This is a genomic window from Streptomyces sp. NPDC043854, from assembly GCF_056436005.1.
In genome coordinates this window covers 1-43133 of record NZ_JBWKDK010000051.1, presented here as the reverse complement: position 1 = coordinate 43133, position 43133 = coordinate 1, and the positions used below count along the sequence as shown (strand labels likewise).

Below are 43133 nucleotides of genomic sequence, written 5' to 3'. Positions count from 1 at the left end.
GGGTGCGTGCCGCCGACCTGGCGGCGTACGAGAACCAGGACCTGCCGTTCGAGCGGCTCGTGGAGGTCCTCAACCCGGCCCGTTCCCTGGCACGCAACCCGTTGTTCCAAGTCATGGTGGTGCTCCAGAACCAGGAGCAGCCCAGCGCGGAGTTCGAGGGACTACGGGTGCGCGGTACGGACCCCGGCGGTGTCACGGCCAAGTTCGACCTGTCGTTCCACATGGCCGAGCGGTTCGCCGCGGACGGCGGCGCGGCGGGTATCGAGGGCGTGGTCGAGTACTCCGAGGACCTGTTCGACCGGTCCACGGTCGAGTCGCTGGTCGGCCGCTTCGTGCGGCTGCTCGAAGCCGCCGTCGCCGACCCCGACCGGCCCCTGACCCGTCTGGACGTCCTCACCCCCGCCGAACGCCACCGGATCCTCACCACCTGGAACGACACCGGCGCGGAAGGCTCCGCCGACACGCTCCCCGTCCTCTTCGAGGCGCAGGCGGCCCGTACACCGGACCACCCGGCCGTCGTGTTCGCCGACACCGTCTTGTCGTACGCCGAGGTCAACGCTGAGGCGAACCGCCTCGCCCGGCTCCTGGCCGCCCGCGGCGCCGGTCCCGAGCGGATCGTCGCTCTGGCGCTCCCGCGGTCCGCGGACCTCGTCATCGCGATGTACGCCGTCGTGAAGACCGGCGCAGCCTACCTGCCCGTCGACCCGCAGCAGCCCGCGAGCCGCAGCCTCCACGTGCTCGGCGAGGCGAGGCCGGTGCTCGCGATCGGCGCGTGCGGCCAGGCCGACACCCTGTCACGTGACAGCGGCGTCCCGTGGCTCGTGCTGGACGACGAGGAGGTACGACGGGAGCTGGCTGCGCAGGCGGAAACCGACCTCACCGACACGGAGCGCACCGGGCCCCTGCTGGCGCAGCATCCCGCCTACGTGATCTACACCTCCGGATCCACCGGCCGACCCAAGGGGGTCGTCACCTCGCACGAGGCCATCGTGAACCGGCTGCGCTGGATGCAGGACGCATACCCGCAGGGACCGCAGGACCGGGTCCTGCAGAAGACCCCGGCCGGATTCGACGTGTCCGTCTGGGAGTTCTTCTGGCCCCTGCAGGTGGGGGCGACCCTCGTCGTGGCCGAGCCCGACGGCCACCGGGACCCCGCCTACCTCGCCGGCCTCATCCAGGACCGGCAGATCACCACCGCGCACTTCGTGCCGTCCATGCTGAGCGCCTTCCTCACGGAGGAGCGCGCGGCGCACTGCCACAGCCTGCGCACCGTCTTCAGCAGCGGCGAGGCACTGCCGCCCGAGACGGCCGAGACCTTCCGCTCCCGCCTCGGTGCGCGGCTCCACAACCTCTACGGGCCCACGGAGACGGCCGTCGACGTGACGCGCTGGGAGTACCGCAGCGAGCCGGACGCCACCCGGGTACCCATCGGCGCCCCCGTCCGCAACACCCGCGCCTACGTGCTCGACGACGGCCTGGGCCCGGTTCCCGCCGGAACCGCCGGCGAACTGTACGTCGCAGGAACGCAGCTGGCCCGCGGGTACGTGGGCCGGCCGGGTCTGACGGGTGAGCGGTTCGTCGCGGACCCGTTCGGGGGCGGTGGCGGCCGGATGTACCGGACGGGCGATGTGGTGCGGTGGCGTGCGGACGGGAACCTGGAGTTCCTGGGGCGTGCGGACGACCAGGTGAAGATCCGTGGGTACCGGATCGAGCCGGGGGAGATCGAGTCGGCGCTGCTGTCCTGCCCGGGTGTGGCCCAGGCCGCCGTCGTGGTCCGCGAGGACCGGCCCGGCGACCGGCAGCTCGTCGCCTACGTCACCGGCGAAACGGAAGCCCCGCTCGACGGCGAGCATCTGCGTTCCGCCGTCGCCGACGTCCTGCCCGACTACATGACCCCTGCCGCCGTCGTGGCCCTCGCGGTTCTGCCCACCACCGCCAACGGGAAGCTGGACCGTGGGGCGCTGCCCGCTCCGGACCGGCGCCCCTCGGCCCCCCGGCCCCCCGCCGGCCGTCGGGAAGAGGTGCTGTGCGCCCTGTTCGCCGAGGTCCTGGGCGTGCCCCGGGTCGGGGTCGACGACGGGTTCTTCGCCCTCGGCGGCGACAGCATTGTCGCCATCCAGCTGGTCAGCCGGGCCCGCCGGGCCGGCGTGGTCATCTCCCCCCGGGACGTTTTCCGGCACCAGACGGTCGCCCGACTGGCCCTGTTCGCCACCGACGAGCAGGAAGACGACCGGGCCCGGGACGCGGCCGACGCCGCCGCCGACGCCGGTGGTCAGGCTTTCCCGACCCCGATCGCGGAATGGCTAAGGGAGACCGGCGGACCGGTGTCCGGGTTCAACCAGTCGACGCTGCTCGCCGTTCCCGCAGCGGCCGGCGAGGACGTGTGGCTGACCGCCCTGCGGGCGGTCGCGGACCGCCACGAGGTGCTGCGGGCCCGGCTCCACCAGTCCACCGAGGACTGGCGCCTGGACATCGCACCGGCCGGGACCTCCGACGTCCGCTCCTGGCTGCGCCGGGTCGACACCACCTCCGTGCCGCCGGCCGACCTCGACCGGGTCGGGCGGGAAGAGGCAGCCGCCGCCGTCGGACGGCTGGACCCCGAAGCGGGGACCATGACGCAGCTGGTGTGGTTCGACGCAGGAACGGAAGCGCCCGGCCGACTGCTGTGGATCGTGCACCACCTCGCCGTGGACGCGGTGTCCTGGCAGATACTCGTGCCTGACCTCCGGGCCGCCTTCGAAGCGGCGGCGGCCGGTGAGCCGGCACGACTGGCCCCGGTGGGCACCTCGTTCCGCCGCTGGTCGCAGGAGATGTACGACGAGGCGCGTCGTGCACCGCGCACCGCGGAGCTCGGCCTGTGGTCCTTGCGGCTCGCGCCCGGTGAGGTCCCGCTGGGCGCCGCACCCCAGCGGGGCCGAGACACGTACGACACCGCCGCCACCCTCACCCTGGAGCTCCCGGAGGAGGAGACCGCGCAGCTGCTGTCGGCCGTGCCAGCAGCCTTCCGCGCGGGCATCGACGAAGCACTGCTGGCCACCCTCGCGCTGGCCGTCGCCGAATGGCGGCAGCGCCGCGGCCTCGGCCGGGATACCGCCGTGCTCGTGGACGTCGAAGGTCACGGACGGGAGGACGTCGTCCCGGGCGCCGACCTCTCACGCACCGTCGGCTGGTTCACGAGCATGTACCCGGTCCGGCTCGACCCGGCCGTCGACACCGCCGACGCCTGGGCCGGCGGTCCCGCCGTCGGGCAGGCGCTGAAGCAGGTGAAGGAGCAGCTGCGGGCCGCTCCCGACCACGGCATCGGCTTCGGTCTCCTCCGGTACCTCAACCCCCGTACGGCCACCGTCCTGGCCGACCTTCCCCGGCCCGCCATCGGCTTCAACTACCTGGGAGTCGGCGGTGCCGGGGCGGGCGGGGAATCCGTCTGGACCACCGCCGCGGACATCCGGGCGGAGGTCCCGGCACGGGACGCCAAGGCGCCGTTCGCCCACAGCCTGGAGATCAACGCCGCGACGCGGACAACCCCCGACGGCGTACGCCTGGGCGCGGCGATCGCCTGGCCGCAGGCGCTCTTCACCCGGGAGGACGTCGCCGGCCTCGCCGACCTGTGGCTGACCGCGCTGCGGTCCCTGGCGGCGCACACCGCCACGCCCGCCGCCGGCGGACTCACCCCGTCCGACGTGCCCCTCGTGGACCTGGACCAGGCGGAGATCGACGCGATCGAGGCCGGCGGGCCGGGCATCGAGGACGTCCTGCCGCTGTCCCCCCTGCAGGAGGGACTGCTGTTCCACTCCCTGTTCGCGCAGGACGAGGACGACGTCTACGCGGTCCAGCTGTCCGCCGACGTGGAAGGGGCCTTCGACAGCGAGGCACTGCGGGCTGCCGCCCGTACGCTGCTGCGCCGCCACCCCAACCTCCGGGCCGGCTTCAGGCACCAGCCGTCCGGCCGTGCCGTGCAGGTCGTACCGCGCCACAGCGAACCGGAATGGCGGGAGCGGGATCTCACCGGCTTCCGCGGAGAGGACGTGCACACGAAACTGGAGGAACTGCTGGAGGAGGAGCGGACCCGCCGGTTCGACCTCGCGGCGCCACCGCTGCTGCGGTTCATGGTGATCCGGCTGGGCGGGGACCGCCACCGCGTGGTGATCACCCATCACCACATCCTGCTCGACGGCTGGTCCATGCCGCTGTTCCTGGCGGAGCTGCGGGATCTGTACGGGCTGGCCGGCGACGACTCGACCCTCCCGCCCGTGACGCCGTACCGCTACTACCTGGAATGGCTGTCGGACCGGGGACAGGAGGAGAGCCTGGAGGCGTGGCGGAAGGAACTCGCAGGCCTCGACGAGCCGACCCGTGTCACCGCCGCCGAGCTGCGCCGCGTACCGGTGATGCCGCAGTGGCTCACCGCGGACCTCCCCGCCGACCTGTACGGCGCCCTGCGGAAGCGGGCGGCAGAGTGCGGCGTGACGCTGAACACCATGGTCCAGCTGGCCTGGGCGGTCCTGCTCGGCAAGCTCACCGGCCGCGACGACGTCGTCTTCGGCACGACCGTCAGCGGCCGGCCGCCGGAGATCCCCGGCATCGAGTCCATGATCGGGTTGTTCATCAACACCGTCCCGGTGCGCATCCGGCTCGACCATGCCGAGAGCTGGACGCACGCAGTGGGCCGTGTCCAGGACGAGCAGGCCGCGATGACCGGCCACCACCACGTCGGCCTGTCGGAGATCCAGAAGCTGACCGGTCTGGGAGAGCTCTTCGACTCCCTCGTGGTGTTCGAGAACTACCCGGTCGACGTCACCCGAACGGACGACGCCGACGGCGCCCGCACCGTGGGTTCCCTGGGCAAGGACGCCGCCCACTACCCGCTCACGCTGGTGGCCGCGCTCACCGGCGACGGACTGCGCCTGCGCCTCAACCATCGCCCCGACGTGATCGACGCGGCCTTCGCGGAGCGACTCCTCGGCTGGTTCCGGCAGGTGCTGCACGTGCTCGCCGACGATCCCCACCAGCCCGTCGGCCGGGGCGAGTTGATCGGGTCCGACGAGCGCCGGCAGCTGCTCACCGCGTGGGGGGCCGGCGCAGAGCACCACGACCTGGACGACGCGACGCTCGTCGGGCGCTTCGCCCGCGTGGTGGAACGACAGCCCGACGCGGTGGCCGTGCGGACTGGCACACGGGAGGTCACCTACGCGGAACTGGACGCCCTCGCGAACCAGGTGGCCCACGACCTGATCGCCGCCGGGGCCGTCCCCGAGAGCAGGGTCGCGGTCCTGTTCGACCGCTCCTTGGACCTGCTGGCCGCGGTGCTCGGCACGCTCAAGGCCGGCTCGGCCTACGTGCCGCTGGACCCGGACAGTCCCGCAGCCCGGTGGACGTCCATGACCGGCCGCAGCGGCGCCACCGTGCTGCTCACCGGACCGGGCAGGGTGGAACACCTCCGCAGTCTGCCGGACCTTCCGGCCCGGGTGCTCCTCGTCGACACCGGACGCGGCGCCGGTGCGCAGTGCGCGACGGCCCCCGCCGCGCCCGTGGCACCGGACCAGCTCGCCTACATGATGTTCACCTCCGGCTCCACGGGAATCCCGAAGGGCGTCGCGGTGACCCACCGCAACGTCGTGAACTTCGTCGCCGACGCCGAATGGGGCGGGGCCGCCACGGAGCGGGTGCTGTTCCACTCCCTGCACGTCTGGGACCCGGTAGCCGTAGAATGGTGGGTTCCGCTGCTCCTCGGCGGCACCGTGGTCGTCGCGCCTCCCGGCCGGCTGGACCTGGCGGAGCTCGGCGAGTTGATCGTGCGCGAGCGGATCACCGGGCTGTGGCTGTCCGCAGGACTCTTCCGCCTGCTCGCCGACGAGAACCCGGCCTGCCTGGTGGGCGTCCACGAGATCCGCACCGGTGGTGACGTGGTGTCCGCGACCGCGGTCCGCAAGGTGCTGGACGCCTGCCCCCGAACGGTGGTGATCAACGGCTACGGGCCGACGGAGGCGACCGTGCTCGCGGCCAGGCACCCGATGCGGAGCGGCGACGCGGTTCCCGACTCCGTGCCGATCGGGCGGCCGTGGGGCGGCTCCCGGCTCTACGTCCTCGACGGACAGCTCCGGCCGGCTCCGGCCGGCGTGACCGGGGAACTGTACATCGCCGGCACCGGCGTGGTCCGCGGCTACCACGGCGACGCCGCGTACTCGGCCGAGCGGTTCGTGGCCGACCCGTACGGACCCGCCGGAGCCCGGATGTACCGCACCGGCGACCTGGCGAGGTGGCGGTCCGACGGCACGCTGGAGTTCCTCGGCCGCAGCGACTCCCAGTTCAAGCTGAGGGGCTTCCGGATCGAACCCGCCGAGATCGAGACGGCGCTGGCCGCGCTGCCCGGCGTCGCCACGGCACTGGTCACCCTCCGGGAGGACCGGCCCGGCAGCCGAAGGCTCGTCGCCTACCTCACGGCGCAGCCGGGGGCCGAAGCCCCGCAGCCCGAGCGGCTGTCCGGCGCACTGGCGGAGAGCCTGCCAGCGCACATGGTCCCCTCCGCCTTCGTCACGCTGGACGCCCTCCCGCTGACGGCCGCCGGAAAGGTGGACCGGGCGGCCCTGCCCGCCCCCGGCCACGGGCAGGGCGGAGGGGAGGGCCGCGCACCGCGGTCCGAACGGGAGGCCCGGGCGTGCACGGTGTTCGCAGAGACGCTCGGAGTGCCCGAAGTCGGCATCGACGACAACTTCTTCGAGCTGGGCGGGGACTCGCTCCGCGCCGCGTCGCTGCTGGCCCGGCTGCGGGCGCACGTCGACCCCCGGCTCACCATCGCGATGCTCTTCGAAGCGCCCACCGTCGCAGGACTCCTGGACCGTGCAGCGTCCCCGGACGCCGGCGACGGGCTGGGGATCGTCCTTCCGCTGCGCACCGGTGGGGACGAGCCACCGCTGTTCTGCTTCCCCGCCGGCGGCGGGCTCGGCTGGCGGTACACGGAGCTGCTGCACCACCTCCCCGAGGGGCGGCCCCTGTACGCCCTGCAGGCCCCGGCGTACAGCAGGCCGGACGAGCACGCCTCGTCCGTCACCGAGCTGGCAGCGCTCTACCTGCGGCACGTCCGCGCCGTGCAGCCGCACGGCCCGTACCACCTGCTCGGCTGGTCCTTCGGCGGGCACCTCGCCCACACGGTGGCCGGCCTGCTCCGGGCCGAAGGCCAGGACGTCGCACTGCTCGCCGTGCTCGACTCCTACCCGGCCGGGGAACCGGCACCGGCGGACCGGCCCGCGGAGCACGACGTCCTGCACGCCCTGCTCGAAGCGGTGCAACTGGACCCGGCGCAGGCAGTCGACGGACCGCTCACGGTCGAGACGGCCGCCGGACTGCTGCGCCGCAGCGAACTGCCGATGGCCCGGCTCGTGGAGCGCCACCTGGCGACGCTCGTCGAAACCTATCGGAACAACGTGGTGCTCCAGGGAGCGCACGAGCCGGCTCCCTTCGACGGGGACATGCTCCTCTTCGTGGCCACCGGCGAAGCGCAACCCGGCAGCGCCGATGACTGGAAGCCGTACGTCGGCGGGACCCTCACGGCCCACGCCGTCCCCTGCGAGCACCGCGACATGCTGGGGCGCGATGCGCTCCGGCAGATCGCCGCCCCCCTCAACGCCGCGCTGCGGCCGCGGCCCGCCCGCGCATGACCACCGAGGAGAACACGGTGAAGGAGCTGTACGAACTCGGGGAGATCCCCCCGTTGGGGCACGTCCCCAGCCACATGTACGCGGCGGTCATCCGTCCCGAACGGTACGGACCGCCGTCCCAGGCCATGCAGCTGGAGACCGTACCGGTCCCCGAGGCGGGACGCGGCCAGGTCGTGATCATGATGATGGCTTCCGGAGTGAACTACAACGGCGTGTGGGCAGGTCTCGGCACCCCGGCGGACGTCATCGCCGCCCGCCGCAAGCAAGGTGATCCCGACGACTTCCACATCGCCGGCTCCGAGGGGTCCGGCGTGGTCTGGGCCGTCGGCGAGGGGGTCCGCCAGCTCAAGGTCGGCGACCACGTCATCGTCGGCGGTGTCTGCTGGGACGAGTCGGCGCCCGACATCCGCCTCGGTGTCGATCCCACCGCCTCGCGCTCGCAACGCGCGTGGGGGTACGAGCTGAACCACGGCTCCTTCGCCCAGTTCACGGTCGCCGACGAATACCAGTGCCACCTGAAGCCGGCCCATCTGACCTGGGAGGAGGCGGGATGCTTCCTCGCGGGGGGATCGACCTCCTACCGCCAGCTGTGCGGATGGGCGCCCCACGTGGTCCGCCCCGGCGACCCGGTCCTGATCTGGGGCGGGTCGGGCGGCCTGGGCTCGATGGCGATCCAGATCGTCAGGCACTTCGCCGGCATCCCCATCGCGGTGGTGTCCGACGAGGCCAAAGCGGAGTACTGTCTGAAGCTCGGCGCCAAGGGCGTCATCAACCGCAGCGATTTCACCCACTGGGGCCGGCTGCCGGACTCCGACGACACCGAGGCCTACCGGGCCTGGCTCGACGGCGCCCGAGCCTTCGGCCGCGCTTTCTGGGACGCGCTCGGAGAGCGACGCTCGCCCCGCATCGTCCTGGAGCACCCGGGCGCGGACACCCTGCCGACCTCCGTCTATCTCTGCGACCACGCCGGAATGGTCGTGACCTGCGCGGGGACCAGCGGCTACAACGGCGACCTCGACCTGCGCTACCTGTGGATGTTCCAGAAGAGGCTCCAGGGGTCGCACGCCGCGAACGTCCAGGAGACCAAGGCGATCATCGACCTCGTGGGATCGGGCCGAATCGACCCCTGCCTGAGCATCACGCTGCCGTTCCGGGACATCGCCCACGCGCACCAGCTCGTCTACGAGAACCGCCACCCCGCCGGGAACATGGCCGTCCTCGTCAACGCCCCCACCGCCGGCCTGACCGGCCTGCCGGCGTGACACCGGCGCACCACCCCTCTTCCCTTCCCAACCGAGGAGCAACGACATGAGCAACCCGTTCGAGAACCCCGAGGGCACCTACCTGGTCCTGGTCAACGACGAAGGCCAGCACTCCCTGTGGCCGGACTTCGCCGAGGTCCCGGACGGCTGGGACGTGGCCAAGGCGGCCGACACCCGCCAGGCCTGCCTCGACTACATCGAGCAGAACTGGACCGACATGCGGCCCAAGAGCCTCATCGCAGCAATGGGCGGCTGAGACGGATGTCTGGCGAGCTCCTCACGAAGTTCCTGCTGTGCGCGGTCACGATGCTCGTCGTGTGCCGGCTTCTCACCGCCGCCATGGCCCGGCTGAACCAGCCACCCGTGGTTGCGGAGATGCTCACCGGTATCGCGCTCGGCCCCTCGCTGTTCGGGCTGGTGCTTCCGGACGCCCAGAAGTGGATGTTCCCGGACCAGTCGCGTCCGGTCCTCTACGCCCTGGGCCAGATGGGCATTGCCTTCTACATGTTCCTCGTAGGGCTGGAGTTCAGCAGCTCCCTGTCCAAGGGCAGCGGACTGCTGCGGCGCTGCATCTCCGTCTCCCTGGCGGGCATCTCCGTGCCCTTCGTCCTCGGAGTCGGCACCACCGCCTGGCTCTTCAGCAGCCGGCCGGACATGGTGCCCGAGGTCGGCGGCACCTCGGGCGCCCTCTACATCGGCATCGTCGTCTCCATCACGGCGCTGCCGATGCTGGCCCGGATCATCGAGGAGCGCGGCCTGCTCGGCTCGCGGACCGGCACGATCGCGCTGGGTGCGGGAGCCATCGACGACGTCGTGGCCTGGCTGGGCATCGGACTGATGCTCACCCTCACGGCGTCCGGTGAGGTCAGCCCCCTCGTCACCGCCCTGGGCTTCGCGGTCTTCGCGGCCGTCCTGTTCGGCGTGGTGCGCCCCGGCCTGAAGCACTACCTCGTCCGGTCGGAAGGCCGGCAGGACACCGGCACGAGCTTCCTCGTGCTGGTCTGCGCCCTGCTGTTCGCGGCGTGCGCGGTGACGGAGTTCCTCGGCCTCCATGTGGTCATCGGCGCCTTCGCCCTCGGCCTGGCCTTCCCCAAGAGCGAGGCGCTGTCCCGGTGGACGGCCGCCGTGCGGCCCTTCGCCGTCGGGGTGCTGCTGCCCTTCTACTTCGTCTACACCGGCCTGCGCACCGACATCCAGCTCCTGGGCTCCTTCGCCATGGTGACCGGAGTGCTGCTCTTCCTGGCCGCGTCCGTGGTCGGCAAGCTCGGAGCCTGCACGGCCGCCCAGCTGTGGCACGACCGGGACTGGGCGCAGGCAGCCCAGGTCGGCGTGCTGATGAACACGCGCGGCCTGATCCAGCTCGTCGCCCTCAACATCGGCCTGGAGACCGGTCTGCTCACCAGCACCGTGTTCGCCCAGCTGGTCGTCGTCGCCGTGATCACCACCGTCATGACGAGCCCGGGCCTGAGCCTGGTCGAAAAGCTGCAGCGCAAGCGGCGGGTGAAGGAACTGGCGGTCGTCGGCCCGGACGCCGTGCGCGTCCACTGATCCCCCTGAACCGATTCTGCTGAAAGGCATGAAGATGACCGAGACGACCTCGCCCCGCGAAGCGCTGGAGACGCAAGGGTTCGTCGGACCGTTCCCGCGCTTCGCCTCCGAGGACACCATCGGAGAGCTGCGGGAGTTCTTCCGCGACGTGCTCGACAACCAGCCGATCCATCCGCTGTACGACCGGTACTCGGTCCGTGACTGGCATCTCGTCAACGAGAAGGTGCGCGAGCTCCTGACCGCACCCGAGCTGATCAAGTCGCTGCAGGAAGCCACCGGGGCGGACTCCCTCATCCTGTGGCGCAGCAAGCTGTTCGAGAAGTTCCCCGGCGACGGCGCGATCGACTGGCACCAGGAGTACGGGTACTTCGACGGTGAGGAGATCGGCGGTCACCGGCCCGCGCTCTTCCCGATGAACCCGGCGAGCCAGTGGGGCTGGACGCTCTGGTTGCCCCTGACCGACGTCTCCGACGACGACGGGGTGATGGAGTTCGTCAAGGGCTCGCAGAGGTCGGCCTACCCCAAGCGGATGGTCACCCTCACCGAGTCGGGTGCCTACGTCGACCCGCGCAACCGGATCAGGTCCAAGGAGGAACTGCTCACCCGCGCCAAGAACAACAGCCTGATCCTGGACATCGACACGCGGCGGGTCTTCGACGGCGTGGACCCCGACCAGCACTCGCTCGACGACCTCTTCGACCTCCTGACCGAGCGCTGCGCCAACCTGCTCGCCGTCGTCACCGAGCCCTTCGAGGTCGGCCCCGGGGACACCCAGACCATGCCGATGAACGCTGGCGAGTACATCATCTTCAGCGAGCGCTGCATGCACCGCTCCCGCGCCTCCAAGCCGGACGCGCGGCTCCGGCTCGCCGTGAACGCGCGGTACACCCTGGGCGACACCTGGGTCTACCCGCAGCGCGCCACGGGCGACACGTACGACGGATCGAACCTCGACATCAGCCGGCACCAGTGCATCCCGGTGCTGGGCGAAAGGTTCAACCCGGCCAACGCCTACCTCTGACCGGCCCGGTTCCACCGGCCCCCCACACCCCGACCCGGTACGCCGGGCCGGGGTGTCCGGCCGTGCGGACGCTGAGCACCCGTGCAGACCCCCTCCGGCGGCCGGCGCACACGCAGAAGGCGTGCCCGGGACCCCGGACACGCCTTCGTTCGGCTGTGCTCAGGAGGCTCAGTACGACTTCGGCAGACCGAGCGTGTGGTGAGCCACGAAGTTGAGGACCATTTCGCGGCTGACCGGGGCGATCCGGGCCACCCGGGAGAGGGCCAGCAGCGAAGCGAGACCGTACTCGGCGGTGAGCCCGTTGCCGCCCAGGGTCTGCACCGCCTGGTCGACGGCCCCGGCGGCGGCCTCGGCCGCGGCGTACTTGGCCATGTTGGCGGCCTCGGCGGCAGACTCTTCGAGCCGGCGGTCGTACAGATGGGCCGCCTTGCGCATCATCAGCTGCGCCAGGTCCAGCTCTATGCGGATCCGGGCCAGCGGATGGGCGATGGCCTGGTGGGCGCCGATCGGAACCGACCAGACCTGCCGGGTACGGGCGTACCCCACCGCTGTGTCCAGGGCGTACCGGCCCATTCCGACGGCGAAGGCGGCCATCATGACCCTCTCCGGGTTCAATCCCGCGAACAACTGCGGCAGTCCCGCGACCTCATTGCCGACCAGGGCGTCGGCGGGCAGCCGGACGTCGTCCAGGAACAGCTGGAACTGCCTCTCGAAGGCCGAGAGCTCCATCTCGACTTCGCGGAACTCGAAACCGGGCGCCGCGCGCGGCACGATGAACAGGCAGGGCTTCAACCTGCCGTCGGCGCCACCGCTCGCACGGGCGACGACGAGCGTGGCATCGGCCTCGTCCACGCCGGAGACGAAGACCTTGCGGCCGGTCAGGATCCAGTCCCCGCCGTCCCGGCGCGCGGTGGTGGTGATGCGGTGGCTGTTGGACCCGGCGTCGGGCTCCGTGATCCCGAAGGCCATCCGGACCGTTCCGTCGGCCAGTCCGGGGAACCACCGCCGCTTCTGCTCGGCGGTGCCGAACCGGCTGAGGATCGTGCCGCAGATGGCCGGCGACACGGCGAGCATCAGCAGCGGGCAGCCCGCTGCGCTCAGCTCCTCCAGCACGATGGCCAGCTCGGTGATCCCGCCGCCGCCCCCGCCGAACTCCTCGGGCAGATTGACCCCCAGGTAGCCAAGCTTCCCGGCCTCGGCCCACAGCTCCTCGGCCCACCGGCCGCCGGCCGAGCGGTCGCGCTGTCCGGCGAGCCCGGCGACGGCCGTGCGCAGCGCCCGCTGCTCGGTGCTTTCCAGGAAGAGGGCGTCCGCCGCACCGGCCCCGCCCGCGGGAGTGCTGCCGGTCACGACCGCGCTCCTTCCGTGCCCAGGGCCGCGGCCCGGCCGGTCCGTTCGGTGTCCAGCTCGGCCAGGACCTCGGCGGTGTGCTCACCGTGCCCGGGTGCGGCGCTGCGCAGCGAGTCGAGGCCGGAACCGAAAACGACGGGGAAGCGCACCTGCTGTCTGGGGGGCTCGCCGTCCGAGCCGGGCAGGGTGCCCACCAGCCCGCGGGCTGCCACGTGCCCGTCCGCGAGGACCTCGGCGGTGCTCTCGTACACGGGTGCCCACGGCAGGTCGAGTGCGGAGAGGGCCTCGGACCACCAGGCGAGGTCGCGCTGCACGAAGACCCCCGCGAGCAGCGCCCACACCTGCCTCTTGGCGCGCGTCCGGTCCGCCCGGCGGTCGTACCTGCCGTCTGCGAGGGCGGGGAACTCGGAGGCGAGGGCCCTGCGGAAGGTGAGCCAGAACTTGTCCTCGAACGTCGCGAGGGAGATCCGGCGCCCGTCGGCGAGGAGGAACACGTCGTTGTCCCCCGTGACGAGGGGGCTGTCGGCTGCGGCCCGGTCCTCCCCGAGCGGCGGAGTGAGCGCGCCGGACCAGGCGGCGGCCGCCTCGTGCAGCGACACGTCCAGGTGCTGGCCCTCGCCCGAGGTTCGCGCCGTGGTGACCGCCACGGTGGTGGCGAACGCGGCGTACATGGCACCCGCCATGTCCGCGACCCGTATGCCGACCCGGTCGACGACCGCGTCCGGGCGGTGCGGGACTCCGAAGAAGCCGGACAGAGCCAGGAAGTTCAGGTCGTGGCCGGGACGCCCCGCGTAGGGGCCGGTCTGGCCGTAGCCGCTGATCGAGCAGAGCACGATCCGGGGATTGGCGGCGCGCAGCTGCCCGTAGCCGAGCCCCATGCTCTCGAGGACCCCCGGACGGTGGCTCTCCACGACCGCGTCACTGCGCTCCACCAGGCGCAGGAGGGCCTCCCGGCCGCTCTCCTCGCGCAGGTCCAGCACCGCGGACCGCTTGTTGCGGTTCAGCGCGGCGAAGGCGTCGGGGTCGACGTTCCGGCCGTAGTCGCCCCCGTTCGGGCTTTCGATTTTGATGACGTCAGCGCCGAGGTCCGCCAGCATGAGCGTGGCGAAGCCTCCCGGCAGCAGCCGCGAAAGGTCCAGGACGCGCAGCCCGCTCAGGCCTGGCCAACCTGACGTCGGATCGACCGGCATCAGCACCTACCTCCTCGCACTCACCGCCCTCCCTGCGAGGGCGGCTTCCAGGAGGCGCAAGGTACCGGCGGCACGGCGCGGGCCGCTTGACAGTGCCTGTACGGGCTGTTGCCGGTGGCCGGCCGGATCGGACGCTACAGGGCGGAGCCGGGCCGCGGCTGGACCTGCCCTGTATTCCGAAGCTGCCTCTTTCGGGGGCGGCAGGTCGCGTGCGAGAAATGCCTGTACCTCCCTGCCGTGTACCGCATCAAGGAGTCCAAGGTGCCCTCGACACTCTCACCGCGCAACACGACCGACGCCTCTGCACGCCGGCAGCGCGACCGGCTCCTCGGCCGGGTGGAGCGGCGGATCGCGGAGTTCCTCGCTGCCGAACAGCAGCGGTGGGCGGAGGTCGAGCCGGCCTCGGCCGAACTCCTCGACTGCATCGTGGACATGTTCGGCAGCGGGGGGAAGCGGATGCGGCCCGCCTTCTGCATCGTCGGCCACCTCGCGGCCGGCGGCGACCCTGACGACCCGGTGGTCGTCGACGTCGCGGCGGCGCTGGAGCTGCTGCACAGTTTCGCTCTGCTGCACGACGACGTGATGGACGCTTCGGACCGGCGCAGGAACAGACCCACGGCACACGTGGTGCACGAGGAATTGCACGGGCGGCGCGGATGGCGGGGCGAGGGCCGCCGGTACGGCGAGGCGGTCGCCGTGCTCGCCGGAGACCTTGCTCTCGTCTACGCGGAGCGCCTGCTCGCCGACTGCCCCCCGCACGCCCGCCGCATCTGGGCGGAACTGTGCACCGAGCTCATGATCGGGCAGTTCCTGGACCTGCGCAGCGCGGCCCGGTTCAGTGCGGAACCGGAACGGGCCCGCTGGATCGCCCTGCTGAAGTCCGGCCGCTACACCGTCTCCCGTCCGCTGGCGCTCGGAGCCGCTCTGGCAGGAGGGGAGGGGCTCCTCGCGCCGTTCGAGGAGTACGGGCTGGCGGTGGGCGAGGCCTTCCAGCTCAGGGACGACCTGCTGGACGTGTTCGGCGACGCGGAGCTCACCGGCAAGCCTGCCCGGCTGGACTTCAAGCAGCACAAGATGACCCTGCTCATGTCACTGGCCCTGCGGGACGTGCCCGCGGTGCAGGCGCTGTTCGCCGAAGACGGCACGGCACCGGACCCGGACGTCCTGCACCGCCTGCTCGTCACCGCCGGCGTCCGCGACCACGTGGAGGCGGTCATCGCGGAGCGCGTCGACGCGGCCGGCCGGGCCATCGGCGAGGCCCTCACCGCCGAGTGGGCGGCCGAGCTGCGCACCATGGCCGCGGAGGCGGCCTACCGGACCGGCTGACCGGTCGGGCCTCCCCTCGCGGGGCGCGGGCCCGCGGGCGAACCGGCGTGTCCTGCGGCCGGCACCGCCTCGTCGAAAGCGTCGCTGCCGTGGTCCTGCTAGCTGATGGGCTTGATCGCCCTCCATACCCCGGCTTCTCTTCTGGTCACCCTGCCGGCGACGCTTGTGGTGCTGGGCCTGGCCGCCGCCCGCCGTCACGGCATGTCAGCGCTGGCCTACTACTGGGCGAAGCTGTCGTGGAAGCGGGCTTCCCGGACCGAGGCCACCGCCTACCGGCGGCTGCTGCCGCATCCGTACGCGCTCGACCTGCCCGGGGCATCCTCCACCCTGATGGGCCCCACGTCCGCCGAATCCCCAGGCGAGCGAACCCGTTCGAGACACCGTTCGAGATCGTGACACCATGTACGGCATGACGACCCACCGAAAGGTCCATGCCGCGTAGACGGCCAGGACGCATCCGGGCCGGAATCCCGGACCGGCAGCAGTCACAGCAAAGGCCGGCCATCGACCGCCTCTCCCCGCGAGCGCTGTCCGAGATCGTTCGCCTTGAACGTACGCGGAACTATCTCCAGCCGGGCGACACCAGCGCGGCATTGTGCCTGTGGAAGGACTACGTCCATCGCCCGGAGCGCGAGCTCTGGTACGACGACGAGTTCGGCAACGTGCACTGGTACTGCTGCGGCAACCCACTCGAGGGCCGTGCCCTACTCGACGGCGTGATCCGAGCAATGTCGCCTCGCGGAGCCCGCGAACTTCGCAAGATCATCGAAGGGCTTGACGCCTTCATGGGCCCGCCCTGCCCAGCCACAGACCGCCGAAGATAAAGAACAAGCTGAGCTTGTTCTTTATGCTCCGGCTTCGAACGAGGCCCCGAAGATGATTGCCCGGACGGGCAATCGTCGGATATGAAGAACAAGCTCAGCGAGCCGTGAGTGCCTCGTCAGTCAGGCCCAGGTGCCGTCGGAAGGCGTCGCGCCCCTGGTCCGTCAGCCGCACGACGGGAGCCTTCGGCCGGCACGAGCCAGGACTCCTGAACCGCATGGTGGAATACGGCCGCGGCGACCGCGCCCGCCAGATGCAAACGCCGCTCCGTCCAGTCCAGGCACGTGCGTACGTGTGGTGCCGTTTTCTGGGTGATGCCCGCCCGGGCCTTGACCCCGAATCCTGGGCACGGGTTATGCGGCTGGTGCCAGCGTAGTTGATGTTGTCTCGGACGCTGTCTCGTAAGCGATGGGGCTGCGGTGTCCGAGGCGGGAGTGACGGCGTCGGGTGTTGTGGCGGTGCAGCCAGCGGAACGCGTCGAGGCGGGCCTCGCGCTCGCTGGACCAGCTCGTCGGTCGGCTCGCCCCGGCCGCCGGGACCCAGTTCCGCAACGTCTCCGGGTTCACCCCCAGATCAGCGGCGACCGACCTGATCGTCGCTCCCGGCCGCGACTCGTACAACGCGACCGCGTCCGCCTTGAACTCCGGCGGATAGTGCTTCATGACCACGGGACATCCGTTCTCCTGGACTCAGGATCCAAGTGTCTCGAGTGTCCAAGATCCGGGGTCAAGCCCCCCTGTACCGTGGGTCAGGGCGGCCCCCGCGGCGATGCGGGCAGCGGTGTGGTGAGTCATGACCTGGTAACGCGGCCGACGGCCGCGGAGTAGCCGGACGCCCGACCGGGCGTGGCTTCCCCCGGATGGCATCCGGCGCCGCCGCTGGGGACATGAGCGCCGGACTCAGGCCTTGTCGCTACTCACGGCGGCGGCCCACCGGCGGATCAGTTTCTCCGAAGTGGCCCGCGCGGGTGCGATGGTGCTCTGGATCAGCTCGTGCAGGTGCGGTGGGTACGCCGCACGCTCGGTCGGCAGACCGAGCAGCGCGCGGTGGCGTGTCGGCAAATCGGTGACCTGGGCGAAGGCGTACATCGATGCCTCCATCCAGGCGGCCGCCATGTCCCGTGATTCGTCGAGGGAGGGATCCCGCCTTCCACCGGGTCCGTACGCGGGGGAGCGATCCGGACTCAGACCCACGTGGGCGGAGTACCAGGCCCGCATGGCCCCACTCGCTCGGCATTCGTGCCGGTCCGCAGGTAGTCGACCAGCGCTGCCAACACACGGCGGCGGCCGAATGCGTAGACCGCCGGCTCGACGAACCAGCGGCAGAAGCTGGGGTCCGGGTCGTACACGGCTGCCGACATCAACGGCGCGAAGAACTCCTCGGGCAGGCTCGCGTGTTCGAGCAGCGGCTTGCGCACCGCGAGCGCGAGACGCCAGCGCGCTCTTCGTCCGGCACCCCGGCCGGATCCTCGATGCCGACCAGCCGCGCCACCTCCGCCGCACACGTCAGGAACGAACTCGCCTCTGCGGCCTTCTTCTCTTCATCGGCCACGGCCGCATTCTCCACCGGGTGTCGCCCGGCCGGTTCGGCGGATCGGGTTCGGCCCGGAACGTCGTGCACGTCCGGTCCGACCGGGTTCGGACGGCGGGTTCGGGGGCGGGTGCCTATGGTGGGTATGGGAGGGCCTGGGGGTCACCCGAGGAGGGTGTCGTGCGCCACCTCATCCAAAGCCCCGGCTCGCGGGCGCATGCCCGTACGGTCGCCTTGGTGTGCGTCCTGGCCTTGGCGGGCCTCGGGGCGGCCCCGAGCCCAAGTCCGAGTCCGAGTCCGGCGCCGCAGATCCGCTGGGGTGCCTGCCCCGTGCCGGCGAAGGCCGCGCCCGACGGGATGCAGTGCGGGACCATCGAGCTCCCGCTCGACCACGCGGACCCGGCCAAGGGGAAGGCCACGGTGGACCTGGCCCGGATCCGGGCCGTCGATCCCGGCAAGCGCCTCGGCTCGCTGCTGCTGAACTACGGCGGGCCCGGCGCCTCCGGCATCGAGGACCTGGCCGCCGACCCCGAGTCCTTCGCCGTCCTGGGCGAGCGGTACGACCTCGTCGCCTTCGACCCGCGCGGGGTCGGCCACAGCGACCCCGTCACCTGCGAAGGCGAGGGCCCGGTCTCGGCGGAGCTGGTCACCACCGGTGGATTCGACGCGGCCGAGGTGCTGGGCGAGATCCGCGCCCAGGCCCAGCGCTGTGCGAAGGACTCCGGCCCGGTCCTCCCGTACATGGGGACCGTCGACGTCGCCCGCGACATGGACGTGTTGCGCGAGGCCCTCGGGGATCGGAAGCTCAACTTCCTCGGCTTCTCCTACGGTTCCCGGCTCGGCGCCGTGTACGCGGCGCTATTCCCGCAGCGGACCGGCCGCATGGTCCTCGACGGAGTCGACAACCTCACCGACTCGCTGGCCGAGCGGTCCCTGACCACGGCCCGGGTCCGGCAGCGGTCCCTGGGCAACTTCCTGACCTGGTGCGCCCGTCGCGACGACTGCGTCTACGGCACTGACACCGCTACCGCCGGCGAGAAGGTGGCTGCTCTCATCGAGCGGCTCGACCGCAAGCCGCTGGTCGGCGACGACGGTACGGAACTGACGGGGCAGCTCGCCGCGGGCGCCGTCGGCCAGGCCCTCTTCTCCAAAGCACTGTGGCCCGACCTCGCCGACGCGCTGGCCACGGCCGAGCGCGACGGTGACCCGGCGGGCTTGCTCCGGCTCCTCGACCTCCACGTCGAACCCGCGGGGGAGGAGCCGAAGGACCAGGGCCCCGATCAGATCCCCGCGGACAACTCAGGGGCCGCCCTCATGGCCGTGAACTGTGCGGACGACCCGGACCGGTCCCTCGACCAGGCCTCCCCAGCCGCCGCGCAGAAGGAGGTCGCACGCCTGGAGGAGGAGTTCCGCAAGGCGTCGGCGGTCTTCGGGCCGCACCTGCTGGGGCTGGCGCTCACCTGCTACGGCCGCCCCGCCGGCACCGACTTCATCCAGAAGATCGACCACCCGGGTGCCCCGCCGATGCTGCTGGTCGGCACCCGGGGCGACCCGGCGACCCCGTACGAGTGGACCGAGAAGACCGCCCAGCGGCTCGGGTCGGCGGTGATCGTCGACTACAAGGGCGAGGGGCACACCGGCTACCTGTCCTCGTCCTGCGTGCGCGGCTACGTGAACCACTTCCTGCTCGACGGGCAGCTGCCGGCCAGGAACCGGACCTGCCCGGACGAGGGCTGACGAGGGCCTGGAGGGGCCGGTCCGACCGGGTTCGGGCGGCGGGTTCGAGGGCGGGGTGGGTATGGGACGGCCTGGGGGTCACCCGAGGAGGGTGTCGTGCGCCACCTCATCCAAGCCCCGGCTCGCGGGCGCGTGCCCGTACGGTCGCCGTGGTGTGCGTCCTGGCCTTGGCGGGCCTCGGGGCCGCCCCGAGTCCGAGTCCGGGCGCCGCAGATCCGCTGAGGTGCCTGCCCCGTGCCGGCGAAGGCCGTGCCCGACGGGATGCAGGACAGTCTCCACACGGCCACGGGCCGCCACCCCCACCCAGGGCGGCGGCCCACAGCCATACCTGCCCGAACCACGGAACAGCCGACAACATCACATGTCATGGACGGCTCAGACACTGGGACTTACGGCTTCCGTGGGCGGAGACCGTCTACCACCGCACTGTGCACGTGGCTCGAAAGGCGACGTCCGGGCGGCGGAGCAGGCCGGTGACTGCAGTGGCGGCGATGGTCTCGTCGCGGGCACGGCCCGCCTCGCCCACGCGCAGGGCCGACTCCCCCTCCGGCGTGTCTTTGGTGTTCCGTTCCCGGTGAGGCGGTATCGGTGGCGGGCGGGCTCGGGGGGCCCGTGCCGGTGACACACGTGAGCGAGGAGCACGGCTGTGGCCATGATCGGACTGTTCTGGATCACTCCGGACGCCGTGTACGTGGGTTCCCCGCCGACCGCCGACGGGGGCTGCGTCCGGCTGAGCGCCGACGGGTTGGAAGCCTTCGACTTCGACGGCTCCCGGAGGTGGACGTGGCAAGCACTGCGGTCCGCGGTCGTCGAGGAGGTGCCCACCGAAGGCGCGGCCGGTCGCGCACCGAAGTTCCTCGGGTCGCTCCTCTCAGCCGTGACGGGTGCCTTCCTCGGCGAAGGGCCGCCCGAAATGAAGCTGAGGCTGGAGACCGAGTACGGGCCGGAGGAGGTGAGGGTGTACTCGGCGGCGGCCGGAGGCTACGGAGCCGAGGAGGCGGCGCTCTCGCAGGAGCTGCTCGCACGCTTCGTGGCGGGAACGGCGGATCCGCAGGCCGTGGAGGAGTGGGGTCGCGAACACGGCCTGGAGGGCACTCCGAAGCCGCGCGTGCGGGAGAACCTGCTGCGGTCCTGGGCACACGTGTGAGCCCGGCCGCACTGTCATCCCACCCGTTACCGTATGGCAGGTGGCGGCGGTCTCTGTCCGCGGAGGAACAGCAAGCGCCCCGCCTGTGAAGCAGGCAGGGGCATGGTGGGCAGTCAGAGGTGGACCCTGGGGACTCGGTCTGGGTAGCTGCCCCACCTCTTGTACAAGCCCCTTTCCCGCTTTGGCCGCCGCCCCGAGCCCGCCGCCCCCGTCCGCTGTGGTGGAGGGGCGTGCCGTGGTGTGCGGCGCGCGGCTCCCGATCCGCCTCCACACCGGTGACTGCCGGGACACCGGCAAGCGCCGCGTCCCCGCAGTACCGGACCGGCTCCGCGTGCGCGGGTGCGGCGGCGGACGAGCCGACGGTTCTCCAGCACGCTCCGCCCGCGGGTGGCCAGAGCCTCCCCGTCCTTTCGGACCATGGCCGCGACGGAGTCACCAGCGATCTGCGCCTGCTGCGCCTTGCTGTGGAGCCTGGTGGGGATGACCGCAGCGGGCCTGGCCTTGGACCGCAGGTCCCCGAAGATCTTCGTGTGGCGGGCGTGCTGGTTGCGTATGGCAGCCTCGCTCATGCCGCCTTCCTCGCCACGCCAGCCCCCACATGGCCCCTCCCGCGCGCGAGGAGGTGGTCGCCCTGCGCAGGATGGCCCCGTGGGGCTCGCGCCGGACGCCATGTCCGGCCCGTCCGTTCGGAGTCCCCGCACCGGCCCGGACGCGACCACCCCAGGAGAAACAGGAGGCGCAGCACCATGTTGTTCTTCTACGACCAGACCACAGGGGCCGCCGCAACGGGCGAGCTCGACGCATCGGGCGACTATGTCAACCTGAAGGACTTCCCGGCCGGACAGTTCGGCCACTGGACGCACATCGTGCGCGGCGGCGGAGAGCTGTTCTTCTACAGTGGGGAAACGCGGGCCGCAGGAACGGGCAGGCTCGCCGCTGACGGCGACTATGTCAACCTGAAGGACTTCCCAGCCGGACAGTTCGGGGACTGGATGCGCATCGTGGCGGGCGGCGTCCTGGTCTTCTTCTACGACCGGAACACGCGGGCCGCCGCATCGGGCCAGTTCACCGCCGACGGCGACTACGTCAACCTGAAGGACTTTCCGCCCGCACAGTTCGGGGACTGGAGCCACATCGTCTCCGCCGGCGGCGACTTCTCCCCCCGCTACTTCTTCTACAACCAGGGCACGGGGGCCGCCGGATCGGGCGATCTCCTGGACGACGGCGACTACGCCCACCTGAAGGACTTCCCGGCCGGACAGTTCGGGAAGTGGACCCACGTCACCTTCGACGAGGGTTCCTCCAAACTCTTCTTCTACAACCGGGACACGCGGGAGGCCGGATCGGGGAAACTCGACGCGGACGGCGACTACGTGCACCTCCAGAGCTTCCCGGCCGGACAGTTCGGGAGCTGGACCCGCATCGTGTCGGCCCATCGCAAGATCTTCTTCTATGACCAGGACACGCAGGCCGCCGCATCGGGCGAACTCGATGACGGCGGCGGCTACACGCACCTGAAGCACTTTCCGGCCGGACAGTTCGGCTACTGGAGCAACATCACGGTGACCCAGGATGGCACTCCCTGACGGGCCGACCCAGCACACTAGAGCGCCGACGGTCGGTGAGGAGTTCCGCCAGGCAGTCGGCGAATGCGGTGAGCCAGTCCAGGCGCGGGCCGCCGCGGGCGATGCGGAAGCCGTGGCTGCGGCCCCAGAAGGCCGCCTGGACGGCATGGAACTGGGCCCAGCGCTGCACGCGTTCGCGATCGAGCTCCGCGGAGTCGGCGAACACGTCCAGGATACGGTGGACCGCCTTGTGCGGGTCGTCCGCTTCGATGAGCGCCAGCGCGCGTGACTTCAGCAGCGTGCCGCCGTCGTACGCGGGATCCCCACGTAGCCCTTGGGGGCGACAGCCAGCCACGGCTTACGGCCGGCGCGCAGGATGTTCGCGGGGTGGAGGTCACCGTGGACGAGGATGTCCAGCTGGGTGCGGCCCAGCTCCCGGACGGTTGCCACGGCGGCGTCCAGTACCCCGCGCGGCAGGGTGTGCGACAGCTCCTGGGCGTCCGCGCGCGGCTACTCCTCCCCGGTGTCGGCCTGCTCGCGTAGCCGGGGCAGGCCGGGGTGCTCGTCGTCCCGCTCCAGCAGGAGGACGGCGCCGCGGCCGCCCCAGGCCGCGTCCTCGCCGTCGCGCCCACACCTGCCTTGGCCGCCAAGCTGCCAATGTGGAAACTGACCGCCATGCTCCGGCGAGCCTGAGGTTCCCCCGAGATGCGGGTAGAGGTGACAGAGGGTCAGATGGGTCTCATGAGAGGAGCCCAGACGATGCCTGCACCGAGGAAGTACCCGCTGGAGTTGCGTGAGCGTGCGGTCCGGATGTATCGGACCGCCGAGCCGAGGCCCGTGATCCGTCGCACGGCCGAGGATCTCGGTGTGCACCACGAGGCCCTGCGCAACTGGATCCGCCAAGCCGAGGCCGAAGCCGGCGAGCGAGACGACATGCGCACCACCGCCGAGCGTGAGGAGCTTGTCGCCCTGCGCAAGGAGAATGCCCAGCTCAAGCGCCAATGAGGTCCTGAGAACGGCCTCGGCTTTTTTCGCGGCCCAGCTCGACCCGACCCGGCCCAGGTGACCGCGCTCCTCGACGAGCACCCGCACCTGGGGGTCGAGCCCGTACTTCGGGAACTGAACGTCCCCTCCTCCACCTACTACCGGTGGCGCCAGGTCGAGACCGAGCCGTGGGAACGGCGACGCCGGGACGCCGAGCTGACCGGCAGGATCCGTCAGGTCCACGACGAGTCCGGCGGGATCTACGGCTCACCCCGCGTGCACACCGTCCTCAAGCGTGAGGGCGTCCACGTCGGCCGCAAGCGCGTTGAGCGGCTCATGCGTCAGGCCGGCCTGGCCGGGATCAGCCCCCGCCGGGGCAAGGGCTTCACCCGCCGTGACCCGGACGCGGATCTGGCCCCTGACCTGGTCGGGCGCGACTTCACCGCGAACGGGCCGAACCGGCTGTGGGTCACCGACCTGACCATGATCGCGACACTGGAGGGCCCGCTGTGGCTGTCCGCGATCCGCGACGCGTTCTCGCGCCGGGTCGTGGCCTGGGAGACCTCCGCCCGCGCCGACGCGGACCTGGTCCTCACCTCGCTGGAGTATGCCCTGGCCAGCCGCGAAGTCGCCCCCGGCGAGCTCGTTCACCACGCCGACCACGGCTGTCAGCACACTTCCGTGAAGCTCACGACACGCCTGGTCAGGGCCGGCATCCAGGCGTCCATGGGCTCGGTCGGCGACTCGTTCGACAATGCCCTGGCGGAGAACCTGTGGATGGTCATCAAGACCGAGTGCATCCGCGGCCGCGTCTTCGCCACCAGGGCCGAGGCGAACCTCGCGCTGTTCGAGTACATCGACGGCTTCTACAACCCCCGCCGCATCCAGAAACGGCTCGGATACCTCAGCCCGATCGAGTACGAGGAGAAGCACTACGCCAGCCAGGCAGCGACCGAACCAGCGAACCTGAAACCACGTCAACCCGCTCTGACCAGCTAGTCAGCCACTCCCGCACAGCGGGGGAACCTCAGTCCGCGAACATGGCCGCCGGGAACAACCTGCCTCGGTGCTCGGCCAGGAACGCGAACACGCTTCCCGCCGGAATCAGGTCACGGCAGGTCTCCCAGACGTCCGGCCCGACCGTGTCTCCCACCCATTCCCCCATCGCCACAACACGAGTCTGGCCCCACCGTTCACGCGGTGGGACCAGAACCCAAGATATTCATCGGTCTTCTAGGCGCGGTTCGCCGTGGCGTGCACGGAGCCGAGCAGGCTGAGTGCCTCGGCGCTGGGGCTGCCGGGTTCGGCATGGTAGATGATCAGCTGCTGGCCGGGGGCGTCCCGCACGTCGAACGCGTGGTGGGTGAGGGCCAGACCGCCGACGTCCGGGTGGTGGAAGTGCTTGTTCTCCCGGGTCTTGCCGCGCACGGTGTGGGTGTTCCACAGCCGGGCGAAGTCCGGGCTGCACGCGCCGAGTTCGCCTACGAGAGCCCGCAGGCGTGGACTGCCCGGATCGATACCGGACGCCTGGCGCAGATGGCCCACCACCGTCTCGGCCGTCCGGTCCCACCGGGGGTGGAAGGGCCGACCCGCCGGGTCGAGAAAGACCATGCGGGCCAGGTTGTCCATCGGTTCAAAGGGGGAGTACAGCGCCTCGGCCAGGACGTTGGCGGCCAGGATGTCCAGGATCGGGTTGATGACGAACGCCGGAGTGCTAGGGTAGCCGTCCAGCAGGACGCGCAGGGCGGGGGCGACCCGGTCGGTGGCGGCGACGGGCCGCTGGGACGGTGCGGTTCCAGACAGTTGGTGAAGGTGCGTCCGGGCGTCCGTATCCAGCAGCAGCGCGCGGCTGAGCGCATCCACCACCTGCGCGGACGGGTGGCGTTCGCGGCCCTGTTCCAGCCGGGTGTAGTAGTCCGCGTTCACCCCTGCCAGTACGGCGACCTCCTCGCGGCGCAGCCCGGCCACCCTCCGCACGCCATGGCTCGGCATCCCGACCTCGTCGGGCCGCACGGCCGCCCGGCGCGCACGCAGGAACTCACCCAGCTGGTTGTCGGTCATTCACCCAGGCTAGGCCGTGGGCCCAGCGTGGTGCCTGGGTGTACCGCACCCCGGCAGCACACGGCCTGGGCCGCCCGGAACACCCCGCCCAGACTCGGTGTCCTACCGAGCGAAGGGCACAGTCATGTCAGACCGGACAGCCAAGGTCGTAGCGATCACCGGCGCCAGCAGTGGGATCGGCGAGGCGACCGCCCGCCGGCTCGCCGCCGACGGCCACCGCCTGCTCCTGGGAGCACGGCGCACCGATCGCCTGGACCGACTCGTCAGGGAGATCACCGCCACGGGCGGCACGGCGGCGACCCGGCACCTGGACGTCACCGAGGCCGCCGACGTCCAGGACTTCGTGGCAGCAGCCAAAGAGCGCTACGGCCGCTTGGACGTGATGGTCAACAACGCCGGGGTGATGCCGCTGTCGCCGCTGGAGGCGCTCAGGACGGAGGAGTGGAACCGCATGATCGACGTGAACATGCGGGGTGTCCTGCACGGCATCTCCGCCGCCTTGCCCGTGATGCGCGCGCAAGGCGGCGGGCACATCGTGAACATCGCCTCCGTCGGCGCGCACGAGGTCTCTCCCACCGCCGCCGTCTACTGCGCCACCAAGTTCGCGGTTCGTGCGTTCTCGGAGGGTCTGCGTCAGGAGTCCGCCGGTGACGTCCGGGTCACGCTGGTCTCGCCGGGCGTCACTGAGTCCGAACTTGCCGACGGCATCGCGGACCCGGTCGCCCGGGCGGCCATGCGGACGTACCGCGCCGTGGCCCTGCCGGCGTCCGCGATCGCGGACGCCGTCGCCTATGCGATCTCCCAGCCGCCGCACGTCGACGTCAACGAGATCGTCGTACGACCTGCTGCGAGCGCCCAGTGACGGAAGGAACCGGAATGCCGCACACCCCCGTCCTCGACCCCGCCCTCGACGACCTGGCCCGCAGAGTACGGGCCCTGGAGGACCGGGACGCCCTGCACGCTCTCATGATCCGCGGCTGGCGGGCACTGGACCGCAAGGACTGGCGGACCTGGTCCGCCTGCTGGGCCGAAGACGCCGTGCTGGAGTTCGGGCCCTGGGGGCGGACCCAGGGAAGGGAGGCCATCCGCGCGAAGGTGGAGGAGGCCGAGTCGCCTTACACGAGCATCCAGCACCACATCCTCAACCTGCACGTGGACGTGGACGTGGCAGGCGACCGGGCGACCGGCATCGGATACATGTGGTTCGTCGCCGTCACCGCTCCCGGGAGAACCTCCGCCCCCTACTCCATGGGCGGCCCCTACGACTGGGAGTTCCGCCGGAACGGGGACGGCTGGCTCTTGGTCCGGCAGCGGCTCGGGGTCTTGTGGACCGACGGCGACGACACCCTGCGCGCCTTCGAACCGGAGTGATCACAGCTCCCGCATGGCCCGCGCGAGCCGTACGCCGTGAGCAGGTCCAGGAGCGGGTGGGCTGCCTAGAAGACCGATGAAGATCTTGGGTTCTGGTCCCACCGCGTGAACGGTGGGGCCAGACTCGTGTTGTGGCGATGGGGGAATGGGTGGGAGACACGGTCGGGCCGGACGTCTGGGAGACCTGCCGTGACCTGATTCCGGCGTTGTTCCCGGCGGCCGCAGGTGGGCGGCGGACGGCACGTTCGACCGGATGCTCCGTTCCACGCAGGCGAAGGCCGACGCGGCTGGTGACATCGACTGGCTGGTGTCGATCGACTCCACCATCGTCCGCGCCCACCAGCACGCCGCCGGCGCCCGAAAAAGGGGCTCCGCAGCCCGGCTCTCGGCCGGTCCCGAGGCGGCCTGACCACCAAAATCCACCTGGCCTGCGACGCCCTGGGCCGCCCGCTGGCCTTCGTCCTGACCGGCGGGAACACCAACGACTGCACGCAGTTCACCGTCGTGATGGATGCGATTCGCGTGCCGAGAATCGGGCCCGGCCGGCCCCGGACCAGGCCGGCCCACGTCATCGGCGACAAGGGCTACAGCTCCAAGGCGATCCGGTCCTGGCTGCGACGCCGCGGCATCAGGCACACGATCCCCGAACGGGCCGACCAGGTCCGCAACCGGGTCCGGCGGGGCCGCCTCGGCGGCCGCCCGCCGGCCTTCGACCGTGAGACGTACAAGCGCCGCAACGTCGTGGAACGGTGCTTCAACCGCCTCAAGCAATGGCGGGGCATCGCCACCAGGTACGACAAGACCGCCCAGTCCTACACAGCAGCCGTCACCCTCGCATCACTCCTGATGTGGGCCTGACACTTTGACGACAACTCCTAGCACGCCACATAACGGAGCAATGCGCATCACCACCGCACCAGCACCACCCACCGACTAGATGCGCGTCCGTCGCCTCTACGCGGCCGTCCTCATCGACGACCACGGCACCGACGGGTGAACCGCCGTCCCGGCCCCGGCTCCACCGCTCCCGCTCCTGGGACGAGGCTCTGATCCGGCGCCTGCACAACGCGGGCATGTCAGCTGATCCCAGCTCGACGTCATGGTGCTGCGGCGCCTGTGCGGCTTCCCGCCCGAGAAGGTCTCCGACCTCCTCGGCATCCCGCTCGCTGCCGTCCGGTCCGACGAACGCCACGCCAACCGCTTCCTGGACGACACCATCGAGCTGCCGCCCCGAACCGGAGGACCCACCCCATGACCACGCTCGAAGACCTGCTGTCCAGGGCACTGCTCGTCCCCGACCGCGCCGTGCCCCGCGACACAATCCCGCCTCGCGGAGCCGGCCCCGGCACCCGCCCGGTCGTCGCACCGGGCCGAACTGATGACCTACATGCCCACCGCGGTGGCCGTCGGCTACCTCCGCGAACCCGAGAGCGAGCTGCCCCTGCCCGGCCCAGGCTTCGCCTGCAAGATCCGCACCTTACTCGCCGCGGCCGCCGAACGACCCGACGGCCCCAGCGACCTCCCGGCCCGGCCCCATGCCCGCCCCGCCCTGCGGCGAGACGCCGACCGGCCCACGCGACAGGTCCACCGCCAAGTCGACGAGGCCGCGACCCACTGAACCATCCCGCCGGCCGTGCCCCCCGCGCCTGCACGGGGGGCGCGGGCCTGTGCGGTTTTCCCCAGGACATCGTCGATGAGGCGAGCGCTGTGACGGTGCACCGCACCCGATGCACCGCACGGTGGACACCACCCGGTGCAGTGCATCCGATGACGACATCGTGCACCGGCTGGCGATGCGCCACACCCTCGTGCGCACCACGCCGGCGGACCCAACCGGTGCACTGATGCGCCGCATCGGTAGGGTGCCGCCGGTCGTCGAGAGCCCCTATCACAGACCCCCTTGACCGAGGTCTGGTCAGGGCTCCAGCGGGCGTGGTCAAGGGAAAACGCGTCGGGTGGCGAACCTGGTCAAGGGGAAACTCGTCGTCGGCCCACTCTGGTCAAGAGGGTGCCCGGGTACTCGGTGTACCGGACCCGGCCTGCGCATCCGGTGCAGAGCATCGAGTGCCGCGCATCACGATGCGCACACCGGGTGAGCCGCGCTCTCTGTCGGGCAGTGAGCCTCCGCCGACTTGAAGTCACTGGGCAAAGGGCTGGTGTGCCGATCTGTCGGGGTGCTCATGCTGGTCGTGGGCGGCGGTCTGCGGAGAAGATCGTCCGTCAGCATGCACCGGATCGTAGAGGGCCGCAGGACCGCAGCGGGTATGAATCAGAGACGGTCAGCTGCCAGCTTCTGCTGTTGACCGCTTGTTCAGGAACCGCTTCGCCGCCTCGATTGCTTCCCGGTTGAGTTCCTCGAGGGAGACTCCCCAGCTCTCCTCCCAGCCGTCCAGGTTGTGCGCGCAGTGGACAAGCGGTTTCAGCTCTTCGGGGTAGCCGAGGTCGTAGGCGATGTCTGCCCAGATGAGGTGCGTGCCGGTGGCGGGATCCAGGGTTCCGTCGGCGATCTGACCGGCGACCCAGTCGGCCATCGCCCACTTTGCGGCCCGAGGACCGGCGGGAGGACGGAAGAACAGCCCCAACTCTTCCAGTACCTGGTCGAAGAGTGCTGGCGCGTCGGGCTCTTCGCTCCGGAGGAGGCCGGCCAGCATGGCGAGAGAGGGGCTCTCAACCCCGGCGATCAGCGCGTCCAGCCCTGCCTGGATGAGCCGGTCTGACCCGACATGCCTGTCGAATGCCCTCTCTCGCGCGATATGGCTGAGCTGCTTGAGGGCGTCTTCCCTGGTCATCGGAGTCTTCTCGGTCGGCATCTGGGGACAAGAAGGCTCGCACACCCGCCGACACGGCTGCACCATGTTTCCCTTCGGGTCGACCGCGCTGACGGACGATCTTCTCCGCGGACTGCCGCTCACGACCAGCGTGAGCACCCCGACACGCCGACGCACCAACCTTTTGACCTGCGACTTTAAGTTGGCTGAAGCTCGGTGTCCGACACCGGATGCCGGGTAACCGGTGAGTTCCAATCGGTGGGTTCCATCGGATGGATTCCACTGTGGTGTGCATAGACCGAAGCGGCCTCCGCTCTCACGCGCACCACGATGTCCTGCACCCGCACGGCACCGGTTCACGCGCCACCACCCCCTTGACCACGTTCGACCCGGCTTGACCAGGGTTGCCACCCGGCACGTCTCCCCTTGACACAGCACGTCCCGGCCGCCCATCAGGGAGTGGTCAAAGGGATGCGCGATAGAGGGCCCCGCCACCGCGCCGCGCACCTGATGCGGCGCGGTGGCGTGCACCGTGATGCCCGGTGCGGTGCACCGCCCGGCGGTGGTGCGCACCCGATGCGCGCGGTGCGCACTACACGATGGAAAGGCGCACCGGGTGCGCGCTGACCGGTGCAGGGTGGGCATCGAGGGCCTGGCCCACTCCGACCGCCTCCAGCTGGCGCAGGACACCGGCGACGTCCTCGTGGTCGTCGGTGAGGATATGCCCGGCGAAGTCGATGACGGTGCGGGCGATGCCCTCCGCCGCATCCGGTCCGGCCTGCGCCCACCTCCGCAGGGAAACCACCAGGACCCGCCCGAGAGCCTCCAGGGCGAAGGATTCCGCGGACACCTCTCCCGCCTCCGGGCCGGGCAGCGCGGTGACCGGGACGACGATCCGCGTCGCGACATCGACGAGCAGCTCGGGCATCCGCGGCTCGGCGAACTCGCGGGCGGCGTCGATGTCGTCCGCCTGGACGGCCCGGAGGTAGCTGAACGTGCTGATCGCCGCGCCCGGGGTCATCGGGGCCAGCGGCATGATGGTGGTCTCGGGCATGACAGCTCCTCACATACGGGCCGCTTCGCTGTTCGCGGTGGCCTCGGAACCGATGCTCGGGCTGCGGCCCTGTGGACAGAGTCCGGCGCCGAAGGGGGAGAACTCTCCCCCGTCCCGGTTGATCACGATGCGGTCACGGCGGAGGGGTTTTCCGAGGCCGGTGTCACACGAGCGCCGAAAACCGCACCTGTAGCAGGTGAATGGCGGGATAGGCCCGCCCCACCCTCCAGGAGCACCCTGTGGCGAGCACCGCCGACGAGCCTGAGCAGACCCCTGACCAGGCCCGCAACACCCCCTCCGTGGCCCCCTCCATCACCCCCTCCGCGCCCCGTCCTCACGGGCCGGGTGTTTCCGCAGGTCAGAGCCGCCGGGCAAGGGGGCGCCGGAGCGCCGACAACCCTCAAGTTCAAAGGAAGCCTGTTCACAGGAGGACTTCGACCGGACCTCGACGCATGGAACTGCTGCAAGCGCTGGGGATCTTCCAGAGGGCGACGCCCGGTCAGCTGTGGAAGCTGACTCGCCCGGACAACCAGCACGACAAGCTCACCCGGGACAACCTCCTGGATCTTCAGGACCACCACCTGGTGAGGATCGAATCGGTCCAGGAAGACCAGCGACAGGTATGGGTACTCACCAAGAGGGGACACGGCGAGGCGAAGAAGCTGCTGGAGCCGAAGGGCATACGAATCTCGGTGCTGCGCGAGGAAAAGTACCCCCCGGTCACCGGGAAGCTGCTCGACACCGGATACGACGACCACGCCGCAGCGGTCACCTCGACAGCCGCCGAACTCCACCGCGCCGGGATCGGCCACCGGCTCGGCTTCCAGACCGAGATCGGGCACCGGCTGGGCAACACCTTCGTGCAGCGGGCGGACCTGGTGGTGCGGGCGCCGGCGGCCGGGGTGCCGGTGCTCCTGGTAGAGGTCGACCGGCGTACTGAGGACGCCCACGAGCTGGTGCAGAAGCTGCACCGGTACTGGGAGTGGGGCCGGCTGCTGCCGTCGGGCGCGGACCAGCGCACCGTGGACCTGGTCCGCTCCCGGCCGGACGCGATCGAGACGGTCGACCACGAGAGGCGGCTGTGGCGCCGGGTCTACCCGCCGACCGGCCGGGAGGGCCTGTCTCCGGTGGCGTTCGTGTTCGCGGACACCACGGAGGCGAAAGTCGCCAACACGGTCGCCGTGCTGGAAGAGGCCGGCCACCGCTACTGGGCACCGCGCCGGTACGACACCTACGAGCGGGGGATTACCGCACGGGACTACGGCCAGGCCGTGCCCGTTCTCGTCACCACCCTGGAGCAGCTCCAGGAGCACGGCGCCGACGGGCCGGTGTGGCGGCGGCTGGGACGGTCCGGCGAGCAGTCGCTGACGGCCGCGCTCGACAACCCCGACGGCGAGGCCCTCTACCGCACCCAGGTCGCCCGCGCTGACGAGAGGGCGGCGCAGCGCCGGGCCGCCGAACGGGAGGCGCAGCGGCCGGTGTGCAGGCGGTGCGGGCAGAAGTTCACCGACGAGCGCTGGGAGGAGATCACCGCGCGCGGCGGCGCCTGGACGGCTGGGGACCTGACCGTGTGCGGCACCTGCCACGCCGACGACGTCGCCCGCGAACAGGCCGCCCGCCTCCAGGCCGCAGTGCCGCGGCCCCCGGCGGACGACCGGGAGCCGGCCAGGCCCGGCCGCGGCCTCTTGACCGCGACGCCCGCCGGGCAAGCCCAAGGGGAGCCAGGGCAAGCCACCCCGCGGCCCGGCTTGCTCACCCCCGCCGGAGCGGGGCGGGCGGCGTCATCGGTCACCGTCAGCCCCGGCTTCCCGGCGAGGCCGCTGGGCCGGTGACCGATGACCGGTCACCGGCGCGGCGGGTGTTGCACGGACCGGTCACGGGGCTGACGTGCTCGTTGACCGATCGCGGGAGCTGGATCGGTCACGCTCGGCCGTGGTGACCGGTCACGGGCCCCGCTGGGCAAGCCCTCGGCTCGGAGGGCTTGCCCAGCGTCCGGGCCGCAGGACGGGACGCCTTCCAAGGTCGTGGCAGCACCGTCTGGGACGCGGCGGCCCGTTGCCGGCCGAAGCCTCCTTGGGGGTCGTACGACGGAGTCATGAGACGACACCATCACGACAACGCCAGGCTCGTGCCGACCTTCCCGGGAGACATGTGGCACGCCCTCGCCTCCTTCCTTGGAGCCCACGCCGATCCCGTCGGCAACCTCCCACCCCTCGACCGCCCCGACGCGTTCCTCTCTCTCACCCGGCCCGGCGACATCGCAGTGTCCTCGTCCCCTCCGGTGATGTCCAGGACCACCAGGCCGGGCTCCGCGATGTGCTGCTCGTCGATCGGCTTCATGAGCCCCGCGACGGTGCTGGAACCGGACCGGTTCGCCGCCGGCCCCGGGTCCACCCGCACGAGGGACCTGGCTCAAGCCGCGGGCATCTCCCCGGTCGGCAAGCCCTGTCGGGATGCGGCCCCCGTCGCGGCCCCAGTGGCCAGGGCCGCACCCCGTACGTCCGAACGTACTTCGGGGCCGAGGTCACGGTGTGGCTGCCGGTGGGCGGCCGCGCTCTGCTGCCTCACCCGTTCGCGTGCGGCCAGGTGCCAGTGGGGGCGACGGGAACAGGCTGGGCGCATGTCCGCGAAGCTGATCGTCTACCCGCCCGATGAGCAGGGCTGGCGTCGGGTGCGCTACGACGGCGTCGCCATCGGGGTGGCGCACCGGCTGGCCGACATCCGGGTCTTCCTCGCGGCCGCCGGGCTGGAGAACGCCGAGGACGTGGACCTCACCGACCCCGACTTCGTGGAGTGGCGAGGCGTCGGCCCAGAGGTGTGGGACCCTCCCGCTGATCCTTCGTGAGGGTTGCACCGGCGGGCGGCTGGAGGGTTGTCTGCACGGTTGCACTAGGCGGGGGACCGCAGGTGTGACCGGAGGTGGGACCCCCCGAATCTGGTGATCTTGCATTCTCGCAGGTCAGAGGCCGTGGGCAAGCCCCCCTCGGAAAACGACACCTCTTTGTCCGCGATAGCTGGAGGAAGAGGTCTGCTTCGGGTTCGGGCCCGGCGGCGGCGTCAGGGGTACATGTACCGGTATGGCTCGTGAACGGATCCGGTGGCCCCTCGTCGTGGACCGCGCACGGGAGATCGTGGACGGGTACGCGCCGCTGAAGGTCACGCTGCGGCAGGTGATGTACCGCCTCGCCGCCGAGGGCGTGCTGCCGCACACGCCGCCGATGTACCGCCGACTGTCCGCGCAGCTGGCCCGGGCCCGCCGCGAGGGCCACTTCCCCGACCTGATCGACACCGTCCGCGCAGTCCACGTCCCACCGGCCTGGCCGAGCGCGGACGCCTTCGTACGGGAGATGCCCAGCTGGTTCCGCCTCGACCGCACCGAAGGCCAGGAGCACGCCCTGTACGTCGCAGCCGAGAAGGACACCCTCCGACAGCAGCTGACCGGCTGGCTCGAGTTCGCGGGCATCCCCGTGCTCATCGTCCGTGGCTTCAGCTCCCAGTCCTACGCCGACGTCGTCCGCGACCGCGTCGCCCACGAGTGGCTTCGTGCATCTCTAGGAACAGCGTTTCTCGAACGGTTCCGGAGGCAGTTTGTGATCAACCGGCTCGCGAATCTCGACGAGAAATGACGGCACCGTCGTGTCCGCGAACGTGGGACGGCCAGCCGGCCAGCCGCCCTGCCGGGCGGCTGGCCGGAGGCAGGTAGCTGTCATGCGTCAGCTGCTCTGGTCCCGATCTCCGGTGCTCTGGTCGTGTGCGGCTCGGCGGTTGTCACTCGACGTGGAGTCACGAGTCATGCGCACGTTTGGCAGTTTTCCTCGCCAGATCTCCCGCTCACCTGTGGTCTTGAACCCGTAGCGCTCGTAGAAGCGGACCGCTCGCTCGTTGTATTCGGTGACCCATAGATGTATAGGGCAGCTTCCCGCCCAGCTGAGGAACTCGCTCATCATGCGGCCTCCAACACCTTGGCCCTGGGCTTCGTTGAGCAAATACATCGGCCCGAGGGTGACCACCTCGTCCCGGCGACCGCAGAGGAAGCCGACGATCTCCGCCTTGCAGCGGACGACGCGGCAAAACAGCAGGTCCGGTCGCTGCTTCGCCGCCTCGATGAACTCCCGCCACTGGGCTATGCCTTCTGCCGTGGCGGAGGCACCGCGGTGCTGATGGATCCAGGTCTCATCGATCCCCACTGCCTCGTTGGGATACGTCTGCAGCCAGATCTTCAACAGCAGAGGCCCAAGAGATGCGGCGTCGTTGACATGGGGGAATTCGATCACGTGGGTCATGGCAACCATCCTCGCCAACGCTCCCCGAACGCCGCTCACGTTTCTTAGGCAGTCGCGGCAGAGGTCATACGGCTTTGGCGGGCTCCTCTGCCCGTGCCCGAGTACTGGCCAGGCGGTAGGAGTCGGTGCCGGTCTCGAGCCAGGCCGCACTCCACGTCGCCGCCATCCTCATCTGGACTCGGTCTTGAGCGGCGAGGAACCTACCCGGAGGCGCTCGCCAGCCATCCGGTGGCGCTCACGACCTCGCGCGCTATGTCGACCACAGCCCGTCCGTCGGTCGCCACCCGCACCGTGTCTGGGGGCATCTGCTCATCCAGAATCCGCGCTTTGCGGGCGCTGCCCTCCAGCTCCTGCTCCAGCTCCGAGCCCAGTTCCCGGCCGGTCAACCGCTCACGGGCGGTGGCGTCGGACGCGGTGAGCACCACCCGCACGATCCTGACATTCGCACCCATGGCGCGTAGGAACATGCCCTCGTTTTCGGCCAGGACGCTCACCGTGTTCGTGTAGATCAGGCGGCGGTACCCGAGCTCGGCATAGTTCGACCAGAGCGCCGTCAGATTGCGCTCGGCGATCTTCCTGCGGCGCGGATCCCCCTCCGGGGCGGGATGGGCCTGGCCCATGAAGTCGCCTTCGATCACACAGTGGGCAACCGTCGCAGCACGCAAACGTGCCGACACCTCCCACCCCACGGTCGTCTTGCCGACGCCAGCGCGCCCTCCGATGAGCAATACCTCTGCTTGATCCATAACTTCACCCTGCCACCGAGCAGTCGAACCACACGAACCAAATGTGCGCGGATCAGGGAGACAGGCCCTAGTCTCACGCGCACCGCCTCGTCCAGCTCCACCTGCACCGCGTACGCCCGTGCCACGCCGACCGCCCTTCGCACCTGTGCCCCACCGACAGGAGTGGATCATGGCGCACTGCGGCAGGAGCAGGCACGATGGCGCCATGCCGAAGAGCCCGCCCGAGTCGATGAAAGACAACCTGCGCCAGCGCCTGGACGAACACGGGCGCACGCGTTGGCAGCTAAGCGGAGTCGACGTGCGATTCCGCGGTGCCTTCGCCTACGTCGAAGGCCGTCTCCCCGGCGGCGCATACGTACCGCTGTGCCGCCTTCGCTTCGGCGGCGTCCTGCATACTTGGGGCTTCGCGATCTACCTCGCCAGCAAGGGCATCTACCACGACAGCCTCCTGCCCAGCGGCCTTCCCGTCGGCTCACCTGAGGAAGCATTCGACTGCGCGTGCAGCCTCTACCTCAGTGACCCCGACGCCCTCGCGACACCCTCAACGATCTAACGCGGTGCAGCACTAGCAGTTGAGAGGCTGGCTCGTCCGACGCAGCAGCGGCGAGCCAGCCTCTGAAGACGAGGATCTGGCACTGGGACTACCGAAGGCACCGTGCGCGAGAGGCCGGGGAGGGCTAGCCGACGCGGTGAACTCACGGTCAGCCGCGTGCACCACACCTCTTGCACACGCTATTGTCGTCCCGACCGCTCCTGAGCTGCGTGGATTCGAACCGCACGCTCGCGGCGCCCCGGAGAATGGTCGGCGACTTCGACTGCTCGGGCGAGGACATCGAGCGGGACTGGGTGGAGCGCACGGGCTGCTGGAGCTCGGTGGCCCGGGTGCTGCTCACCTACGAGCAGGTACGTGCGTACGGGCTCCCCGGCGACCGAGGGCAAGCGTGGCGACCCGAGGTGGCTGGCCTTCGCCCGCCGCTACGGCTTCGACATCGAGCATCCGGTGCAGTGGGAGGTGGAAGCGCTGGAGCCGGACGAACTCCAGCGCCTGGTCCTCGCCGCTGTCGACCCGTACATCGACCGCGACGTCCTCGCGCAGCAGATCGCCCGCGAGGAACAGCAGCGCCGCGCCCTGGAGGAGTTCGCCGGTCGGTGGGGCACGGAGTGAGCCTTGCCTGGCCTCTACGGCCAGGCGGCGACTTCCTCGATGGTGTCCGCGATCAGGACGGGAAGGTGTTCCATGGCCCGTTCCAGAATCTTCTCGATGGGCACCGCGTGTCGGCTGCCGTCCACGTTGATGTGGTTCGCCCACTGGGCGGGCTGGTAGCGGGCGAGCATCGACAGCGCGTACAGCACTGCCCACCACGCCATCAGCGGGTGGAGTTCACGTGGCAGGCCCGCGACGGTGGGGAAGAAGTAGCGATGCCCGGCGTACTTCCGGGTCATTGTGGAGAGGCGTTCCAAGTGCTCCTCTCGGGTGCCTGTCTCCGCGGGCATCTTCCAGTGCATGTAGAGCCAGCCGGCGTTCGGGTGGTGACGCACGTAGTCCGGCGCCGCATCGGATCCCGCCCGGCGACGCGCGAAGTCCTCATACCCGGCGGTGCCGGGGTAGCTCTGCAGGAATTCATCCAGTGCCGTGCGACTGCCGTCGTCCACGACGAACTCCGCGACCGCGACCGCGCCCAGCCCCTGCTCGCCGGCTTCTTCGCCACGCTCCTTGACCGCCCACCCGCCGGTCCGTCTCGAGTGCCGCTGCCCGCCCAACCCTGATCGGGGCTTGTTCTCCCGTCCCACAAGCACTCCAGTGCTGTCGTTCTGCCGCCAAGTCCCGCTAAGTAGTCCAGTTCATGCCACTTGGGGTGGTAGTCGATGCTCTGCAGCTGCTCCGCTGCCTTCAGATCCCGCAGCGCGTTCGGGGATCAGGGCGTCCGGCCCGGCAGTTGCACGGCCGGGGGCATGTCGTTTAGCGCCGGTTGCCACTTGTCCGAGGTGACCACCGCCCTCAACTGAGCCGGGCTCAATGGCGGGTTGGGGCGAGAGGACGTCGTGGTCTCCATCGGCGGAGCGTTCTTTTCGGACAGCTCGATCAGGAACCCCTGCGGGGTCACGAGCGCGGCCCGCCATTCCTTGATGTCTATGGCGGGGTTCTGGGCCACGTAACCCTGCTGGGTCAGCAGCCTGGAGCCATCGGCCAGCTGCTCCGTCGTGCAGGCGTCGTCCGGCCGCACATCCTTCTTCCTACAAAGGGTCGCGATGTTGGCCATGCTGCCGTTCGGGTCCACCGCGACCAGGGTGAGCCTGATCGCCACTCCGCCCTTGCCGTCGTCGTACACACCGGCGACCCCCGCGCCGTGGCCGCCGGTACCGTTCGCATGCTCTACGGACAGAGTCCCTCCCGGCAGCAACCCCTTGAACACCTCGACCAGCTGTGCCGCGGAGACCGCGCCGGTACCGCCGGGCGGCAGCTCCGGGGCGCCGCCCCCGCCCCCGTCGGACCCTCCGCCCGACGGTTCCGGCGGCGCCGCGATCTCCACCCGGCCCGTTCCGTCCAGCAGCCCCCCGGCGTAGGCACCGACCGCGCCGATCAGGGCCAGGGACAGCACCGATCCGCCGATCACGGCGGCCCGGCGGCGGGCCACGAGCCGCCGTCCGCGCCGCTCACCGGCTTCCACCAGGGCGTGCCGGTCGGCCGTGAAACCGTCCCCCGCACGCCGGAGGGCTTCGCCGAGCTCGTCTTCAAAGGGCATGGGGAACCAAACCTTCCGTTCTCAGGGGGAGTGCAGAGGACCACACCGGCACGGGGCCGCCCACCGGCGGCCTGGCTATTTCCGTTCTCAAAGGCCCGCGAACTCACTGATGCTGCCGCCCAGGTGCTCCCTGAGTCGGCCGAGCGCCCGCGAGGTCCTGGTACGGACCGCCGCCGAGCTGGTGTTCATCGCGTCGGCGGTCGCCTCGATGCTGCGGTCCTCCCAGTACCGCAGCACGAGCACCGCCCGGTCCTTGGGCGCGAGCCGCCCCAGGGCCTCCAGCAGCGTCAGCCGCAACGCCGGATCGCCGGGCCCGGACCCGGATCCGGCGGCGGCCGCGCCCGACTCGGGGAACTCCCCGACCGGGCGCTCTCCCGCGGACCGCCGGCGCTGGTGGGTCAGGAAGGCCCGTACGAGCACGGTCTGTGCGTACGCCGCCGGATTGTCGATACGGGAAACACGCCCCCAGAGCAGGTACATCCTGCCCAGGGTCTCCTGCACGAGGTCCTCCGCGAGATGGGTGTCCCCGCTGGCCAGCAGACAGGCCGACCGGTACAGGTGCCCCGATCTGCCCTCCGCGAACTCACGGAACCCGTCTCCGCGACCCTGCCGCATCTACTCCCCCTCGCGTCGTCTCACCCCATCGACGCGACGGAGACTGGGGAATGTTTCACCCGAGTTCGTGGAAGTAGACGTGGAACTCCTATCGCACGAAGCCCTCCGCCTCGTACAGCCCCCGGGGATCTCGTCCCTGGTGCGGATCGTAGGGGAGCGAAGGGCACTTGGTGCCCCAGTGCGCTCTTCGCGCACGGGGGCAGCGGCTCAGGCCCAGTCGACGCCCAGCTTCGTGAGGGCGGCGAGTTGGTCGGCTGTGAGTTTGTTGCGTCGGCTCTTGGTGTTGGAGACCCATACGCCGAGCTTTACGATCACCGGCTCTGCCTCGCCCTCGACCGTGATCTCCTCGCCGTGGGTCCTCGGGACCGGCCGGTGGGCGCCTTCCCGTTCCACCCACTGCGTGAGGGCTGTCAGTCCCCGTTGGAACGCCTGCTGCGCCTTGCTCGGCCCCTTCGCACCACGACTGGCTGCCAGGGCCGGAGGCGGCGTCTGGGCGGGCTCCACGCCCAGCGCGGTCAGTCGTTCCTGCTGTTCGGGCATCAGCCGCGCCCAGGTGGTCGGCTGCTTCTGTTGCTGGAGCCAGCGTCCGATGTCGTCGCCGTCGAAGACGACGCCCGGCGCGATGTGGGGCAAGACACCGTCGGCGTCGACCAGGTCCGCGAGGACGCGGTGGTGGCGCTGCCAGTCCAGCGGCCACGGGCAGTCCCAGTCCTCGTCGATCGCGGTCAGCTGCGCCGCACGTTCCGCGGCGCGGTCCGGGTCCTTGCCCAGGCCGTTCTTCGCGCCCTTGCGCCGGAGGTTGGCCATGTGCTGGCCGATGGGCACCATCTTGTCGTCTTCGCCCCACGTGGCGTCCTGGCGGGGTGCGAGGTGGCCGGTGGCCTTCCGGTAGGACCGCAGGGCGGCGAGCTTGGCTTCCCACGCTTCCTCGCCGGGTTCCCACACCATCCCGGCCTCTGGCGCGTCCAGCAGGGTCTTGCGTCGCTCCTCGAGCTCCCCGGCGCGCAGGGCCTTGCGCTGCTGGTGTACCCATCGTCCGAGGGGGAACGCCTTGGTGACGCCGACCTCGGTCTCGGTGTCGTATGGGACGGCATACAGCCCGGTGATCCCGTTCTCGGCCCGCCATCGGATCAGGGCCTGGTAGCCCTCCAGCCACACCAGGGACTCGGGCCGGTAGACCCGGGTGCGCAGGAACGCGGCGATGGTGGCCGCGTCCCGGGGAGAGGAGAAGTGGAGCAGGGCCGACTCCGCGGCGGCGTCGGTGTCGTCCTGCTCCTGGTCCTCGCCGCCGGCGCCGACGATCTGCCCGTCCTCACCGCGGCGCAGGTGGACCTTACGCTTCCCGCTGGTGAGGGCGCGGGAGGCAAGCTGCTCGACCAGGCGCTCATCATGACTGCGCAGGCCCTGGAGCACGGCGACCAGCCCGGCATACGAGGCGGAGGCGACCATGTCGGTGGGGTTCTCGCCCGGCTCCAGGAATACCGGCACGATGATGCGCGCGATCTTCGTGGTGCCGTCGCGGTTGAGGCGGAGTGCGCGGCCGATGTTTTGGACGATCTCGACTTGGGAGCCGCGGGTGTCGGCGAAGCAGATGGCTTCTACGCCGCGCTCGCCGGTGATGTCGACGCCTTCGCCGAGGACGCGACAGCTCGCGAGGAAGGCCCGGTGTACGCGGTGGCCGGTGGCGTCGATGCCGTTGGCGAACTGGCGCAGGACCTCGCGTCGCTCGGTGACGAGGTGGTCGCCGCACAGCCACGCCGACCACACGCGGTCCGGCGGGACGTGGCGGCCGGCCTCCAGCTCGTAGAACTCGGCGTCGATCGACGACTTCGGGAGCTTGTCCGCGGCGGCCAGGTCGGCGTCGGTGGCGTCGTTGAGGTAGAGCTCGGCGGCGGTCTCGGGGAGCTTGTCCGCGAATGCGGCGGCTTCCTCGACTTTCTGGTGGAAGGTCATGACGGTACGGAGGTTGTACGCCGCGGTGTGCTCCAGGAGTGCGGTCTGCAGGAGCGCCAGGCGCCGGCCCCGCCGCGCTTCCTCCGACTCGCCGAGGACGGGGGAGGGGTCGCGGATCTCGAGTACGTCGATCTCGAATCCGGCGAGGATGCCCCGCTCGATTGCCTCGGAGAGCCCGAGTTCGGCGAGCCATGCGCCGTAGGTGCCGTCCGGGTCGTCGGCCATGCTTGCGATCTCTACCTCCTGGCCCTCGGTGCCCTTCTGCGGGCGGGCCGCTGCCAGGATGCGTGGGGTCGCGGTGAGGTAGAGCCGGAAGTCGGCGGGGATGCGGGTGTTGTCGTGGATCGCGGCGCACGGGCGCCCGAGGTCGCCGGCTGTGCCGTGGGCCTCGTCGACGATCGCGAGGTCGAAGCCGTCCATCTGTTGTCCGTAGAGCCGTTCGCCGCCCGCCAGGGCGGCCTCCAGGGGCCCGCGGACCTTCCGCTGTCCCTCTGGTGCGTCGATGTCCTCGCGGTCCACGAGGGAGGCGTACGTGGCGAACACGACGATCGGCCCGGAGGCGGCCCACAGGGCGAGCTGGATCGGGTTGGTGGTGGTGCGGACCCCGAGGTCGTTGAGCACGGGGTCGTTCTCCAGTGAGCACACGGCGATCATCGGGGCCCGGTGGCCCATCTGGCGCCATGCCTGGGCGGTCTGGGCGAGGAGGTCCAGGGTGGGGACGGTGACGAGGATCCGGCCGCCCGGGAAGGACTCCAGCGCGCATGCGGCGGCTGTGATCGTCTTGCCTGATCCGGTCGCGGACACGATGGTGCCCCGGGCCCCCTGCGGGGGTACAGATGACCTTGCAGGGAATCCCACCCATTTACGGAACGCTGACTTCTGATCGACCTGGTGCTCACGGAGCTGGATGTCGCTGGGGGGTGGGTGGTTGCGGTGTCGGCGGCTCGGTGAGCTGGGGTGTTGAAGGTAGGTTGCGAAGGGGGTCTGCGGGTCTCGGGGTGGTTTGACCTGGGGTTGTTGCGGGTTGGTTGAGATTCTTGCGGGTGTTGTAGATGGCGTCTGGGTCTAAAGGACCGAGGCGCCATTTCGTGTCTTCTGGGTGTTTGTGCAGGTCAGCTGGGTGTTCGGCGGGTGGGGGTGTGGGTTTCGGCGTGGTGGTCGAGCCGGGTCGCGTCGAGTGTGGTTTTGGTGATGCGTTCGGTGCCGTCATGGATGGCGGTGATCGCGGCTTGTCGGATGAGTCTGGTGAGGCTTCCGATGCGGCCGGCGGTGCGCCTGTGGAGGTAGGTGGTGTGGCGGGGGAGGGTGCCGGGTCGGTGGTGGTGGAGGTCGAGGGCGTTTTCGAGGTCGGTGACGGTGTCGGTGAAGGGGTGCCGGTTGCCGTGGCGTGCGGGGAGGGGCCCGCACTCGATGAGTGAGGCCCTGCCTGCCAGCTGGGGGCCGCGGACGCCGGTGAACGGGGGCGTCTGCGGGACGTCGATGCCGGCGTAATGAGTTGGCGAGGGCGTCGGTGAAGTCGGCTTCGTGCGGGTCGGGGTCGGGGTGGCGGATGGCTTGGGCGCGGACGCGTTGCCAGGTGCGTTCGTTGAACGGTTAGTGGGTGTGATCGCGGTGAATCCACGGGAGTGAACGCAGAGACCGAGACACACGATGGGGTGGACTACCCGCCGACCGGCAGCAACGCACCTCCCGCCTCTGCTACCGTCCATGAGCCTGCAACACCTCAACCCGGCGGGCGCGAGTTCCAGCCCAACCCGCCGTCACCTTCAACAGGCCGCTTACTCAGGCCGGCTGGTCATAAGGCCCATGCCACGAGGCCGGCGAACTCCGCTCGGCAAGTCAGGCCCCAGCACGAGATACCCCCTAGCACAGTTTCAATCTGGATAGCAGAATGAAGCAACAGGCTGGCCGACCTCACCGTGAACCACGAGACTGCTACGCCCGGCCCCAGCCTGCCCGTCACTCGACTGACAGGAATCGGCATACGGATGACAGCGGACTTCGCGATCCGCTACAGCAGCACCAGCACAGCGGTGGGCGGAGCCCAAGCCGCAGGAACTCCGCAGGCCAGGAGAAGCCCAGACACACCGCCTGCCCTGCTGCCAGCCGCCCGCGCAGCGGGCTGGTCCTGGAGGCGGAGCCGGAAGGACCCGGGCCGGGGGAGCGAAGCGGACCCGCCCAACGGGCCGAAGGCCCGGACCCCGTGAAACGGGGTCACCCAGGCCTGCAACGCAGGCCGTTCGGGGTGAAGCGAAGCGGAACCCCGAACCGTCCGCAGCGCAGCTGCGGACACCGGCCCGAAGGGCCGGCCCTGGGGGGGGGGGGGGGGGAAACCACCAAAAACAACAAAAGGGTTCCCCCCCCCCCCACCAAACGGAGAGGAACGCCCCCCCTAGGGGCG

The 43133-nt window shown here is 70.6% G+C and carries 36 protein-coding genes and 3 pseudogenes; 21 read left to right on the top strand and 18 right to left on the bottom strand.

What is annotated here, in order from left to right; genetic code table 11:
* The first annotated feature begins 2 nt into the window (after positions 1 to 2).
* From AC068A_RS31055 to AC068A_RS31035, 5 genes are read left to right on the top strand one after another with little or no spacing between them, the layout of a single operon-like run.
* Positions 3 to 7655, top strand: coding sequence for an amino acid adenylation domain-containing protein (locus tag AC068A_RS31055; protein ID WP_478589596.1), 7653 nt, complete (start codon positions 3 to 5; stop codon positions 7653 to 7655).
* Complete coding sequence (gene ccrA, locus AC068A_RS31050; protein WP_478589595.1) at positions 7652 to 8917, top strand: crotonyl-CoA carboxylase/reductase; 1266 nt, start codon at positions 7652 to 7654, stop codon at positions 8915 to 8917. The genes AC068A_RS31055 and ccrA overlap by 4 nt, the downstream gene beginning before the upstream one ends.
* 46 nt (positions 8918 to 8963) lie before the next feature.
* Positions 8964 to 9173 (top strand): MbtH family protein, encoded by a 210-nt coding sequence (locus AC068A_RS31045; protein WP_365504635.1) that lies wholly within the window; start codon positions 8964 to 8966, stop codon positions 9171 to 9173.
* Positions 9174 to 9178: 5 nt separating this feature from the next.
* Positions 9179 to 10465, top strand: coding sequence for a cation:proton antiporter (locus AC068A_RS31040; RefSeq protein ID WP_478589594.1), 1287 nt, complete (start codon positions 9179 to 9181; stop codon positions 10463 to 10465).
* Between the two features lie 28 nt (positions 10466 to 10493).
* Positions 10494 to 11486: a phytanoyl-CoA dioxygenase family protein gene (locus tag AC068A_RS31035; protein WP_478589593.1), complete on the top strand. Its 993-nt coding sequence runs from the start codon at positions 10494 to 10496 to the stop codon at positions 11484 to 11486.
* Between the two features lie 168 nt (positions 11487 to 11654).
* Here AC068A_RS31035 and AC068A_RS31030 read toward each other — a convergent pair whose 3' ends face one another.
* Positions 11655 to 12785, bottom strand: a complete 1131-nt coding sequence (locus AC068A_RS31030) for an acyl-CoA dehydrogenase family protein (protein ID WP_478589598.1) — start codon at positions 12783 to 12785, stop codon at positions 11655 to 11657.
* A gap of 47 nt (positions 12786 to 12832) precedes the next feature.
* The gene (locus tag AC068A_RS31025) at positions 12833 to 14026 is read right to left on the bottom strand and encodes a CaiB/BaiF CoA transferase family protein (protein ID WP_478589592.1); all 1194 of its coding nucleotides are present in this window, start codon (positions 14024 to 14026) and stop codon (positions 12833 to 12835) included.
* A gap of 261 nt (positions 14027 to 14287) precedes the next feature.
* On the opposite strand from AC068A_RS31025, the gene AC068A_RS31020 reads away from it, so the two are divergent.
* The gene (locus AC068A_RS31020; protein WP_478589591.1) at positions 14288 to 15352 is read left to right on the top strand and encodes a polyprenyl synthetase family protein; all 1065 of its coding nucleotides are present in this window, start codon (positions 14288 to 14290) and stop codon (positions 15350 to 15352) included.
* A gap of 111 nt (positions 15353 to 15463) precedes the next feature.
* Positions 15464 to 15748 carry a hypothetical protein gene (locus AC068A_RS31015; RefSeq protein WP_478589590.1) on the top strand — a complete coding sequence of 95 codons (285 nt, stop codon included), beginning with the start codon at positions 15464 to 15466 and terminating at the stop codon, positions 15746 to 15748.
* A 779-nt stretch (positions 15749 to 16527) separates the two neighbouring features.
* Here the strand turns inward: AC068A_RS31015 and AC068A_RS31010 are convergent.
* The 3 genes from AC068A_RS31010 to AC068A_RS31000 form a co-directional block, all read right to left on the bottom strand.
* Complete coding sequence (locus AC068A_RS31010) at positions 16528 to 16836, bottom strand: transposase (RefSeq protein ID WP_478589589.1); 309 nt, start codon at positions 16834 to 16836, stop codon at positions 16528 to 16530.
* A 237-nt stretch (positions 16837 to 17073) separates the two neighbouring features.
* Positions 17074 to 17262, bottom strand: a complete 189-nt coding sequence (locus AC068A_RS31005; RefSeq protein WP_478589588.1) for a hypothetical protein — start codon at positions 17260 to 17262, stop codon at positions 17074 to 17076.
* 95 nt (positions 17263 to 17357) lie between these two features.
* Entirely contained in the window at positions 17358 to 17591 is a 234-nt protein-coding gene (locus tag AC068A_RS31000; RefSeq protein ID WP_478589587.1) for a hypothetical protein, read from the bottom strand.
* 443 nt (positions 17592 to 18034) lie between these two features.
* Here AC068A_RS31000 and AC068A_RS30995 point away from each other — a divergent pair, with 443 nt between their 5' ends.
* From AC068A_RS30995 to AC068A_RS30985, 3 genes are all read left to right on the top strand, one after another.
* Complete coding sequence (locus tag AC068A_RS30995) at positions 18035 to 19441, top strand: alpha/beta hydrolase (RefSeq protein WP_478589586.1); 1407 nt, start codon at positions 18035 to 18037, stop codon at positions 19439 to 19441.
* Between the two features lie 646 nt (positions 19442 to 20087).
* Complete coding sequence (locus AC068A_RS30990) at positions 20088 to 20588, top strand: hypothetical protein (RefSeq protein WP_478589585.1); 501 nt, start codon at positions 20088 to 20090, stop codon at positions 20586 to 20588.
* Positions 20589 to 21334: 746 nt separating this feature from the next.
* Positions 21335 to 22174 carry a hypothetical protein gene (locus AC068A_RS30985; RefSeq protein ID WP_478589584.1) on the top strand — a complete coding sequence of 280 codons (840 nt, stop codon included), beginning with the start codon at positions 21335 to 21337 and terminating at the stop codon, positions 22172 to 22174.
* Here the strand turns inward: AC068A_RS30985 and AC068A_RS30980 are convergent.
* A pseudogene (locus tag AC068A_RS30980) lies at positions 22146 to 22603 on the bottom strand (aminoglycoside phosphotransferase family protein). The gene AC068A_RS30985 and the pseudogene AC068A_RS30980 sit on opposite strands and share 29 nt — an antisense overlap.
* 309 nt (positions 22604 to 22912) lie before the next feature.
* Here AC068A_RS30980 and AC068A_RS30975 point away from each other — a divergent pair.
* Positions 22913 to 23158, top strand: coding sequence for a transposase (locus tag AC068A_RS30975; RefSeq protein ID WP_478589583.1), 246 nt, complete (start codon positions 22913 to 22915; stop codon positions 23156 to 23158).
* Positions 23159 to 23215: 57 nt separating this feature from the next.
* Positions 23216 to 24136 carry an IS3 family transposase gene (locus AC068A_RS30970; RefSeq protein ID WP_478589582.1) on the top strand — a complete coding sequence of 307 codons (921 nt, stop codon included), beginning with the start codon at positions 23216 to 23218 and terminating at the stop codon, positions 24134 to 24136.
* 28 nt (positions 24137 to 24164) lie between these two features.
* Here AC068A_RS30970 and AC068A_RS30965 read toward each other — a convergent pair whose 3' ends face one another.
* Complete coding sequence (locus AC068A_RS30965) at positions 24165 to 24290, bottom strand: hypothetical protein (protein ID WP_478589581.1); 126 nt, start codon at positions 24288 to 24290, stop codon at positions 24165 to 24167.
* Between the two features lie 80 nt (positions 24291 to 24370).
* Positions 24371 to 25198: a helix-turn-helix transcriptional regulator gene (locus AC068A_RS30960; protein WP_478589580.1), complete on the bottom strand. Its 828-nt coding sequence runs from the start codon at positions 25196 to 25198 to the stop codon at positions 24371 to 24373.
* A 124-nt stretch (positions 25199 to 25322) separates the two neighbouring features.
* Between AC068A_RS30960 and AC068A_RS30955 the strand changes: the two genes are divergently transcribed.
* The 4 genes and pseudogenes from AC068A_RS30955 (at position 25323) to AC068A_RS30940 (ending at position 27824) form a co-directional block, all read left to right on the top strand.
* A complete protein-coding gene (locus AC068A_RS30955) occupies positions 25323 to 26060 on the top strand; it encodes an SDR family oxidoreductase (RefSeq protein WP_478589579.1) in 738 nt (245 codons plus the stop codon).
* A 14-nt stretch (positions 26061 to 26074) separates the two neighbouring features.
* Positions 26075 to 26569 carry a nuclear transport factor 2 family protein gene (locus AC068A_RS30950; RefSeq protein WP_478589578.1) on the top strand — a complete coding sequence of 165 codons (495 nt, stop codon included), beginning with the start codon at positions 26075 to 26077 and terminating at the stop codon, positions 26567 to 26569.
* 223 nt (positions 26570 to 26792) lie between these two features.
* Positions 26793 to 27427 (top strand): annotated as a pseudogene (locus AC068A_RS30945) (IS5 family transposase); the annotation flags it as partial.
* 241 nt (positions 27428 to 27668) lie between these two features.
* On the top strand, positions 27669 to 27824 hold the full coding sequence (locus AC068A_RS30940) for a hypothetical protein (RefSeq protein WP_478589577.1): 156 nt from the start codon (positions 27669 to 27671) through the stop codon (positions 27822 to 27824).
* A 1024-nt stretch (positions 27825 to 28848) separates the two neighbouring features.
* Here AC068A_RS30940 and AC068A_RS30935 read toward each other — a convergent pair.
* Positions 28849 to 29358 carry a hypothetical protein gene (locus AC068A_RS30935; RefSeq protein ID WP_478589576.1) on the bottom strand — a complete coding sequence of 170 codons (510 nt, stop codon included), beginning with the start codon at positions 29356 to 29358 and terminating at the stop codon, positions 28849 to 28851.
* A 571-nt stretch (positions 29359 to 29929) separates the two neighbouring features.
* Positions 29930 to 30391, bottom strand: a complete 462-nt coding sequence (locus AC068A_RS30930) for a hypothetical protein (RefSeq protein ID WP_478589575.1) — start codon at positions 30389 to 30391, stop codon at positions 29930 to 29932.
* Positions 30392 to 30843: 452 nt separating this feature from the next.
* Between AC068A_RS30930 and AC068A_RS30925 the strand changes: the two genes are divergently transcribed.
* Positions 30844 to 32223: a replication-relaxation family protein gene (locus AC068A_RS30925; RefSeq protein WP_478589574.1), complete on the top strand. Its 1380-nt coding sequence runs from the start codon at positions 30844 to 30846 to the stop codon at positions 32221 to 32223.
* A gap of 277 nt (positions 32224 to 32500) precedes the next feature.
* Here AC068A_RS30925 and AC068A_RS30920 read toward each other — a convergent pair whose 3' ends face one another.
* Complete coding sequence (locus AC068A_RS30920; protein ID WP_478589573.1) at positions 32501 to 32731, bottom strand: DUF6207 family protein; 231 nt, start codon at positions 32729 to 32731, stop codon at positions 32501 to 32503.
* Positions 32732 to 33011: 280 nt separating this feature from the next.
* Between AC068A_RS30920 and AC068A_RS30915 the strand changes: the two genes are divergently transcribed.
* The gene (locus AC068A_RS30915) at positions 33012 to 33236 is read left to right on the top strand and encodes a hypothetical protein (RefSeq protein WP_478589572.1); all 225 of its coding nucleotides are present in this window, start codon (positions 33012 to 33014) and stop codon (positions 33234 to 33236) included.
* Between the two features lie 232 nt (positions 33237 to 33468).
* On the top strand, positions 33469 to 34017 hold the full coding sequence (locus tag AC068A_RS30910; protein WP_478589571.1) for a hypothetical protein: 549 nt from the start codon (positions 33469 to 33471) through the stop codon (positions 34015 to 34017).
* An 87-nt stretch (positions 34018 to 34104) separates the two neighbouring features.
* Here the strand turns inward: AC068A_RS30910 and AC068A_RS30905 are convergent, their stop codons facing one another.
* Together AC068A_RS30905 and AC068A_RS30900 are read right to left on the bottom strand one after the other, a co-directional pair.
* Complete coding sequence (locus AC068A_RS30905) at positions 34105 to 34674, bottom strand: GNAT family N-acetyltransferase (protein WP_478589570.1); 570 nt, start codon at positions 34672 to 34674, stop codon at positions 34105 to 34107.
* Between the two features lie 200 nt (positions 34675 to 34874).
* Positions 34875 to 35420, bottom strand: coding sequence for an AAA family ATPase (locus tag AC068A_RS30900; RefSeq protein ID WP_478589569.1), 546 nt, complete (start codon positions 35418 to 35420; stop codon positions 34875 to 34877).
* 205 nt (positions 35421 to 35625) lie between these two features.
* On the opposite strand from AC068A_RS30900, the gene AC068A_RS30895 reads away from it, so the two are divergent.
* Together AC068A_RS30895 and AC068A_RS30890 are read left to right on the top strand one after the other, a co-directional pair.
* Positions 35626 to 35973, top strand: a complete 348-nt coding sequence (locus AC068A_RS30895) for a hypothetical protein (RefSeq protein ID WP_478589568.1) — start codon at positions 35626 to 35628, stop codon at positions 35971 to 35973.
* A 354-nt stretch (positions 35974 to 36327) separates the two neighbouring features.
* Positions 36328 to 36585, top strand: coding sequence for a hypothetical protein (locus AC068A_RS30890; RefSeq protein ID WP_478589567.1), 258 nt, complete (start codon positions 36328 to 36330; stop codon positions 36583 to 36585).
* Between the two features lie 14 nt (positions 36586 to 36599).
* On the opposite strand, the gene AC068A_RS30885 is transcribed toward AC068A_RS30890, so the two are convergent.
* The 5 genes and pseudogenes from AC068A_RS30885 to AC068A_RS30865 form a co-directional block, all read right to left on the bottom strand.
* The gene (locus AC068A_RS30885) at positions 36600 to 37211 is read right to left on the bottom strand and encodes a YaaC family protein (protein ID WP_478589566.1); all 612 of its coding nucleotides are present in this window, start codon (positions 37209 to 37211) and stop codon (positions 36600 to 36602) included.
* A gap of 125 nt (positions 37212 to 37336) precedes the next feature.
* Positions 37337 to 38164, bottom strand: coding sequence for a hypothetical protein (locus AC068A_RS30880; RefSeq protein WP_478589565.1), 828 nt, complete (start codon positions 38162 to 38164; stop codon positions 37337 to 37339).
* A gap of 87 nt (positions 38165 to 38251) precedes the next feature.
* A complete protein-coding gene (locus AC068A_RS30875) occupies positions 38252 to 38779 on the bottom strand; it encodes a SigE family RNA polymerase sigma factor (protein ID WP_478589564.1) in 528 nt (175 codons plus the stop codon).
* A gap of 207 nt (positions 38780 to 38986) precedes the next feature.
* On the bottom strand, positions 38987 to 41641 hold the full coding sequence (locus AC068A_RS30870) for a helicase associated domain-containing protein (protein WP_478589597.1): 2655 nt from the start codon (positions 41639 to 41641) through the stop codon (positions 38987 to 38989).
* Positions 41642 to 41844: 203 nt separating this feature from the next.
* Positions 41845 to 42222, bottom strand: a pseudogene (locus AC068A_RS30865) (TniB family NTP-binding protein); the annotation flags it as partial.
* Positions 42223 to 43133 lie beyond the last annotated feature (911 nt).

Bases quoted from the DNA above. Each gene is read 5' to 3' on its own strand.
- ccrA (WP_478589595.1), top strand. From the start codon at position 7,652: ATGACCACCGAGGAGAACACGGTGAAGGAGCTGTACGAACTCGGGGAG.
- AC068A_RS31045 (WP_365504635.1), top strand. From the start codon at position 8,964: ATGAGCAACCCGTTCGAGAACCCCGAGGGCACCTACCTGGTCCTGGTC.
- AC068A_RS31040 (WP_478589594.1), top strand. From the start codon at position 9,179: ATGTCTGGCGAGCTCCTCACGAAGTTCCTGCTGTGCGCGGTCACGATG.
- AC068A_RS31035 (WP_478589593.1), top strand. From the start codon at position 10,494: ATGAAGATGACCGAGACGACCTCGCCCCGCGAAGCGCTGGAGACGCAA.
- AC068A_RS31025 (WP_478589592.1), bottom strand. From the start codon at position 14,026: ATGCCGGTCGATCCGACGTCAGGTTGGCCAGGCCTGAGCGGGCTGCGC.
- AC068A_RS31010 (WP_478589589.1), bottom strand. From the start codon at position 16,836: ATGAAGCACTATCCGCCGGAGTTCAAGGCGGACGCGGTCGCGTTGTAC.
- AC068A_RS31005 (WP_478589588.1), bottom strand. From the start codon at position 17,262: ATGTACGCCTTCGCCCAGGTCACCGATTTGCCGACACGCCACCGCGCG.
- AC068A_RS30985 (WP_478589584.1), top strand. From the start codon at position 21,335: ATGTTGTTCTTCTACGACCAGACCACAGGGGCCGCCGCAACGGGCGAG.
- AC068A_RS30975 (WP_478589583.1), top strand. From the start codon at position 22,913: ATGCCTGCACCGAGGAAGTACCCGCTGGAGTTGCGTGAGCGTGCGGTC.
- AC068A_RS30960 (WP_478589580.1), bottom strand. From the start codon at position 25,198: ATGACCGACAACCAGCTGGGTGAGTTCCTGCGTGCGCGCCGGGCGGCC.
- AC068A_RS30955 (WP_478589579.1), top strand. From the start codon at position 25,323: ATGTCAGACCGGACAGCCAAGGTCGTAGCGATCACCGGCGCCAGCAGT.
- AC068A_RS30950 (WP_478589578.1), top strand. From the start codon at position 26,075: ATGCCGCACACCCCCGTCCTCGACCCCGCCCTCGACGACCTGGCCCGC.
- AC068A_RS30940 (WP_478589577.1), top strand. From the start codon at position 27,669: ATGGTGCTGCGGCGCCTGTGCGGCTTCCCGCCCGAGAAGGTCTCCGAC.
- AC068A_RS30935 (WP_478589576.1), bottom strand. From the start codon at position 29,358: ATGACCAGGGAAGACGCCCTCAAGCAGCTCAGCCATATCGCGCGAGAG.
- AC068A_RS30930 (WP_478589575.1), bottom strand. From the start codon at position 30,391: ATGCCCGAGACCACCATCATGCCGCTGGCCCCGATGACCCCGGGCGCG.
- AC068A_RS30925 (WP_478589574.1), top strand. From the start codon at position 30,844: ATGGAACTGCTGCAAGCGCTGGGGATCTTCCAGAGGGCGACGCCCGGT.
- AC068A_RS30920 (WP_478589573.1), bottom strand. From the start codon at position 32,731: ATGAAGCCGATCGACGAGCAGCACATCGCGGAGCCCGGCCTGGTGGTC.
- AC068A_RS30915 (WP_478589572.1), top strand. From the start codon at position 33,012: ATGTCCGCGAAGCTGATCGTCTACCCGCCCGATGAGCAGGGCTGGCGT.
- AC068A_RS30910 (WP_478589571.1), top strand. From the start codon at position 33,469: ATGGCTCGTGAACGGATCCGGTGGCCCCTCGTCGTGGACCGCGCACGG.
- AC068A_RS30905 (WP_478589570.1), bottom strand. From the start codon at position 34,674: ATGACCCACGTGATCGAATTCCCCCATGTCAACGACGCCGCATCTCTT.
- AC068A_RS30900 (WP_478589569.1), bottom strand. From the start codon at position 35,420: ATGGATCAAGCAGAGGTATTGCTCATCGGAGGGCGCGCTGGCGTCGGC.
- AC068A_RS30895 (WP_478589568.1), top strand. From the start codon at position 35,626: ATGCCGAAGAGCCCGCCCGAGTCGATGAAAGACAACCTGCGCCAGCGC.
- AC068A_RS30880 (WP_478589565.1), bottom strand. From the start codon at position 38,164: ATGCCCTTTGAAGACGAGCTCGGCGAAGCCCTCCGGCGTGCGGGGGAC.
- AC068A_RS30875 (WP_478589564.1), bottom strand. From the start codon at position 38,779: ATGCGGCAGGGTCGCGGAGACGGGTTCCGTGAGTTCGCGGAGGGCAGA.